At 51.0% G+C, this 50,903-nt stretch carries 40 protein-coding genes, 1 tRNA gene and 1 pseudogene; 16 read left to right on the top strand and 26 right to left on the bottom strand.

All coding sequences use genetic code 11. The features are described from left to right. Window positions 1-268: 268 nt before the first annotated feature. From Abin_RS09830 to Abin_RS09840, 3 genes are read right to left on the bottom strand one after another with little or no spacing between them, the layout of a single operon-like run. Window positions 269-1,327, bottom strand: coding sequence for a major royal jelly family protein (locus Abin_RS09830; RefSeq protein WP_255319367.1), 1,059 nt, complete (start codon window positions 1,325-1,327; stop codon window positions 269-271). A gap of 58 nt (window positions 1,328-1,385) precedes the next feature. Further along, window positions 1,386-1,820, bottom strand: a complete 435-nt coding sequence (locus Abin_RS09835) for a cupin domain-containing protein (protein ID WP_048846440.1) — start codon at window positions 1,818-1,820, stop codon at window positions 1,386-1,388. A gap of 49 nt (window positions 1,821-1,869) precedes the next feature. After that, complete coding sequence (locus Abin_RS09840) at window positions 1,870-2,889, bottom strand: zinc-binding alcohol dehydrogenase family protein (protein ID WP_048846443.1); 1,020 nt, start codon at window positions 2,887-2,889, stop codon at window positions 1,870-1,872. A 101-nt stretch (window positions 2,890-2,990) separates the two neighbouring features. On the opposite strand from Abin_RS09840, the gene Abin_RS09845 reads away from it, so the two are divergent. After that, entirely contained in the window at window positions 2,991-3,353 is a 363-nt protein-coding gene (locus Abin_RS09845) for a winged helix-turn-helix transcriptional regulator (RefSeq protein WP_174766864.1), read from the top strand. Between the two features lie 241 nt (window positions 3,354-3,594). Here the strand turns inward: Abin_RS09845 and Abin_RS09850 are convergent, their stop codons facing one another. Continuing rightward, window positions 3,595-5,814 carry a TonB-dependent receptor family protein gene (locus Abin_RS09850; protein ID WP_255319368.1) on the bottom strand — a complete coding sequence of 740 codons (2,220 nt, stop codon included), beginning with the start codon at window positions 5,812-5,814 and terminating at the stop codon, window positions 3,595-3,597. A gap of 575 nt (window positions 5,815-6,389) precedes the next feature. Between Abin_RS09850 and Abin_RS09855 the strand changes: the two genes are divergently transcribed. From Abin_RS09855 to Abin_RS09865, 3 genes are read left to right on the top strand one after another with little or no spacing between them, the layout of a single operon-like run. Further along, window positions 6,390-7,166 carry an ABC transporter permease gene (locus Abin_RS09855; protein ID WP_048846446.1) on the top strand — a complete coding sequence of 259 codons (777 nt, stop codon included), beginning with the start codon at window positions 6,390-6,392 and terminating at the stop codon, window positions 7,164-7,166. Continuing rightward, window positions 7,163-7,915: an ABC transporter ATP-binding protein gene (locus Abin_RS09860; RefSeq protein WP_084593581.1), complete on the top strand. Its 753-nt coding sequence runs from the start codon at window positions 7,163-7,165 to the stop codon at window positions 7,913-7,915. The genes Abin_RS09855 and Abin_RS09860 overlap by 4 nt, the downstream gene beginning before the upstream one ends. Window positions 7,916-7,945: 30 nt before the next feature. Continuing rightward, complete coding sequence (locus Abin_RS09865) at window positions 7,946-8,551, top strand: nitroreductase family protein (RefSeq protein WP_048846448.1); 606 nt, start codon at window positions 7,946-7,948, stop codon at window positions 8,549-8,551. Here Abin_RS09865 and Abin_RS09870 read toward each other — a convergent pair. After that, window positions 8,548-9,549, bottom strand: a complete 1,002-nt coding sequence (locus Abin_RS09870; RefSeq protein ID WP_084593582.1) for an aliphatic sulfonate ABC transporter substrate-binding protein — start codon at window positions 9,547-9,549, stop codon at window positions 8,548-8,550. The genes Abin_RS09865 and Abin_RS09870 overlap by 4 nt on opposite strands. Window positions 9,550-9,801: 252 nt before the next feature. Here Abin_RS09870 and Abin_RS09875 point away from each other — a divergent pair, with 252 nt between their 5' ends. Continuing rightward, on the top strand, window positions 9,802-10,884 hold the full coding sequence (locus tag Abin_RS09875) for an acyl-CoA dehydrogenase family protein (RefSeq protein ID WP_179194082.1): 1,083 nt from the start codon (window positions 9,802-9,804) through the stop codon (window positions 10,882-10,884). 11 nt (window positions 10,885-10,895) lie between these two features. On the opposite strand, the gene Abin_RS09880 is transcribed toward Abin_RS09875, so the two are convergent. The 12 genes from Abin_RS09880 to Abin_RS09935 all read right to left on the bottom strand — a co-directional run bounded on the left by Abin_RS09880 (window position 10,896) and on the right by Abin_RS09935 (window position 27,120). Next, window positions 10,896-12,539: a dipeptide ABC transporter ATP-binding protein gene (locus tag Abin_RS09880; protein ID WP_048846449.1), complete on the bottom strand. Its 1,644-nt coding sequence runs from the start codon at window positions 12,537-12,539 to the stop codon at window positions 10,896-10,898. Beyond that, window positions 12,536-13,402 (bottom strand): ABC transporter permease, encoded by an 867-nt coding sequence (locus tag Abin_RS09885; protein ID WP_052948208.1) that lies wholly within the window; start codon window positions 13,400-13,402, stop codon window positions 12,536-12,538. Before Abin_RS09885 ends, Abin_RS09880 begins: the two co-directional genes overlap by 4 nt. After that, window positions 13,399-14,355, bottom strand: a complete 957-nt coding sequence (locus Abin_RS09890) for an ABC transporter permease (protein ID WP_084593583.1) — start codon at window positions 14,353-14,355, stop codon at window positions 13,399-13,401. Before Abin_RS09890 ends, Abin_RS09885 begins: the two co-directional genes overlap by 4 nt. Continuing rightward, on the bottom strand, window positions 14,352-16,013 hold the full coding sequence (locus Abin_RS09895) for an ABC transporter substrate-binding protein (protein WP_048846453.1): 1,662 nt from the start codon (window positions 16,011-16,013) through the stop codon (window positions 14,352-14,354). Before Abin_RS09895 ends, Abin_RS09890 begins: the two co-directional genes overlap by 4 nt. 27 nt (window positions 16,014-16,040) lie before the next feature. Then, window positions 16,041-17,291 (bottom strand): acyl-CoA dehydrogenase family protein, encoded by a 1,251-nt coding sequence (locus Abin_RS09900; protein WP_048846454.1) that lies wholly within the window; start codon window positions 17,289-17,291, stop codon window positions 16,041-16,043. 200 nt (window positions 17,292-17,491) lie between these two features. Beyond that, window positions 17,492-18,748, bottom strand: a complete 1,257-nt coding sequence (locus tag Abin_RS09905; protein WP_048846457.1) for an SfnB family sulfur acquisition oxidoreductase — start codon at window positions 18,746-18,748, stop codon at window positions 17,492-17,494. 16 nt (window positions 18,749-18,764) lie between these two features. Beyond that, a complete protein-coding gene (locus Abin_RS09910; protein WP_084593584.1) occupies window positions 18,765-20,147 on the bottom strand; it encodes an LLM class flavin-dependent oxidoreductase in 1,383 nt (460 codons plus the stop codon). Window positions 20,148-20,162: 15 nt separating this feature from the next. After that, window positions 20,163-22,316, bottom strand: coding sequence for a TonB-dependent receptor family protein (locus tag Abin_RS09915; RefSeq protein ID WP_255319372.1), 2,154 nt, complete (start codon window positions 22,314-22,316; stop codon window positions 20,163-20,165). Window positions 22,317-22,541: 225 nt separating this feature from the next. Further along, window positions 22,542-23,075: a flavin reductase gene (locus Abin_RS09920; protein ID WP_048846460.1), complete on the bottom strand. Its 534-nt coding sequence runs from the start codon at window positions 23,073-23,075 to the stop codon at window positions 22,542-22,544. 25 nt (window positions 23,076-23,100) lie between these two features. Further along, a complete protein-coding gene (locus Abin_RS09925; RefSeq protein ID WP_048846463.1) occupies window positions 23,101-24,531 on the bottom strand; it encodes an FAD/NAD(P)-binding protein in 1,431 nt (476 codons plus the stop codon). A 2-nt stretch (window positions 24,532-24,533) separates the two neighbouring features. Next, the gene (ssuD, locus tag Abin_RS09930; RefSeq protein ID WP_048846465.1) at window positions 24,534-25,700 is read right to left on the bottom strand and encodes an FMNH2-dependent alkanesulfonate monooxygenase; all 1,167 of its coding nucleotides are present in this window, start codon (window positions 25,698-25,700) and stop codon (window positions 24,534-24,536) included. Between the two features lies 1 nt (window position 25,701). After that, window positions 25,702-27,120, bottom strand: coding sequence for an LLM class flavin-dependent oxidoreductase (locus tag Abin_RS09935; RefSeq protein ID WP_370684440.1), 1,419 nt, complete (start codon window positions 27,118-27,120; stop codon window positions 25,702-25,704). A gap of 530 nt (window positions 27,121-27,650) precedes the next feature. Between Abin_RS09935 and Abin_RS09940 the strand changes: the two genes are divergently transcribed. Next, window positions 27,651-28,181 carry a GTPase gene (locus Abin_RS09940; RefSeq protein ID WP_048846513.1) on the top strand — a complete coding sequence of 177 codons (531 nt, stop codon included), beginning with the start codon at window positions 27,651-27,653 and terminating at the stop codon, window positions 28,179-28,181. A 145-nt stretch (window positions 28,182-28,326) separates the two neighbouring features. On the opposite strand, the gene Abin_RS09945 is transcribed toward Abin_RS09940, so the two are convergent. Then, a complete protein-coding gene (locus tag Abin_RS09945) occupies window positions 28,327-29,499 on the bottom strand; it encodes a phosphatidylinositol-specific phospholipase C1-like protein (protein WP_048846470.1) in 1,173 nt (390 codons plus the stop codon). 575 nt (window positions 29,500-30,074) lie between these two features. Here Abin_RS09945 and Abin_RS09950 point away from each other — a divergent pair. Next, entirely contained in the window at window positions 30,075-32,282 is a 2,208-nt protein-coding gene (locus tag Abin_RS09950; RefSeq protein WP_048846515.1) for a TonB-dependent receptor, read from the top strand. A 351-nt stretch (window positions 32,283-32,633) separates the two neighbouring features. On the opposite strand, the gene Abin_RS09955 is transcribed toward Abin_RS09950, so the two are convergent. From Abin_RS09955 to Abin_RS09965, 3 genes are all read right to left on the bottom strand, one after another. Further along, window positions 32,634-32,780, bottom strand: a complete 147-nt coding sequence (locus Abin_RS09955) for a hypothetical protein (RefSeq protein ID WP_170237867.1) — start codon at window positions 32,778-32,780, stop codon at window positions 32,634-32,636. 148 nt (window positions 32,781-32,928) lie between these two features. After that, a complete protein-coding gene (locus tag Abin_RS09960; protein ID WP_048846472.1) occupies window positions 32,929-33,705 on the bottom strand; it encodes an ABC transporter ATP-binding protein in 777 nt (258 codons plus the stop codon). After that, a complete protein-coding gene (locus Abin_RS09965; protein WP_048846474.1) occupies window positions 33,702-34,487 on the bottom strand; it encodes an MlaE family ABC transporter permease in 786 nt (261 codons plus the stop codon). The genes Abin_RS09960 and Abin_RS09965 overlap by 4 nt, the downstream gene beginning before the upstream one ends. A gap of 272 nt (window positions 34,488-34,759) precedes the next feature. Here Abin_RS09965 and Abin_RS09970 point away from each other — a divergent pair, with 272 nt between their 5' ends. The 4 genes from Abin_RS09970 (at window position 34,760) to Abin_RS09985 (ending at window position 39,344) form a co-directional block, all read left to right on the top strand. Beyond that, window positions 34,760-36,073: a UDP-glucose dehydrogenase family protein gene (locus Abin_RS09970; protein ID WP_048846476.1), complete on the top strand. Its 1,314-nt coding sequence runs from the start codon at window positions 34,760-34,762 to the stop codon at window positions 36,071-36,073. Window positions 36,074-36,126: 53 nt separating this feature from the next. Then, window positions 36,127-37,515: a DNA repair protein RadA gene (gene radA, locus Abin_RS09975; RefSeq protein WP_048846478.1), complete on the top strand. Its 1,389-nt coding sequence runs from the start codon at window positions 36,127-36,129 to the stop codon at window positions 37,513-37,515. Between the two features lie 64 nt (window positions 37,516-37,579). Further along, window positions 37,580-37,653 (top strand) — tRNA-Gly (locus tag Abin_RS09980). 62 nt (window positions 37,654-37,715) lie between these two features. Further along, window positions 37,716-39,344, top strand: a complete 1,629-nt coding sequence (locus tag Abin_RS09985) for a DUF6538 domain-containing protein (protein WP_146867700.1) — start codon at window positions 37,716-37,718, stop codon at window positions 39,342-39,344. 208 nt (window positions 39,345-39,552) lie between these two features. Here Abin_RS09985 and Abin_RS15860 read toward each other — a convergent pair whose 3' ends face one another. Further along, window positions 39,553-39,987 carry an HNH endonuclease gene (locus Abin_RS15860; RefSeq protein ID WP_373321497.1) on the bottom strand — a complete coding sequence of 145 codons (435 nt, stop codon included), beginning with the start codon at window positions 39,985-39,987 and terminating at the stop codon, window positions 39,553-39,555. On the opposite strand from Abin_RS15860, the gene Abin_RS15865 reads away from it, so the two are divergent. After that, window positions 39,889-40,161, top strand: coding sequence for a hypothetical protein (locus Abin_RS15865; RefSeq protein ID WP_258027424.1), 273 nt, complete (start codon window positions 39,889-39,891; stop codon window positions 40,159-40,161). The genes Abin_RS15860 and Abin_RS15865 overlap by 99 nt on opposite strands. Before the next feature lie 32 nt (window positions 40,162-40,193). Here the strand turns inward: Abin_RS15865 and Abin_RS09995 are convergent, their stop codons facing one another. Further along, window positions 40,194-40,655, bottom strand: a complete 462-nt coding sequence (locus Abin_RS09995; protein ID WP_084593586.1) for a hypothetical protein — start codon at window positions 40,653-40,655, stop codon at window positions 40,194-40,196. A gap of 960 nt (window positions 40,656-41,615) precedes the next feature. Here Abin_RS09995 and Abin_RS10000 point away from each other — a divergent pair. Then, window positions 41,616-42,308: a recombinase family protein gene (locus Abin_RS10000; RefSeq protein ID WP_048846487.1), complete on the top strand. Its 693-nt coding sequence runs from the start codon at window positions 41,616-41,618 to the stop codon at window positions 42,306-42,308. Window positions 42,309-42,928: 620 nt separating this feature from the next. On the opposite strand, the gene poxB is transcribed toward Abin_RS10000, so the two are convergent. Then, window positions 42,929-44,665 carry a ubiquinone-dependent pyruvate dehydrogenase gene (poxB, locus tag Abin_RS10005; protein ID WP_048846489.1) on the bottom strand — a complete coding sequence of 579 codons (1,737 nt, stop codon included), beginning with the start codon at window positions 44,663-44,665 and terminating at the stop codon, window positions 42,929-42,931. Between the two features lie 854 nt (window positions 44,666-45,519). Here poxB and Abin_RS10010 point away from each other — a divergent pair. Together Abin_RS10010 and Abin_RS10015 are read left to right on the top strand one after the other, a co-directional pair. Then, window positions 45,520-47,046 carry an alginate export family protein gene (locus Abin_RS10010; protein ID WP_048846491.1) on the top strand — a complete coding sequence of 509 codons (1,527 nt, stop codon included), beginning with the start codon at window positions 45,520-45,522 and terminating at the stop codon, window positions 47,044-47,046. A gap of 86 nt (window positions 47,047-47,132) precedes the next feature. Beyond that, window positions 47,133-48,491 (top strand): amino acid permease, encoded by a 1,359-nt coding sequence (locus tag Abin_RS10015; protein WP_048846493.1) that lies wholly within the window; start codon window positions 47,133-47,135, stop codon window positions 48,489-48,491. A gap of 260 nt (window positions 48,492-48,751) precedes the next feature. On the opposite strand, the gene Abin_RS10020 is transcribed toward Abin_RS10015, so the two are convergent. Then, on the bottom strand, window positions 48,752-49,435 hold the full coding sequence (locus tag Abin_RS10020) for a YoaK family protein (RefSeq protein WP_048846495.1): 684 nt from the start codon (window positions 49,433-49,435) through the stop codon (window positions 48,752-48,754). 238 nt (window positions 49,436-49,673) lie between these two features. On the opposite strand from Abin_RS10020, the gene Abin_RS10025 reads away from it, so the two are divergent. After that, window positions 49,674-50,213, top strand: a complete 540-nt coding sequence (locus Abin_RS10025) for a GlcG/HbpS family heme-binding protein (protein WP_048846497.1) — start codon at window positions 49,674-49,676, stop codon at window positions 50,211-50,213. A gap of 143 nt (window positions 50,214-50,356) precedes the next feature. Here the strand turns inward: Abin_RS10025 and Abin_RS10030 are convergent. After that, window positions 50,357-50,903: pseudogene (locus Abin_RS10030) on the bottom strand (trifunctional transcriptional regulator/proline dehydrogenase/L-glutamate gamma-semialdehyde dehydrogenase); the annotation flags it as partial.

Here is a 50,903-nt window from a genome sequence, read left to right on the forward strand (position 1 = left end):
ACTGCTATCCGCGCTCACTCACAACATAATATGCAACTGTAGTGATAGTATTTTCAGGCTTATTGAACACTTCTTTTTTGAGTGATGGTGCGTGTGCATGAGGTGCCCTGAATGGAAACTGTGGAAGAAAAAATTAGAATTTGGAAGTGTTTGGCGATGAAGTGATCAGATAAATTTGGGATATAATGATTGGGAATATCAGATTTGATAAGATATTCATGAAGCGCCAAACGGGTAACATCACTCCTCTGCAATAAGATGAAATAGCTTAATCGTGCTTGAGATCAATTGATATCAGCAGGAAAGGTGGCCGAATAAGTGACTGCCCCTGATGAAACTGAGGTAGGCGATCCAGTTGCGCGATTGGGATCCATAACCTGCCATCGGACGCCAAAGCCGGAGCATCAGCCCAATGCAGGCGTGGGTCAGACACCACTTTGCTGACCTGCCCGGAACTATCCCGCCGATAGAGGCTGTTTTCTTTCAGGTTGGTAAAATACAGCGTACCATCTGCATCCATGGCGCTCCCACCCATTGGGGGTAAATCTGCCCAAGGCTTAACGGCTGCGGCGAGTGCCTCTGGCGAGACGCTTGGGTCATCAAGTAAGGCTGTCGGTACCCGAGACCACGGGCCTTCCAGCGGTCCGAAATAAAGCCATTTTCCATCAGGGCTGACTTCCAATGGATCCACATTGACCAAAAGGGGTTGGTGTGGATGGTTTTCGACAACATGGTCTTCCATGACGATAGGGCGTGCAGGCTGTGCGCGTGTTGAGGCATGGTTTTCCAGCACGCGCCGCGCCTGACCTGTTTCAAGATCAAGGACAATCAAAGCCGCTTTGCCTGCATCCGTCAGATACGCATGGCGACCGTTAAAGCGGATATCGTCAACATAGCTGCCCGTCTGCGCAACGGTTGGACCGAGAGAGTAAAGGCGCAGAACATGACCGGTTGCGGGATCAATGCGGACAAGTTTGGCCCCACCGGGCACCGGTGTGCCCCCAAAAGACGGTGTGCCGGTGTCTACAACCCAGAGGGTGCCGTCTGGGGCCGTATGAAGCGCATTGACACTGACAAAGTGCTGCGTTGCGTCCTGTCCGGGTTTCCATGCGTTCCACTCGATATTTGGAAACGGTGCGACGTCTTTGTTTTTGGTCAGGATACCCACAGCAGGCCCGGTAAACCCTGTCCAACGCGGTCCTGCCACGAAGACATGACCTTTGGCCAAGGCGACCGCATTCCAGTCTAGGGAGGATGAGGTGGCCTCAATCCTGAGTGTCTGTGCCTGAGAGGGTGTGGGTAGCGCGTAAACTGAGACAGCTCCCATAATAAGGGCTGCGGCAAATTTGCGAAAATGGCTTCGGATTTTGCTGTGATGAGGCATGTCAGAGGCTCGCGATAAAACTGGTGGGGGTTCCATCAGCAGAATTGACGAATATTACATCATCCGGTGCCCGGCGTGGTGTGTCTATGGCTAGAAAGATGACAGGATTGCGCAGAATACGTGGCAGGGCATGTACCGCACGGCGGGGGAAGACCAGAAGGTGACCCGGGGCAAAAGGCGCTTCGTCGGCAGGATCATCAATCCAGAAGGTGCCTTCTCCTGACAGCACATGCAGCACCTCGTCACACTGGGTGTGATAATGTGGCGGCACATCCCGATAAATACGGAACACTCGAATACTAGCCTCCGGTTTATCTGTCAGATAGGTATCCAGAAGCATTGTGTCGGCTGTTTCTGGAAACGCCTCTACAATTTTATTCAGATCAAACCGGCCACCGGTGCGGTTCAGGGTCATCAGATGGTCTTCTTCGATCATGGCTTTTCTTCTTTAAGCGTAAACTGTTTGGGAGAGCGCGACAGACCGTTCAGGCGGGGAAACCTTCGAGCACAATTTTTCCTTTGGTTTGGCCGCTTTCAATCAAGGTATGGGCTTTGCGCAGAGTGGCGGCTGTAATGCTGCCGAGATTTTGGCCAAGTGTGCTGCGAAGTTGCTGTTCGTCCACAAGACGGGAGATCTCGTTGAGAATGCTTCCCTGAACGCTTAGGTCTGCCGTTTCAAAAGCAGAGCGTGTGAACATCCATTCCCAATGCAGGGACAGGCTCTTCTTTTTGAGGAGAAGGGCGTTGAGTGCGGCTGGGTCATCAATCAGGCCCAAATGCCCTTGGGGTGCAATCAGTTCGACGATATCTGCCAGATGCTGATCTGTCTGAGTGGTGGAAAAAACAAAGCCGGGCGCACCGATGGACAGTTTTGCAATTTGTGGTGCCAGAGGCAGGCTGTGATCTACAACGTAATGTGCACCAAGTGAGGTCACCCAATCTTGTGTTTCTGGGCGGGAAGCGGTGGCGATAACGGTAAGACCGGTTAAAGCACGGGCAAGTTGAATAGCTATGGAGCCTACTCCGCCAGCCCCACCAATAATCAGAAGGGCAGGGGCTGTGCCGGGAACGGAGCGTCGAATATCCAGACGATCAAAAAGCATTTCCCACGCCGTCAGGGCGGTCAGGGGAAGGGCAGCGGCTTCGGCCCAGTTCAGAGAGCGTGGTTTGCGCCCGACAAGACGCTCATCAACCAGATGAAATGCGGCATTGGTGCCTGAACGGTTGAGGGCGCCTGCATAAAACACCTCATCACCTACGGAGAAGTCGGTCACATCAGCGCCAACCCCAACAACAGTCCCGGCGGCATCCCACCCGAGAATCCGCCATTGTCCCTTCTTCGGTAATGCACTGCGGCGCATTTTGGTATCAACCGGGTTCACCGATATGGCTTTGATTTCAACCAGAATATCTCGGTCAGACGGTGTGGGCTTTGGCAGATCAATGTCCTGAAGAGAGGCTGGATTTTCTATGGGAAGCGATGTTTGATAGCCAACGGCACGCATGATGTTTGTTCCTGCTATTGAGTAAGGAACAAGGTGAGCGTTATGCTGGTTTTGAACAAGAACGCACTTTTAACGCCCATAGTGTTGGAAATGATACTGTTATGACCCGGATACGCCATAAATCGCTTGAATGTAGCCCCGGTTGCGCCGTTGAGGCAACGCTGCAACTGATTGATGGAAAGTGGAAAGGGGTGATCCTGTATCATCTGTTTCAGGGAACACTTCGTTTCAATGAAATCCGTAAACGCCTTCCCAATATCACCCAGAGAATGCTGACAACGCAGTTGCGTGAGTTGGAGCGTGACGGCTTTGTTTTAAGAACAGTTTACCCTGAAGTCCCGCCAAAGGTAGAATACAGCCTGACCTCAAGGGGGCAAACTCTGGAGCCAGTTATCATGGCGTTGAAGAAATGGGGAGATGAGCATACTCAATTCCAGCATGGCCATGATGTCTGCGTGGAGTAGGGGTATTTAGTATCCCTTAATGGTTGATTTTTGATTCATACAAATGGCGACTTACGACTTATTCTAACAAGATTGCCAATACTATCGTTCGCCATGCGCCAGACTATTTAAGCGCCCTTTTGCTCGTGATAGTGAGCCTTCTGCTATTGGGTACGTTACCGGATTTCGGTCAAATGAAATGGTGGGAAACATTTTAACTCCCACCACTATCTATTCTATCTTAAAAAATATATTCTAATCCTTAGTCAAACCCGACAGAAATTCCAGCAAAAATTCCGAAGCCATCTCCCACTAGCAAAGCAGATGGTTGGGTATTGCCGCTTCCGTAAACAGGAACGACACCGGTTGCGTAATGCTTGTTCGCAAGGTTGTGAAAACTAAGATAAACCTGCCGGTGCTTTTTAGGCCATTGGTATCCCATATTGAAGTTGTAGATATGATAAGGCGCAGCACGATACCGATTATCGTAAGATGCCAGAACAGATGATGCGACTTCTGCATCAACAGCGGCATAGAACCCATTTTTCAGGTCTAGATGTAGCTCTCCCTGATAATAGTGCTGGGGAATTCCAGGAATATGGTTATGGCCCCATACCGGGTCATGATTGAAACGGAAGTCCTGATAGGTATAGGCTTGCCGTAGAGAAATAATGTTTCCATCCCATTGGTACAGAGTAGAGTGAAGTGCAAATTCGACCCCCTGATGCGTGGTAGGGGAGGCGTTACCATAGGTCGCGTTATTATAGAGCTGTGAGATAGGTGTCATGACAGAAAGTAGTTCATTACGCACAGCCGAATGGTAATATGATAAACTCCATTGTGTGCCAGCATATTCTCCGCTGGTGCCAACTTCAAACGTCGTTGCTGTCTGAGGCTTCAGCATGCTCCAGTCTTTGGTTAAACCAGTTGCGATACCACTGGTATAGAGATTGCCGGAGAGATATTGCCAATCCTGTGCAGGTTGAATACTGCGGCTGACATTTCCGTAAATTTGAATATGAGGGTTAATGACATATCGGAAACCCGCACGCGGAGAAAAGTACAGACTGTCCTGACTAAAACGGCTTTTTTCTGGATAGGTCTGGCTTCCTGAACGGGGAGAATAATTCAGAGCGCCCGCCACAGTTAACCAGAAATCATGAAAAACTTCCGTATTGTTGCTGACATGAAAAACGTTATCGCTTCCGCCCAGATGGGAGCGTGTAACGAGCGTACCCATTGCGACGCCGGGATAAGCGTCTGTTCGGCGCACACGGTTATCAATCGTAGCGTTCAAATCATGCGTTGTATAAACCCCGGCATCGGTGTCACTTTTTAGACCGAATAGGGTATCATGGCGCTGGTAGCTGAGTACGCCGGACGCGTAATCAATATCATAAAGAGAAGCGGTATTGCCCAGTTCGTGGTCCATAGGGGCATTCATGTAAACAAAACCAAGCATAAGTTTGGAGTTATCATCTATACGTATACTGACACGGTCAGCCGCGTATTTGGTGCCCGGTTCAATGGTTTTTGTACCCCAGTAACGATAGGGTTCCTGTGCCTGCTTAGGGTTTTGTGCTACCTGTGACCGGGTTAGATAATAGGGATTCCCCTCTGACGTCTGGCGGTAACGAAAGAAAAATCGGTTATCAACACGATCATTAAATTTATAGCCATAGTTGAAGTTGATACCAAAGTTCGTTGATTTTGTGTTTTCCTGATACCCAGAGCGATAAGAGTTGGTGACACTGATATAATAATCGTGTTTACCAATAACCTTGCCTGAACTTAACTGCTCCTTAACGTAGCCAAAGCTGCCCGCTTCTACGCGTGCTTGATAAGTTTGGGCATCGTAGCCAGTATTGGTGACATAATTGATGGCCCCCCCGAGCATGAGTGAGCCGTAATCAAACCCATTTCCGCCACGCAAAACTTCAGTATATTTTATACCAAGCGGTTCCTGTAATTCGTTGACTGTTCCAATTGGTGTGGTCAGCGGTAAGCCATCAAATAGAAATAAAATGCCAGAACGTGTTGCATTCAGGCCTGTCTGGATACCTGAGCCACGAATGGAAATGCGCAGGTCGTCTGATCCGCAAGGTGCCTGAGCGAAAACACCCGCTTGATATTTGAAAGAATCGGCATTTGTAGCGCTTCGGCCGCGTAGCATAACGGCTGCGTCAATAACGCTGGTTCCGCCCGGAATGCGGGATAACCTACGTTCAGCTTGCATAACAGCAGGTGTATGGTGGTGTGTGACCAGAATCTGCTCGGCCGTGTGGCTGGCGTGGGCGGATCTGTGGTCATGGTGCATCCCCTCCATCCCCTCCATCCCTTCCATATGGGCGACTTCTGAAGCATTCGCGTGTGTATGAACATGCGGCGTTTTTACGTGCGCGGCTGAGATACTATGTGCGCTGCCAGAGACAGGTTTATGCGGAATCTGGGATGTACTCGCTAACGCTGTTGAGACTGTCATTAGTGCAGAACTGGTCAACAGAAAACCAGTTCTGAAACGACGTAGCATAAAAAAGGAACACACACGCGAAGCACGAACCGTAAGCAGTGGGTGGGGTGCAGGGATGTGATCCATATTTTCAATCCGTAAGAGTAAGATATAAGATAATTATGCGAATAGAAATTGTGGAATATAACAACTTCAGCAATAGGTAAATCCATAAATAACAAAAATAAACGTATGTTGCAAATTTAACACTGCTATGCTGTGCGCGATCATTGGTTGCCGTAAAAACATAAAAACATAAAAAATAATATGTATATTTTTCAGTGGGTTAATGAAATATGTAGTGAAGATATAGGCATGCTTATTTTTGCGTTATCGTGGAGATTTTGGGCCCAGTTTTAGAAATTTAATGCTTAATAAAAATAACGAAAATTATCAGTAAAATAAATCACATAAAAAATTGTTGTATATAAAAATAACGAAATATGTGAAATTTAGAAGTCTGTTAATCAGTCAGATATATAATCAGGAGAAGCCGCCGGATGTTAGAGAGTCATTTTAAGCGTTCGGTCATCTAAGGAATTACGGGTATGACGGCTAGATTTTATCTGAGAGAAGGGCGGCGATTTCTTTCCCCCCTGCTTCTTGTGACTGTCTGGCAGATTGCAAGTGCATGCGGATTGATTTCCGCACGAATATTGCCATCGCCAGTTCAGCTTGCTCATACTCTTTGGGGATTGATCAAGAATGGCTCATTGCCCACTAATCTCCTTGTTTCTCTTGAGCGGGTCAGCCTTGGTTTTAGCCTCGCTCTCGTAGTCGGGATTACGCTGGCGCTGATTTCAGGGCTTTCCACATGGGGTGAAGACATTATCGATTCTCCCCTTCAGATTCTTCGTACCCTTCCTGCTTTGGCTTTGGCTCCTCTTTTCATTTTATGGTTTGGTATTGGGGAGGAGCCAAAGATCTTGTTGGTATTTTTAGGCGCTCTTTTTCCAATTTATCTTAATTTACATAAAGGAATCCGAAATATTGACCCGAAGCTTCTGGAGGTCGCACGGACACTTGGTCTTTCACGTGCGCAGACTATCAGAGATGTTATTCTACCCGGAGCTTTGCCAGACCTACTGCTCGGTGTGCGGTTCGCGTTCGGTATTGCATGGCTGATGCTGGTTGTGGCCGAGCAGGTGAATGCGGAAAGCGGTATTGGTCACATGATGATGGATGCTGAAGATTTGTTACGAACAGATATTATTTTGGTCGGATTGATTGTTTACGGTTTGCTTGGGCTAATTTCTGACAGATTAGTCAGGGCTGGAGAGTTGTGGCTACTGGCCTGGCAAACACAGGGCAGCAAGCACATATGAAGCACAGCATTGCGAAGACAGAAGTGGAAACGGAGCTGCCGCTTGGGAATAAAGCGGATGTGGTTATTACCGATTTAAGCCGTCAGTTTGGTGACGGCTCCCCGGTACTAGATCATTTATCTTTGGCTATTCCGGCGGGGGAGTTTGTTGCTTTGCTGGGGCGTAGTGGGTCTGGTAAATCCACCTTGCTGCGGACCCTGTCGGGGCTTGACCCAGTCGAGCACGGAGACGTGGTTCGACCCAAAGCTGTTTCAGTTGTTTTTCAGGAAAGTCGTTTATTGCCATGGCGACGTGTCTGGCAAAATGTGGTGTTGGGACAAAACGAGCCTGAAGCAAAAGAACGTGCATTGCGCGTTTTGGTAGAAGTTGGCTTGGAGCATCGAGTGGACGCATGGCCGCTTACTCTTTCTGGCGGAGAAGCGCAAAGAGTGGCCTTGGCGCGGGCGCTTGTGCGTGACCCGTCTTTTCTTATGTTGGATGAACCATTTGCTGCATTGGATGCATTGACCCGCATTCAGATGCAGGCGCTTGTTCTGACATTATGGCGAAAACATCAGTGCACAACCTTGCTGGTAACGCACGATGTGGACGAGGCTCTGGTTTTGGCAGATCGGGTATTGGTGCTTGAACACGGCCGGATCAAGGTTGATTTCCCTGTTTCTCTTCCACGTCCCCGTCGGCATGCTGATCCTGTGTTTGAGGCGTTGCGAGGCGAACTGCTGCATGCCTTAGGTGTGCATGACACCTAATAGTTTTTATTTCTGAAAGGAAAAACCGATATGACCAAAGCACCTGAACGTTCCGCTGATACCTCTGCCAGCCCTTTTATTGTGGATCGCTGGTCTCCTCGTGCTTTTACGCCAACTCCGATATCTCAAGAAAATTTGCTGACTTTTCTGGAAGCTGGCCGCTGGGCACCATCAGCTTATAACGGCCAACCGTGGCGTTTCCTTTATGCTAGACGGGATACGCCAGACTGGGAACGCTTTCTCTCCTGGCTTATTCCGTTTAACCAGGCATGGGCGCAACATTCTTCCGCACTGGTTTTTATTGCGTCTCAAACCGTCACATTTTCCAATAGCACCGGGGAGCCGGTTCCGGCACCTACTCATGCGTTTGACGCTGGTGCCGCATCAGTTCTGGTTCAGTTGGAGGCTTCTCAAGCAGGGTGGGCAACGCATCCTATCAGTGGATTTGACCACGCTTTGGCGCGTGCCGGACTGGAACTACCGGAAGATTATGCGTTGCATGCAGCACTTGTGATTGGTCAGCAGGGTGACAAGAGCCACCTGCCAGAAACCTTGCAAAGCAAGGAAACACCTTCTGGCCGCCGGTCTTTATCAGAGCTGGCGTTTGAAGGGCGCTTCCCGGTGCGCGAGGATTAACCTTTCCAGATCATGTCCTGTATCTGAAGCTTCTGCGGTATAAGGGCGCTTTGGGCTAGCAGGTCGGCAGCTTTCTGCTGTTCGGCCTGCGTTTCCGTGTCCATAAAGTCAACGTCCAGAGAAAGGCGTGAGAGTGCTGTCTTGATAACGCTTTCCTCAAGCCCGGTACTAGCAGTAAGCGCATGGACTAGATTTTGCTGATTTTGTGCGGCCCACGATTTTAGACCAGATAGGACTGTAATAATACGTCGCACAGTATCAGGGTTCTTTTCTGTAAAAGCACGGGTGGACAGCAGGAATTGCCGATTGGGGGACAGGTTTTCGGCATTGACCAGAAGTCTGGCTGACGGAAGAGCCTCACCTGCGGCAAGATAAGGGTCCCAGATGGCCCATGCATCAATCTGACCGGTTTCAAAAGCTGCCCGTGCCGCAGCGGGGGTGAGATTGACAGAATGAATATCGGAAGCGGTTAATCCGGCTTGAGTGAGCGCGTTCAGCAGAAGGTAATGGACATTTGAACCTCTGTTAAAGGCGACTTTTTTGCCTTTCAGATCCTTAAGCGTTTTTATCTGCCCTTCTTTCTGAACCAATAGACCTTCACCCAAGGGGGCAGGGCCACTGTGCCCGATATAGACCAGTCTGTCCGGCCAGTTTGATTGTGCAAAGATGGGTGGCGCATCGCCTGTTTCTGCAAGATCAATGGCATTGGCCGCTAAAGCCTGTAGCATCTGTGGCCCCGCTATGAACTCCGACCATTTAACAGTCCATCCGGCAGAAGACAGGGTTTTTTCCAGTAAACCTGACTGTTTGAGAATAATGAGAGTTCCATACCGCTGATAGCCAATGCGAAGGGTTTTATCAGCACTTTGAGCCAAACTGTATTGTGGCGCGAGAAGGGTAGGCCCTGCTGTAATAGCGAGTGCCGAAGTGAGGAGTGATCGACGGGAGAGTTTAGATGTGAAGAGGATATGGGAGGGAAGGTTGGAGGAATGTGACATACAGAAATATCCTTTCCATTTCTTATTTTATAAAAAATCTCTTTTTTAATCAGGATGCGATCGGGTGGTTGCCAACGATAGAACAGGTATTCCTTTTATTATCTATTAAATTCGAATAAAATATTAAATAACGAAAAATTATAGTTAAATCAACAAGTGAAGTCTGAGGAAAGACTGTATTCTATGACGGTGCAGCATATAGACGGGCAGAGTATAGATTTTCAGAAAAGAATATCTGACATACTTCCAGATATGAAAATAAGAGCGAGAGAAGCAGACCGAACCGCGATTTTTCCCTTTGAAACAATACAGACTCTCGCTCAATACGGAGCGCTTGATCTCGTGTTGCCGCGTTCACAAGGGGGCGCAGAATGCGATCTTGCAACGGCGCAGGCCTTGATTGGTACTATCGCGCAGGCTGACCCTGTTGTTGCTCTCGTTTTGGTAAACCATTATATGGTTCATGCTGAATTGCGTTCACTACCTTCTTATCCTGTTCCACTTCTGGATAGAGGGGCGACAGCGGGTAAATTAATCAATGCGTTGCTGGCTGAGCCAGATCAGGGCTCGGCATCGCGGGGTGGCTTGCCCGGAACAGTGGCACGTAAAACTGATCAGGGGTGGAGCCTTACTGGTCGCAAAGCTTATGCGACGGGTATACCGGCTCTTTCCTGGTTATTGGTGCAGGCCAGAACGAATGCTCCTGAAGCGGAGATCGCTTTTTTTCTAATACCACAACGGGCTTCCGGTATTGCCGTTCTTTCAACCTGGGATCATGTTGGTATGCGGGCTTCGGCCAGTCAGGAGGTAACACTGACAGACGTTTCCGTACCGGATGATCATCTGATTTTTAAGGAAAAAGCTGGCGAACCATCCACTTTTGGTAAAGTGCTGGCAGTGTGGAATCAGGGGCTTCTGGGCGCACTTTATGATGGTATTGTAAGGACAGCGGTTGGTTGGACTGAAAAATTTCTTCAGGAGCGTAAACCATCCAATCTGGGTGCCTCTCTCGCAACTCTTCCAGCCATGCAGAATGTGATTGGTGAAATACACATTGCGCTTGATCTGAACCAAACTCTTTTACGGTCTTTTGCGGAAGCAGTAGCACTCAAAGATCAGAACCGTATTCAGAAAGAAGCTGTGCTGATCAAGATACAAACAGTTGATGGTGCAGCAGGTTTGACACAGTCCTTGTTGGCTATTGCGGGTAATGCAGGTCTTTCTGCCCGGAATGACCTTGAGCGCTGCCATCGGGACGCTTTATGTGGGCGTATTCATGCCCCTCATGCTGAACTTTTGCGCTCTAAGGCAGGGCGGCAGGCTTTAGGTGTCTAATCCCATATTGTCTAGGAAACGCGGTCTCCCGTCGCGTCGCCTATAAGATGGGCAGCGGCAACCAACTGTTGTGTAAAGGGATGGCGCGGGTGGGTAAGGATATTGTGAGCAGAGCCTCTTTCAATAATTCGCCCTGCCTGCATGACAATGAGGTCGTCCGCGATATTCCGGACCACATTCAAATCGTGTGAAATGAACAAGTAGGAAAGATTAAGGCGTTTTTGAAGATCCTCCAACAGGTCAAGAATTTGCGCCTGAACCGAAACATCTAATGCAGAGACAGGTTCATCGCACAGAATGACCGCGGGCTCTATGGCCAAAGCGCGTGCTATGGCTACACGTTGTCTTTGCCCACCGGAAAGATGGAGAGGATTTTTGCCCAGTAGAGTGGCTGGCAATCGCACTAAATCCAGAAGCGCACGAATACGTGTCAGTCTTTCCGTTTTTGGAACATGGATGACAGAAAGGGCATCATCCAGAATAGCCTGAACTGTCCATCGTGGGTCAAAAGAACTAAGCGGATCTTGATAGATAGCGGCCAATCTGGGCCTTCGGCTACGGCGAGAGAATTCTGGAATATCCGTTTTCTCTGATCGGGACCAAGGTTTTCCTAAAAAATCTATGAATCCTGTTTCAGGTTTCTGAAACCCCATGATCATGCGGGCGGTAGAGGTTTTGCCGGAACCGGACTCTCCAATGACAGCCAACGTCCTGCCGGGAAAAAGAGAAAGGCTGATATCCTGCACAATCTGTTTTCTTGTGCCATCCTGTTGTTTGACAGAAAACGACAAATTGTGGGCCTCAAGCAGCGGTAACGTGGTTGGGCTGACTGGTGTTGCTGGGCGCGGTGGTCTTCTTCCCGGTTCAGCATCAAGTAGCTTACGGGTATATGAATGTTGGGGAGCGGAAAGGATGTCTTCTGTTCGACCTTCTTCCACCATGTGTCCGTGGTGCATAACAATCACACGGTCTGCCAGCCGGGAGACAAAACCAAGGTCATGACTAATGATCAGAATACCGTGTCCCGCTGAGCGTAGCTGTTTCAGTAGCTCCAGAATTTGCACCTGAACGGAAGGATCAAGGGCTGTTGTGGGCTCATCCGCAATCAAAAAAGGCGGGTTCATGGCCAGTGCGTTGGCAATCAGGGCCCGTTGACGCAGGCCGCCTGAAAGCTGGTCCGCCCGAAGGTGAACGCGATCTTTTGCCGAAGGAATACCTGCCTGCGTTAGTAACTGTAACACACGTTCTTCGCGTGCATTTTTGGTGCCCCATTTATGAGCTGTCAGGGCTTCGCTAATCTCTGCACCAATTGATCGCAAAGGGTCGAGTGCGACCAGTGCATCTTGCAGGATAAAGCCGATTTCTGCACCGCGTAATTTGCGCCATTGCTGTTCTGTGTTCGCCAGCAGCGATTGGCCATTAAGAGACAGATGTTCCGCTGAAATCTGAGCGTTGGAACCTAAAAGCCCCAACAATGCGCGTGCGGTAACGGTTTTACCCGAGCCAGATTCACCAACAAGCGCGACGACTTCTCCCAGTTTGAGGGAAAAGGAAAGGGAATGCACGGCTGTATGGGCAACATCACCCAAGCCGAATTTCACAGACAGGTTTTTTACATTCAGCCCGGATTGAGGGGCGGCAGAAAACGCGTTCATGGCGTGGTGGCCTCAAAGCGATTTTTCAGAAAACGTCCCAAACTGGTTGTTGCCAACATGGTCATAACGATAGCAACGCCGGGGAAAAACGTGATCCACCAGGCCTCGGCAATGTAATCGCGGCCCATAGCCAACATGGTACCCCACTCTGCGGCCGGAGGGGGTGCGCCCAGCCCCAGAAAGGAGAGAGAAGATGCCCATATGATGGTCTGCCCAACCCCCATTGCGCCTGCAATCAGTAATGGTCGAAATGCATTGGGAATTAAATGGCGTCTTAAAATTTGTGATGGGGAATGACCCAGTGAGCGTGCTGCTTCAATAAAACCCGCATGGCGGATTGTCAGAAACTGCCCGAAAAGCATCCGACCATAGCCCGGAGCAGCACCAATACCGACGGCAACGATAAGAGGAAACGTGCCGGAAGAGAAAAGGGCGGTTAGCAGAAGCGCAAGAACAACCGTTGGAAAAGAGAAAAGGATTTCAAAAATCCATTTAACACATTGTTCTGCAACGGGTCCGCCAAAAGCTCCGGGAATTGCCAGACTTAAGGCAACGGAGAGGGCGAGCAGAATGGAGCCTATGCCAATAACCAGCGAACTACGTGCACCGAAGATAAGGCGTGTCCACATATCGCGCCCGGATTGATCTGTGCCAAGCGGATGCTGCCAGCAGGGTGGCGTAAATGCGGCCCGCGGTGCAATGCCATATGGGTTGCCATGTGTCAGCAAATGCGGGGCAATGGCGGCAAGAATAAGGACAGCCAGATAGACGGATGCCAGAGTAAGCCCAATATGCCGACCAGCCGGTAGCCGTAGCCGCGGTGAGGTTTTTAAGGACAGCGGGAGAGAGTTGGTTGCGCTCATGCTCTTGCCTCCTGAATGCGTGGGTCAATGATCACGTAGAGAGTGTCAGCCAGAAAGGATGCAAGGACGTAAATAACGGAAATAAACAGGATTATGCCCGTTACCAGAGGCATGTCATGCATGCTGACAGCCAGAAACAGTTGACGGCCTAACCCTTGCCGCGAAAAAATGAATTCGACAGCAACAGCATTTCCGACAAGGGCGCCGATAGCCCATGTCGATAAACTGACGCCCGGCAGCAGCGCATGACGTAAAACATGCCGAAACCTGACGGCGTTGTCAGAGAGGCCTCTGGCGCGTGCGGTGAGTACAAAGGGTTGATCAAGCGTTGTTTTGAAAGTTTCCCGCATTACTTGAGCAAGAAAGCCGCCCAAGGGAATGGCCAGGGAAAGGGAAGGGAGTATCAGTGATGAAAAACCATGTGTGCCGGCTGGCGGAAGCAGTCCGAGTTGGTACGCAAATAGCCAGAGCAGAATAATGCCAATCCAGAACTGAGGAAGACCAGCAAAAAACGTTTCAAGAGAAGAAAAAACGGAATCAAAGACTGGTTTTCGGGCAGAAAGGGTAACGGAAAGAACAGCAAAACCCCATGCCAGTGCAAGAGAAGAGAGCATGAGTTTTAAAGTGGGCGGAGCCTGCTGCCAGAGCACATCTTTAACCGGCATGTGTTGCGAGAATGATGACCCGAGATGGCCGGACAGTACGTGCCAGAGATGGAGCGCGTATTGCACCATAAGCGGTTGGTCCAATCCATATTCCGCGCGAATTTCTTGTATCGTTTCAGGCGTTGGATTGGCGGAGCCCCCTAAAATGGCTGTAACAGGATCGCCCGGTGCCAGATGGAGTGTAACGAAGGTCAATGTTGTCGCGGCAAATAGAACTAGGCAGGCTCCTCCCACACGGATCATGAGTTTTTTCAGAAGAATAGATTGGGTATGGGGGAGGAGGATCATTGTTCTACCCATGCGTCATATAATGTTGTGACATTCAGCGCAGGTTCCAGCCGGATATCATGCACACGTTTTGAAATGCCCAGCCGTGTTGTCTGCGGAAACGTCGTGATCTGAAGAAACGCGGCAGAAACAATTTTCTGGGCCTGATAATAGAGATTACGGCGCTGTTCAGAATTGGTTGTTAAAAGTGCGTCATTGATGATTTTGTCAAAATAAGGATTACTGAAACCGGATTCATTCTGGTGGTGCCCCGAAATTCCGGCAGCACCAAGAAATTCAGAAGAAAAGACAATACGCAAAACATCAGCGGTATTGGTGTTCCAATAGCCAATCCGCACATCATAGTCCCATTGGCCTTCACGATTGTTGACGGAGGTATCGTCAGCATTTTCCAGCAACACATCAAAGCCAGTTTCTCGTGCGGTGGCCTGGACTTGCTCCCACAATGTGCGTTCAGAATTTGAAAGCGAGGAGCGTAGGGGAATATGAACGGTTAAACGCTGGCCATTTTTTATGCGGATGCCATCCGTATCTTTGGCGGTCCATCCTGCTTGATCCAGTAACGTATTTGCCGTTTCAGGGGTATAGTCTGCTGCGTGTTCAAAGTCGGGAGAATAAAAAGGCGTTGTGGAGGTGAGCGGACCACCCGCGCGGCGATAATGGTGGAAAAAAACACTTCCGAGCGCGCCTTCTATGTCTGCGGAGCGCAGGAAGGCTTCTCTTACTCGAATGTCATTAAAGGGGGCGCGGCGTGTGTTAAGGGTTCCATTGGTTGGGTTGCCCGGTCGGTCAGCCATTAAAAGCCAAAGATCCGTATTATGCTGGGCAGGGGTCTGTGCTTCGGGGGGCAGACTATCAATGGCATCAACCTCGGCGGCTTGCAGGGCTGCGAAGCGGGCAGACGGTTCAGGAATAAAGCGCCACTCGATACGATTTAAATAGGCTGGCCCATTGTGCAAAGCATGGGCAGGTGCCCAGTGATAACCCGGGTTTCGTTCAAACAAAATTCTGTTTTGTCTATCCCAGTGGACAATGCGAAAAGGCCCGGAGCCTATAGGAGCCTGACAGTTCAGATCTCGCGGTCGGGCGAGAGCTTTGGGCGATTCAATACCCAGAAACCCCTGGGCCAGAACCTCCAGAAACGCGGCATACGGACGGCTGAGGTGAACGACGGCGGTATGCGCATCAACAATGTCGGTTGATTGATACTGACGAATATAACCGCCTGCCGTGCTGGATTGCGTAGCCGGGTTAGCCATATGGTCAAGGTTGGCTTTTACCGCATCTGCCGTGAAAGGGGTGCCATCTGTAAAGGTAACGTCAGGCCGCAAATGGAATGTGTAGGTCAGTCCATCAGGTGAAATGTCCCAACTGGATGCCAACCATGGATGGATAACACCAGCCTTGTCCATTGAGACAAGAGAATCAAGATATTGCTGTGCTACAAAAACCTGCGGCATGTCTCCTTGGACGTGTGGGTCAAGGCAGACAGGTTCACGGTCTGTTGCATAGATCAGCGTGCCGCCCGAAACGGGGAGTGTGCCATTCTGTTTATGTTTGTTCTTATGACAGCCAGCCAGAGGCAGACACAGGACTACGAGCAGAGCGCTGAGGGAATAGGCTTTGCGTTTGTATGTGGCCGTGTGTCTGGCAGGCATGGGTGTGTAACCAGTAAGTAGAAGTGGTCAGGCAGGCGTAAAATGCTGCGTGTTTTTTGCTTCTGCGTCCGCCTTGCGGGTCCAACCGGAATCAAGGGGCACGCCGTTCAGTTCCCAGTCTCCCAGTTCTCGGGCACGTTGAATGGCTGGATTATGGGACGCCAGAACCCGCGCATTGCGCCAGAAGCGGTCCAGTCTCCGCTTGTCTGAACTTGCTGACGCACCGCCCACTTCAAACAGACTGGTGGTCGCATCCAGCACAAGTGGAATGATAACCTGTTGTGCTTTGAAGGCTTCCAGTTCTGCCTGTTGAGAGGCGGTATCTGGCAGACCTTGTTCCCGAAGCAGGGATGCCTCTTCAAGCGTAGTAGAAACCCGATCAACCAGTGCTTCTGCCGCAAATGCCAGACTGGAAAGGCGTCCGATCACTGTTTGCACAAGCGGATCTTCCCGCTGAAAAGACTGACCCGGTACCCCGAAGACACGTGTGCGGGGGCGGACAAATTCTATTGTCTCATGCAGTGCTGCCTGCGCAATGCCAGCCAGTGTGGCCAGATGGAAATTCTGGTAAAATGCAGTGAAAAATCGATCTATAGGCGACGCATCCTTGGGAAGGACGTGATAAATCTGCTCTTTTGAGAGTTCAACATTCTCAAAAATGGTTGTGCCACTTCCCGTAAGGCGCTGGCCAAAACCGTCCCAGTCATCCACGCGGGTAACACCTGCTGCGGTGGTGGGGACAGCTACACGGTAGCGTTTATCATCATGCACAGCGACAACAGCAATCCAGTCAGCATACAGACTACCGGTAGAATAATATTTGGTACCGTTCAGAAACCACTTGTCCTCTTTAGGGGTCAGAGTAGTGGTCGTTTCAGTTGCTTTGCCCAATTCTGCCATGGCAGCGCCAAAAATTGCACCAGCATGAATTGTTTCAAGCCATTTTCCGGCTGAAGATCCGGAGCCTGTTTCTGTCAGGCGTTGGCGTTCCCCTTCAACAAACGCAAAATGAGCCCTTATGATTTGGGGAAGATTTGAGTCAGCTGCGGCCAGTTTCACCAGAAGGCGGAATGTTTCCCGCAAAGACAAATTCTCGCCCCCTAATTTTTGAGGGATACGCACAGCGGTAAAACCACTCTGGCGCAGGGCTTCTACTGCATCATAGGCCAGAATACGATTTTGCTCGCGCTCTATTGCCCCGTTAGCAATCTGGTCAAACACCGCCTGAAAACGGTTAGGCGAGGCTGCAGAAGGATGGGAAAGCGTGGACTGACTCATAGTAAGACTCGCTATATAACAAAAAAAACACGAAGAATATTTATATAATGATATTCTATCGTGTTTATTTTTCAGTCAACAAAATTCCACTAATATATCTGGAAAATAATTTAAAAATGATGTTCTAAAAGGGAATTTATCGTGCTTTAGGTATGGTATGAGGCTGAGAATCTTTATTTTCAAAGGCTAAAACTACGGCTTCAGCTCCATGCGTGCAGGGGTGGAAATGTACCGTTCAGGTAGTAATCCCCTACAATCGCATATTTCCACCGAACAGGGTCGTGCAATGTGTGGGTCCGGGCATTGCGCCAGTAGCGGTCCAGATTATAGCGGGTATCTGTAGCGGCAGTTCCTGCCAGTTCAAATAATCTGTTTGTGGCATCTATTGCCAATTCTGTTGTGAAAATTTTTGCTTCTGCGGTTGCAATCTGGGCTGAAGCAACTGTGTCGGGTGTTGGATGTGCAACGGCTGCGTCAATGGTCTGCCCTGCGACATACAGCAAGGCACGGCACGCGCTCAACCGCGCGAATAAGCCGCCCAGAATATGGCGTGTGTAAGGGTCTTCATGGGCATGATCCTGATGGCTGTCTATCCATGCGCGTGTGCGTGTATTCACAAAAGAGACAGTTTCTTCAAGGGCTCCCTGCGCTATTCCGCCATCAATACTGGCCTGAATAAACTGCGAGATTGCACTATCGGGACGTGGATTATCAGGAAGGTAGGCTTTCCATGCAGGGAGTACCCGCGTGAGTGGCACTTTCACATTTTCAAGAAGAACCGTGCCACTGCCTGTCTGACGCTGACCGAAGGCTGACCAGTCGTTTAAAACTGTCAATCCTTCTGTATTCCGGTCCGCTATGGCCAGCCAGGCTACGCCCTGATCATCAACGGCCACAATCGGTACCAGATCTGCTGCCAACGCCCCGGTGCAGTAATATTTTTTGCTCGTTATGCTGACATGATCTCCCTCCCGGACAAGTTGTGTCTTTAGGTCGGTTACAGTCTTGTTCCCACGCTCTGAAAAAGCATTTCCACAGCGTTTTCCATCAAGAATGAGGCCAAACAATTCTGCTTTCTGACTTTCCGTGCCGCATGACGCAATCACAGCAACCGCAGCCCAGTGATTTTGGGCTATCTGTGCCAAAGCACCATCTGCCGCGGCAATGGCCTGCACAACCTTGCCCAATGTGGAGTAGGACACGCCTGCACCGCCATACGAGCGCGGCACTGTAATGCCCCAAAGGCCGGATGTGGAATACAAATCCAATTCTTCAAGCGGGAACACATTCGATTGCTCCCGTGCCGCAGCATTTTGCTTCAGGTGGCTGGCCAAATCCTGCGCAATACGAATTGCCTCAGCATCAGTTTCTATGCGGGCCGTTGGAGTGGTGCGGGGCCACTGGGGCGGGGGAACGGGTAATCCTGAACCGACAACAAACGGATTAGACAAAGACATGGCGGAGCACCTGATATTATTGGGCTGAGACTAAAGAGGCAGCGGCGTATGTTTTTTGACCAGCATGATTGGTCGGGAGGTGATCTCCTGCTCCAAAAAGCTTGTGCCGAAGCGTCCCGGGTTCATACGCACGCTTATAAAGACCGCGTCGCTGGAGTTCGGGCACAATAAGATCGACAATATCTTCAAATGTTTCGGGTGCGACGGCATAAGCCAGATTGAACCCATCGACACCCGTTTGATTGATCCATTGCTCCATTTGATCGACAATCTGCGTTGGGCTGCCGACAAATGTTACGCCCATACCCCCAATGGCTGCATGGCGTGCCAGTTCGCCTACAGTCCAGATTTTGTCCGGGTTCATGACTGTCAGGGAATCAATGGCGGAATGGATGGCATCATTGCGGATATGACGTATTGGGTCTGTCAGTTTGTAGGTGGAAAAATCGATACCAGTCCACCCAGATAGCAGGGTAAGTGCGCCTTCCTCGCTGATGTAACTTTGATAGTCATGGGCTTTTGCAAAAGCCTCTTCCTCCGTTGGAGCCGTAACAATAGTGAGGAGAGAGAAAACCAGCGGTGCATTCTTCGGTCTGCCTGCCTGCTGTGCCGCAGTTCGAAGCGAGCGAACGGTTTTGGCCACGGTGTCCTGCGAAGGGCCAGCCACAAATACACATTCAGCATGTGTTGCAGCAAATTGTTGACCGCGTGCCGAAGCACCAGCCTGGAAAAGAACGGGGGTGCGTTGAGGAGAAGGTTCAGCAAGGTGGATGGCATCTAACGAGAAAAAGGGGCCATCATGCTGAATAGCGTGAACTTTTGAGGGATCGGTAAAAATCCCTCGCTCTTTGTCACGTAAAACGGCGTCGTTTTCCCAGCTTTTTTCCCAAAGTTTATAGACCACGTCCATATAATCATCAGCTATGGCGTAACGCTGGTCATGTTTGGTTTGTGCCTGTTGGCCGGTGCTTTTGGCGGCACTGTTCAGATAGCCTGTCACAATGTTCCACCCAATCCGTCCTTCCGTCAGGTGATCAAGCGTGGACATACGGCGGGCAAATGGGAAAGGATGTTCGTAAGACAGAGTTGCCGTAAGGCCAAAGCCAAGATGATCCGTAACGCTCGCCATGGCCGATATCAGCATGGCGGGATCATTGACCGGCACTTGGGCTCCGTTGCGCAAAGCCGCATCCGGGCTGTGGCCATAGACATCATAAACGCCTAGAACATCCGCAAGAAAGAGAGCGTCAAACAATCCGCGTTCCAATGTGCGGGCAAGATCCGTCCAATATCGGAGGGAACGGTAGTCTGCGGATCGGTCACGGGGGTGTCGCCATAGCCCGCTGGCTTGATGGGAGACACAGTTCATATCAAAAGCATTCAGGCGTATCTCGGTCATTTTCGTCTTTCCTGCTTAGTTGAAACCGAGAGAGATGCCGCCAAACACACCGAAGCCATCGCCGGGTTGCATGACAGAAAGTTGGGAGCCACCAGCAATGTATCCGGGCACAACGATTGAGGCATAATGTGTGTTGGCCAGATTATTGAAGTTCAAGAAAACTGTTCTGTGTTTCTTGGGCCATGAATAACCGAGATGAGCATTAAAAAGATGATATGAAGGCGCAAAATACGTCATGTCATATGAAGCACCGACCTTGGATGATACCTGAGCATCAAATCCCGCATAAAATCCGTTTGCTAAATCCAGATTTATACCGCCCTGATAGAAATGTTCTGGAATACCGGGTAGGCGATTGTGTCCGAAAACAGCATCATGTTTGTAATGGAAGTCCTGCCATGTGTAAGCATTACGCAGAGACAGGCGATTGTTTTTCCATTTGTACAATGTGCTATCGAGAGAAAACTCAACCCCCTGGTGTTCGGTTGGGGAAGCATTGCCATAAATAGATGTGCCTTGGGCTGCTGATTCCGGGGTCATAACGGACAGCAACTCATTGTGCACAGAGGAATGATAATAAGTTAGTGCCCACTGGTTTCCGGCATAATGACCCGTTGTGCCGATTTCAAAAGTTGTTGCCGTTTGATTACGCAGTTTTCCAGCAGTTGCGTTCATGCCAGCCTGCGGGGACGTGCTGGGATAATATGAGCCAGCATAGTTGTAATTCCAGTCATTGGGCGGCTGGAGGCTACGACTGACGTTTCCGTAAATTTCGACATGATTGTCTGGCTGGTAACGAAAACCGGCGCGGGGAATGAAATTGATGGAGGATGTTTTGAAAGGGGTGCTAGGACCCGGTGACGGAACATCAGAAGATTTCTGAATGAACGCGAGCGCCCCGGCGGTAGTAAACCAGAAATTATGAAATAGTTCTGTATTGTTGCGAACATGAAAATAGTTTTCAGTCCCGCCATACGTCACATGCCTTAAAGACGTGCCGATAGGGTAGCTGGCAAAACTTCCAGACTGTACACGCACACGGTTGGTCTGCCAGGCGTCAAGGTCGGTATAGGTCAGAATGCCAAAGCGGGTATCGCTTTTATGGCCTCCCAAAACGTCATGCCTGTCGTAATTCAGGACACCGGCAACCGTTTTATACCCCCAGACTTGTGAAAACCGACCATATTGAATGTCAATCGGAGCATCCTGATAATTAAATCCCAATTCAATTTTTGAGTTATCATCAATTTTGATGGTGGTCATATCCGCATAATATTTGGTGCCGGGCTGAATACGGTCTGATCCCCATGCCTGATAGGGTTGTTGGGCTTGTTTTGGGTTCTTTAGAATTTGATCACGCGTTAGAAATCCCGCCCAGCCGTTCCGGGTCTGGCGATAACGGAAAAAAAGACGTGTTGAAACGCGATCATTAAATTTATAGCCAAAATTGGCGTTCACACCAAAACTGGTTGCTTCAGTGTTATGTTGATAACCGCCACGGTAGGAGTTGGTAAGGCTGATATAATAGTCAAATTTTCCAAGAACCTGGCCTGAGCTTAATTGTTCTTTGACATAGCCAAAGCTACCAGCTTCTGCACGGGCCTGATACTTCTGGGAATTATAACCTGTTTGGGTAACGTAATTGATTGCGCCACCCAGCTGCATTCCACCGTAATCAAAAGCATTCGCGCCCCGCAAAACTTCTGTATATTGCAGGCCAAGACTTTCAAAAAGCTCGTACGGTGTGCCAGCCGGTGTGGTGACGGGAAGACCGTCAAACATCATAAGCATGCCAGAACGGAAATAGTTGACACCCGTCTGAATGCCGGAACCACGAACAGAAATACGCAGACCGTCTCCGCCACCTGAGGCTTGCGCAAAAACACCCGGCTGAAAAGCAAGTGTATCTGCATTGGTGAGATTTCGGCCTTTTAGAATCTGCTGGGCATCAATAACGGTTGCTGCACCAGGGATGCTGCGAAGGTGGTTTTGGGCAATTTGCGCATCAGAACGCCGTTGCGTTGAGACGGATATTTCTTCCCGGCTAGCTGCATGTGTCGGGGTTGCGGGTTTGTTAGCAGCAGAAGCCGGAACCGGATGCCTTGGCTTGGATGTACCAGTTGAAAGAGGGGAAGATTGGGTTGCTGCTTGGGTTGCAGTGGGAAGCATGCTCAAAAAGGCATATGCTATAACAGCATGTTTTTGTAAAAAAAGGCTCCGTTCAGAAAGTTTAGGAGGAGAGAAAGAAGATCTGAGCATAGAAGGAGGGCCTATCAAAAAGGAGGGATGTCGCGTGGGAAGAAAAATAAAAAGACAGCATCAACAGCATTCCTGTGTAGACATGATGACCGCACTGCTTAGAGAAACATGCTTTTTCATGAGTATTTTCCAGTTTTATTCGGGGATATGGGTGTGTGCGTAAGTGCGCCGAAACCAGATCAGGCCGGGGTGATTTGCATCGGACGTATTAACGTGAAGAATATGAGCAAAAATGACGGAGTGAGAGCCTGCCTCAACAACGTTCGCAATGCGACAATCAAAACTGACAAGCGCATGCTGAAGAACAGGGGCTCCTGTGATAGATGAAGTCCAGTCTGCTTGGCCGAAGCGCTCTTGCTGCGATTTGGAGCGACTGCTGAAAATATTGGAAAGTGGATGCTGGGCGTGCGTCAGAACATTCACGGCTAGCACACCATTTTCCAAGATGGGATCATGTGCGCCCGTATTTTTATTGACGCACACTAATAATGTCGGCGGTGCGTCAGAAACACTGCACACGGCTGATGCGGTAAATCCATGCTGCCCAGCGCGGCCATCTGTCGTCACGATTGTTACTGCACCAGGCAACAGAGCCATGCCATCGCGAAAAGACTGAGAAGACGGGATGGTAGACGGCTGGAGTGTGGCAGGGTCAATAAGCTTGTTCATCGAATGTCCGTAAGAAAAATAGAAATCAGGAGACGAGAGAGGCGCTGTCTGGAGCGGTTATGGCAGCCTGAGCCCGAATGGTACAGGCGAGCTTTTCAGCGTATAAGGTGACTTCTGGCAGCCCCATCAGTTCGCCAAAGCGCCCGCGAGCCAGAGGTCCCGCAACAAACAGGGACAGATCTTTCCGGGAGCCAACCTGCGCGTTTCCTTCTGCTGAAACATGCAACCCCAGTTCAGACGGGTCCATCTCGATATGGCCCTCTATGGCAAGAGATTTTAAGAAGGGTTGTGATTTCAGGATACTGGTGTGCGCGGGGCCTGTTGTGGATATGATGGCATCCACAGCCTGACTTTCTGTCTGCCCACTGCGATTGCGCAGTATAACCCGAAAGGTTTTACCTGCTTTCTCAACCGACAGAATACGGGCAGCGTTAATCTGAAGGAGACCTTTTTGAACGGCCGTATTCACAATGTTTTCGGTGGGTGGCGAAATGCGGAAGCGATGAGTATCCCAGAAAGGACGGAGATGGCGAATGAGTCGCCGCCGCTCGGTTTGATCAAGCGCTCCCCAGATTTGAGGTGCCTGTTCCCGAACACGGTCCAGAAAGGCCTGCCAAGGTGTATGTGGGTTATCAGCAATGATTTTACGTACTTTTTGCAAAAGATTTCTGGCGCTAATGGCGGGAGGAGACAAAAAATCTCCTGCGGCTGTGACCGGTGTCAAACTATGACTTTTTGATCTCTGACCGCGTCGGGAAATGGCGAGAATAGGTGCGCTATGCTTCTGTGCCATTAGACTTGCGACTGTATCCGCCATGCTCAAGCCCGTGCCAATAATCAAAACTCTGTCTTCTGCTTTGATGCTTTTGAGGGATTCAGATTTCCAAGGATCACTGACCAGAACAGGATGCGTGTCAGCAGACAGAGACGCACCAAAAGCGGCAAGCTGTGTGGGCAGTTGTGGGGCAGGGTGGCTGGTAGCAATGACAAGGGTATCGGCTTCAAAAATGTCCCCCGCAGAAGTTGTCAGGGCCCATTTTCCAGTAGGTAATTTTCGTACATCTGTGACCAGACTAGGGACGTGCCTCAGGAGGTGCGCTTCCAGTAGGGGGGCAAGCCTGCTGGCTATATACTGACCAAAAACCTTACGAGCAGGATAAATCTGGCCGTCAGGTTGGCGGGCTCCTTCGTCCTCCTGGCTTGCTCCGGTTGCATTCAGCCACTCCAGAAAATCCAGAGGGTGTTTTGTATCAATGCTCATGCGGCTGGCGGGCACATTGATACGGTGATTGGGATCTTCAGCGCTGTAGGCGACACCGCTGCCCAAAAGGGAGCGTGGCTCAAAAACCAGAACTTTTAGCGGTACAGAGGGCGTCTTGAGCAGATGCCATGCAAGCGCAGCGCCACTAAAGCCGCCGCCGATGATTGCTACAATATTGGGGCGCTGGGTCGTCATGATCAGGCTGCGTGCGAACCCGGACGGTGATCACCAGCAATGGTTTCACCAAAAGGCCCCATGTTGTTCAGATTGGATGTCGCCCGGATCGGGTGCGCGGTGGGCAGAAGTGGGAGCACCAGTTCGCCAAACTGGTAGGCTTCCTCCAGATGCGGGTAACCAGAGAAAATAAAGGTGTCTATGCCAAGGCGGCGATATTCATCAATGCGTTCGGCAACTGTGTCAGGGTCTCCTACAAGAGCGGTGCCTGCGCCACCACGCACCAGACCAACGCCGGCCCACAGATTGGGGCTGATTTCCAGCTTGTCTCGTTTTCCGCCATGCAGGGCGCTCATCCGGGCTTGGCCCACGGAATCCATGCGAGCAAAAACTTTTTGTGCTTTTGAGATTGTTTCATCACTGAGGTGGCTAATAAGCCTGTCTGCTTCCTGCCACGCTTCACGCTCGGTTTCTCTAACAATAACATGCAGACGGATGCCGAAAGAGACTTCACGCCCCTGCTTTTCCGCAAGGTGACGTATCTTGCTTATTTTTTCTGCGACTGATGCGGGTGGTTCACCCCAAGTCAGGTATTTATCAATATGCTTGGCCGCGACATGTGCGCCAGCCTCAGACGAGCCACCAAAATAGAGAGGTGGGCCATTGTTCTGAAAAGAGGGAAACAGAACGTGGCCATCGTCTATTTTGAAGTGTTTCCCTACGTAATTAACATGCTCGCCCCGTAAAAGAGCGCGATAGATGTCAAGGAATTCGTCCGTAATTTCATATCGTGTGGCATGGTCCGCAAAAAAACCGTCACCGGCATTTTCTGCCGGATCGCCGCCGGTGACAATGTTGATCAACAATCGCCCTTCCGAAAAACGGTCGAGTGTCGCCGTCATTCGTGCAGCGAGAGTAGGGGAAAGCAATCCTGGCCTTACGGCAATAAGATAGCGCAGTTGTTTTGTAATGGGGGCGAGGGCTGACGCTACGACCCAGCTATCTTCACAACTACGGCCTGTCGGGATGAGTACTCCATAATAACCAAGAGTATCGGCCGCCTTTGCTACTTGTTGCAGATAGGGCAGATCTACCGGACGACCGCCTTTTTGGGTGCCAAGATAACGGCTGTCACCATGGGTTGGCAGAAACCAGAGCACATTGATTTTATCTGGAATAGAAAAAGACATGTCAGGAGGCCTTGGAAAAGGGCAAGGAAGAAAAGAGCGGAGATGCCGGGGCTGTCAGATTTTGTGGATCACGGTAGCGCGCGGCAAAATGGGATGCTGGCAGGCGGGCTTTTCCGGGATCGAAAAGGCGCTCGCGCAGGGTTTCGCCCAGCGTGTAAGCCGTACGGTAGCGGCCTCGCTGCTGAAGTTCCGGCACGACGAGGGAAATAAAATCCTTCGCTGTATCAAAGGAATGATACTGCCGTAGATTGATGCCATCGATACCATCTACATCAAGCCAGTTCTCGATACGATCAGCAACAGTCGTGGGGGAACCGGCGACAAAGAAGCGGCCTTCATCAAACGAAGCAATTTGTTTCAGGGCGCTGCCAATGGTCTGATCCGGGCGGAAGCGACGACCCATATTTCCAAAACTCTGGCCTTCGCGGAGCAGCACATCTCCTATCCGCTCATTCACATCGTAGCGGCGTAGGTCAATTTCAGCCTGAGCGTGCACAAGCGCCCCTTCCACGCTGTAGTAACGGCGGTAGTCTTTCAGCTTTTTGGCGGCAAGGGCGTCTGTTTCATCAACAATGATGCCAGCCATAACGATAAAGCGAATATCGTCAGCGTTGCGCCCATGCGCGACAGCGCGTTCGCGTGTTTTGGCAATGTTAGTGCGCACTTCGTCAGTAGTGCGGCCGCCTATAAAAACAACTTCGGCATGACGGGCTGCAAATTCCAGCCCAGCGGGTGATCCTGTTGCTTGGAACAGCAAAGGGGTTCTCTGCCGGGATGGTTCTACAAGATGAGGCCCAGCCACGCGAAAATGGGAGCCCGTATGGTTAATGGCCCGAACAGCCGCAGGATTTGTATAAATGCCTGCCGCAGCATCTTTCAGAACGGCATTGTCGTCCCAACTTCCTTCCCACAACTTGTACAGGACATCCATATATTCGTCCGCAATGGCATAGCGTTCGTCATGCGGGATTTCGTCGTTAAGACCGAAATTTTGGGCGGCACTTCTTAGATAGGATGTGACAATATTCCAGCCCACCCGCCCGCCTGTAAGCAGATCAAGCGTTCCCATACGGCGCGCGAAGGCAAAAGGGGGCTCATAAGTTGTAGAGAAAGTGACACCAAAGCCGATGTTTTTGGTGACGGCAGCCATGGCTGGAACGAGGAGTAGCGGATCAAGATTAGGGATTTGGACGGCTTCCCGCAGGGCTGCATCGTTACTTTCTTCAAACCGATCATAAGTGCCAATGACATCTGCCAGAAAAACAGCGTCAAACAGACCAGCCTCGGCCAGTTTGGCTGTTTCAAGCCAATGCTCCATTTCACTATAGCGATGGCGATTATTGCCAGGTGCTCGCCACATGCCATGCACAATATGGCTGACACAGGCCATTTCAAATAGATTTACGTGTAACTGCTTCATGGTTTGGCTCAGACTGGAGCGTGATGCGGGTGAAAAAGAGAGGGGGGAATGGCAAAAAAACGAGACACCGCAGACTCCTTAAACAACCACAAACGATAGTTTAAAAAATATAACAACACCAATGCGTCGTGAGTCAATTAGATTAATCCATAAAAAAGTTACAAAAGAAAAATATCCTTCAATCACGTTGAAAATGAATGCCGATAATCAGCATCCGCCGGGCGGCCAATGTGTTACTTGGGAAGAGCTATTAAAGGTGGCCGTTGTGCGTTCGACGCGCAGAGCAGGCATATCCGGTTGGATTCTGGGCTTTTAGCGCAAGTGATGTCTTCAAACAGATTAAGGCATCAGGATGTTTTTCTGCGGGCGAGGGGTAATTGAGAAAGGTGAGGCAGTTTTTAGAGGTTACTGGCGCCCTCATGGAAATAAAAAGCTAGAGCCCAATGGAACGCTCGCAAAAATTAGTATTTTAGGTGAATGTTTTTTCACTGATCTATGGATGTGATTCAGGTAGATGGGGGCAAATGTGCATGGAAACTCTTGATAGCCTTGGGCCGCGTATCTGCATTATGGGGCCGTCTAATAGCGGTAAATCTACGCTGGCTAATGCTATATGTCGTGCGCGTGGTTTAAAGGCGGTACATCTCGATCAGCTGAGTCACTTGCCGAATACTGACTGGATTTTAAGACCAGCAGAGGAATTTGTCGCACTTCATGATGAGGAAATTACAGGCTCTGAATGGGTGATAGAAGGGAACTATTCTCGCCTTTTGCCACAAAGATTAGAGCGAGCAACAGGGTTTATTCTTATTGATGTCCCAACGACGATTAGTCTGTATCGGTATATAAAGCGCTGCTGGGGGAATAGTGTTCGCCACGGTGCACTGGAAGGGGGGCGGGATAGTGTTAAACTGTCAATGATACGGCATATTATCGGGGCAACACGTTTAAACCGACAAAACTATCAGCGCATGTTTGATGGCTTAGATATACCCAAAATACAAATACACTCACAGAGAGAATTGGCTGCATTTTATCGTATTAACGGTCTGAATATTTAAGAGACTAAGTGGTAATTTCAGGCGTGTTTTTGGTAAAAATATTTCTATAGTATAGTGCGTGATGAAGGTTATTGGAAAAATAACTAAGAATATTTTTCAAGTGAAGCTCCATGCTTTCATGAAGCTCCACCCGAAAAAGCAAATATTATTCAGAAATATCTGCGGCAGAACAGGTGGCAGGTGCTGTTACCGGATTGCACCGTGCGATGGCTCCATTCGGGAATGCTACAGTGAAATTGTGCCATGGGGCGGGTTCGAATGATGGATAATCAGTGCTGATAATCTGTGCGCCAGACTGAAAAGCGACATCCCTGCGGGTTGTGTCATTTTGCCGAGCCTCGACAGTATTGGCATCAGACCGCGTTCTGACCAGATACCCTTTTTTAACAAGGTCTTGAATTTGTTGCAGGGCGGTTGTGTTGTTGACTTCGGCACTTCCGTTGCCAGCAATGCCGACAAAACCTTCATTTGCTTCAGTATATGCGGCGTCAGCATCACCGGGGTGGCCATTTGTAAAGACAACGCGTCCGCGCAGGGCAGGGTGCCCAACCAGATAGCGGGCTGTGTCATGGGGCCGATCAAAAGTGAAGACGACTTTGCCTCTACCGTAAGCCAATGTAGGCCAACCGCGTGTCAGAATGGCTTCGTTCAGGGTTTTGTAGGGGCCGCGCACATCATCTGGCGTGACAATGCGATCTCGGCCGAAAACAGCAAGAAGTTCAGCATCAAGTTTGTCATAGGTTGCTGTCGTAAACTGTTCGGGTTTTGTAAAAGTCCCGTTTTTGACGGGAACATCCTGTTTTGTTTCAAGGTCAATATAGAGCGGTAAGTGATTGGGGTGTGCGTCTGACCATTTTTTTATAACCATCAGACAATTTTTAAGTGGCTCACAGCTAGAACGCTGGTCAATATCCACAATATGCATGACCTTAAAGTCTGTGCCTTGGGCTGCCGTTACATCGCTCTGGTCCGGGTCCGGTGTTAAACCGGCTTGTTTCTGCCACTCAATGCCCTTTGGGGAGGCATAATGTTTTCCGGTGCTATCTGCATAAATATCAATTTCAAGCTGCCGTACACCGCCGTCTAGCTGTGCGGGAATAGTGCCATGCTTATAATCTAAAGCTTCTGCCATTTGCGGGGATTTGTTTTTTAGCCAAGCCAGAGTGCTGGGCGCTATGCTTCGTCTGTAACTGTTATGGGTGCCAATAATTTGCACCTGATTCATCTTGATCGGTTCATCGGCAGCGAAAGCGGTTTGAGTGGCTGATGCGATGCAGAGAGTTGTCAACGCTGGCAGGACGTAAAGTATATTTTTCATGATGCTGTCGGTCCAGAGAGTGGAAGCTAATAAGCTGGGAATTGGAAACAGACATAAAAGAAAAAATGATAAATGGAATGAAAGACAGGGTTTTTCATATTTTTGTCATAGAAGTCTTCCTACTTTAGATAATCATAGTTGGATGTCTGAAAATTCATTTATACATAAAAAATTCATATATTAATGATTTACGCAAATGCGGAAATAAAATAAAAATATCTATTTATTTAATAAATATAGAAAAAGATAATATGTATTAATATTAAACTTGTATTACAGCCGATAAATCACACTTTTGTTTATACACTTTTTTGTGTAGTCCCATGCCCATCTTGCAAAGCCTGTATCTGACCAAGCGTTTGTTGTGATCACAACGGCCTTGGTGGGGGCAGGAAACGCCACGCATGGGTTGGAAAATCAGGTTAATGAAGAACACGTTTTTTAAACTTTTTTTGTGCTGTGGCATTGCTCTGCCTTATGAGGCTTGGGCACAGACAAATGATGCAACGTTGGCGGAACAACCGCATCAAACCAAAAAAGTCACTAAAAAAGCCAAAGTAATTCGTAGCAGCAAAATGGATGCGAAAGCGGCCGCAAACAAGCGGGCTGAGCATTCCGGCCTTGAATCTGTGGTTGTGACGGCGCAGCGGCGCGCAGAAAACAGCCAGAGCGTACCGATCTCCATTCAGCACATTGATGGTAAAACATTGGCCAATGCAGGCTATACTGCGTTGACTGACCTGCAATATCTTGCGCCGGGTGTGCAGTATGACCCGACACAGGGGGCTGCTTTTCAGATCCGTGGTGTAGGCAGTGAGTCTTTTGATTTCTCAAACGCCAAATCTGTCAGCGTTGTGGTTGATGACGTTGTGATGGATGCCCAGCGTGCCAACGGCATGATTGGTATGGTCGATATCAATAACGTTGATATCATGATGGGCCCTCAGGGCACGTTATTCGGGATGAACTCAACGTCTGGTGTGATTTCTGTCACAACTGGAAAGCCCGTTCTGAACAAGTTGACGGCACGGGGCAGCGCCAGTTATGGCGAGCATAATGAGCGTATTCTTAATGCAACGCTCAATGTGCCACTGGGACAGAAAGCTGCTTTCCGTATCTCTGGTTTTAATAACGCGCAGGACGGTTTTGGCCGTAACGTCGTCTTGAACAAGCTGGTTGGCTCCACCAACGAGTATGGTACGCGCGGCAAGTTTTATGTCGAGCCGACAGATAATCTGGATATTACCCTACAGGGCGACTACGCGCATCATTGGGATAGCAGCGTGCGTACCCCGGTGGGTGGGCAAACGCCCGAGGTCACATCTGCCCTGAATGCATTAGGTGTCTATCCGAACTCGAAAAATGCAGATACAGCTGACCCCATGTATGGCACAATTGTCTCTCAGGAATATGGTGCCGCGTTAAAAATTCATGCCAAGCTGGGTGAAAACGACCTGAATTTTATTAGCGCATGGCGTGGCTCAACGTATGGTAACAACACGCCGGTTGATCTGGTGCCGCTGGATGTTTACGCTTATTACCCCTACAACTATGGGCATCTAAGCACGCAGAAATTCAGTGACGAAATCCGCTTTTCTTCCCCAAAAGGGAAGTTTGTGGAATGGCTTGCCGGTGGTTTCTTTAACCGTCTGGACGCACGGCAGACGCAATATCAGTGGGGTACTGCTGGTGCGCCATTGTATGTTGATGGCCAACCGGCGCAGAATCTTTACAATAACTCTGGCGCAGTTGGGCAGAGCGGCAATACCTCGCTTTTCCAGTCGCGCAATGAATCACTGGCTGCATTTGGGCAGCTAAAATTCAATATTTCTCATCACTTTGATATTGCGATCAGTGGTCGTTATACGCATGACAAGAATTCTCAGGGTTTGAGTTTTATCAATTCTGATGCACAGGCCATCACGGGTTATAATCCGACATTCACGCCAACACATAGTGCGCCAGTTTATCCGTGGGGGCAGGTGACAGGGCAGAATTTCTCTGGCCGGATCTCACCTGAGTATCATTTTAACCCCAATGTTATGGCGTATTTCACGTTCTCGACTGGGTACAAGCCTGCCGGTATTGCCTTTGTGGGCAACGTCTATGACCCGTACCACAAGGAGACCGTGAAATCATACGAAGCCGGCATGAAGTCCGAATGGATGCATCATAAGCTGCGTCTGAACATGGATGTGTTTCGTGAAGACTTCACAGATTTTCAGGCAACGGTGTTAACGCCAGTGCCCGCCGGGAATGGTACAACCATTCTGACCAGCGCGATTGGTAATGCCGGTGGTCTGGTTAGTCAGGGTGTTGAAGGTAACGTCGCATACCGCCCAATCCCGGATTTGACCCTTTCTGGTTCTGTCTCTTTCACAGACGCGCACTTTACCGATTATCGCCCCAAACCAACGGTGAACTACACCGATACGCGCCTGACCAATGCGCCTGTATGGTCAGCAAATGCGTTTATTGATTATCACCATGACCTGACGCCTAACCTTGGTTTGCAGGCGCACCTTGATTACGCTTACCGCGGCACGGTCTGGACGGTTACGGGGCAGCCCAATTATTCAAAAGTACCTGCATATAGTCTGGTTAATTTGCGAGTCAGCCTTCTGCCGCTGAATAAACGGCTTCAGGTTGGGTTGTACGTGCGAAATATGTTCAACCAGTATTTCTCAACGGGTTATCAGCTTTACGGAACGGCAGGGTATCTGCATTACACCTCACCCGATGCACGACGCACCATCGGTGGGTTCATAAACTTTAATTATTAAGACTAAAAACCGGGTGCTTACTAAGGCGAGATCTAATATGAGGTCTCGCTTTTCTGTTTTGTGGGACGGCGTTACAACACGGACGTAAACACCAGCCTTTCGGGGTGGTTATTCAGCTGCACGCGATAACTTGGTATTTCAAAAAGGCAGCGATGCGGCGGCAGAAGAAGCTGGTATTAGGGTAAGATTTCATCAAAACAATATCAGCCGAAAGACTACGCAGGGAAAATCACCCTGTAGATTTTGGCAGACGCTCACATGCTTCGGAGAGCATATGAGCTTTCTGTAACTAGCCGCATATTTTGGTTTTTAGAGGGGAAAGCTCTCTTACTGACCGCAGCGGCCTCTTACTTACTTGCTGTGGTTAGACAGCACATGGTCACGGTAACCATATTTTTCCCATTGGGCGGGTGTGTCCAGATGTTTGGGTTCGTGCTTGAACATACCACAGGCTGAGAGCGCAAAAGCACATACCAGCATGATTACCGCGTGTTTCATTGTCTCGTCCCTGAACAAAGGCTGTTTCTGTTTCTATCTCATTCACTGCATGAGTGAGCAAGTTTATGGTGTGAAAAACCTGAAGAAAAATTGGTGCACCCGTTAACGGTTTAGATGGGCTGGCCCAGCTATCTGGTGCAGACAAAATCTATTTGCGAAGCTCCATCGTAATGGGGCCTTCCCGGCGGCCGTGAGTAAACTGGTCAACCATCGCGTTGCCGCTGTTCATCAGGGAGGAGGCTGGACCCTGCCAGATAAGCTGGCCTTTGTAGAGCATGGCTGCTTCATCCCCAATGCGCTGGGCGGATGCCATATCATGCGTAATGGCGATGGCGGTTGAGCCCAGTTTTTTCACGCAATCAACAATCAGTCCGTCAATGACGGCACCCATAATAGGGTCAAGGCCTGTCGTGGGTTCGTCAAAAAACAGAATGTCAGGAGTAGCCGCAATGGCACGGGCCAGCCCCACACGCTTTTGCATGCCGCCAGACAGTTCAGAGGGGTATAGATCACCAACCGATGGATCTAACCCGACCTGTGCCAGAATGGTGCCTGCGTGGTCACGTGCTTCTGGTCGTTTCAGGCGCTTGCGCGCCAGAAGACCAAACGTCACATTTTCCCATACAGGTAAGCTGTCAAACAGGGCCGCGTTCTGGAACAGCATGCCGATTTCGCCGCGCAGGGCTTCACGACGCTTGTCTGTGGCGGTGAGGATGTTTTCACCGTCAATTTCAATACTGCCGGAATCGGGGATAATCAGCCCCAGAATGCAGCGCAGCAGCACGGACTTGCCACTGCCTGACCCACCGATAATGACGAACGACGTTCCCTGTGGAACATCCAGATTAATACCGTCCAGCACCTTTTTGGAGCCGAATGATTTGTGCAGATCGCGAATGCGAATCTTGGGAAGGGCGCTGGTCATTGTGAGAAAAACAGATCAGTCAGAAGGTAGTCGAATGCCAGCAGCAGAATAGAGGCCACAACCACAGCGGCTGTTGTGGCAGAGCCCACACCTTCGGCACCGCCTTTGCTGTTGTAGCCGTAATAGCAGCCCATCAGAGAGATCAGAAAGCCGAACAATGCGGCTTTGACCAGCCCGACCGTGACATCAATGGCTTTCAGCGAATTGAGGGTGGATGTGATGTACGCTGACGGTGAAAAGCCCAGCTTCATGACGCATACGGTAAAACCGCCGGCTACGCCCAGCACATCCGCCACCAGTACCAGCAGGGGCAGGGCCACCAATCCAGCCAACAGGCGCGGAGCCACCAGATACTTCATGGGGTTGGTGGAAAGCGTGGTTAGGGCGTCAATCTGGTCTGTGACACGCATGGTGCCAATCTGCGCAGCCATGGCGGCGCCCACACGGCCAGCAACCATCAACCCGGCCAGAACAGGCCCAAGTTCACGGGTTACGGCCAGCACCACAATGCCAGCAATGGCGCTTTGCACATGATACTGGGCAAAGCCGGTATAAGATTGCAGTGCAATCACGCCGCCTGAAAACAGGGCTGTCAGTGCAACAACAGGTAGCGAGAAAAACCCGGTTTCCAGGAAGGTACCAAAGAATACACGCCCGTAAAAAGGAGGGCGCACAATATGAGAAAGACCCTCAAGCGCGAACAGCGCCAAAGACCCAGCCGCCTGTATTAAAGCAAGCGTGGCGCGGCCCAGTCGGGCCACAAGATTGAGCAACATATCCATCCGCTCTGGTTGTCCGCTCCTGCTAGGGGTCAAAAACACGTTCTAGCTGCCGTAGCCCGAGTTTGGTACATCCGTCAAAGCCTGAATGGCTTTTGTGGCCTTTGGCCAGTGTGATAAGCGGCCAAAAACAGGCTGATTGCACATGCCCCATTGCAGCTTGCCGCTGCTAAGGGCATTGGTGTGGCACAAGGAATTGGACTTCCCTGCAAAAATGCACAGCGGCAGGGAAGGGACGTGTCACAAGGGCAGGAGGACAGGAAGTGCGCATAGCCATGATCGGCGGCGGGTATGTCGGGCTTGTATCTGGAGCATGCTTTGCCGAATTCGGCATCAATGTTTCCGTTGTTGAAACCAACCCCGAGCGTTTGTCTGCCCTGAAGGACGGCCGGATCCCTATTTATGAACCGGGGCTTGATGCGCTTGTTGCCTCTAACAGTCAGGCCGGACGCCTGACATTTGGGGATGATATTGCGGCGGCTGTTTCCGGGGCCGAAGCTGTGTTCATTGCGGTTGGCACCCCACCTCGGAATGGTGATGGCGCGGCTGACCTTCAATATGTTCACGCTGCTGCTAGGCAGATTGCAGAAGCCCTGACGGGTTACGCTGTGATTGTCACCAAATCGACCGTGCCTGTTGGCACCAGCCGCCGCATTGCAGAGATTATTCGCCAGACGCGGCCTGATGCTGATTTTGATGTGGCTTCCAACCCCGAATTTCTGCGTGAAGGCAGCGCGATTGGCGATTTCATGCGTCCTGACCGCGTTATTATCGGGCTTGATCAGCGTCTGCCAGAACGGGCCAGCCGTGCAGAAAGCGTGTTGCGCCGGGTGTATCGTCCGCTGTCTGTTATTGAAGCGCCGCTGCTGTTTACCGGGCTGGAAACGGCCGAACTGACCAAATATGCGTCTAATTCGTTCCTTGCGATGAAGATTTCGTTCATCAACGAAATGGCTGATCTGTGCGAAAAACTGGGTGCCAACGTGCATGATCTGGCGCGCGGTATGGGGATGGATAAGCGGATTGGCCGTGATTTTCTGCAACCCGGCCCCGGCTATGGCGGCTCATGCTTCCCTAAAGACACGCTGGCTTTGTCCCGTATTGCACAGGAAGCCCATAGTGCCTGCCGTCTGGTAGAAACTACGGTGCAGGTGAACGAAGCCCGTAAGGCTGGCATGGCTGGCCGTATTGCGGCAGCGTGTGGTGGGTCTGTTGCCGGTAAAACCGTTGGCGTTCTGGGCCTGACGTTCAAGCCCGAAACCGATGACATGCGCGAATCTGCATCCATCCCGATTCTGCACCGTCTGGCAGAGGCCGGGGCGACCATCCGCGCTTATGATCCTGTTGGCATGGCTGCCGCCAAGCCGCTGTTGCCGCCGGATGTTGTCTATTGCGCAGATGCGCTGGATGTTGCGGAAGGTGTGGATGTTCTGGTTGTGCTGACCGAATGGAACATTTTCCGTGCGCTTTCCCCCGCAGAACTGGCCAAGCGTATGCGGAATGGTGTGATTGTGGATCTACGGAATATTTTTGACCCGGATGCCATGCGGGCCGCCGGCCTGACATACGAGTCTGTTGGCCGACCTTGAGCCTGCGGTGTTTTAGCCTTACATCACTCTGATGAGAACAAGGATAGAACATCGTGGCTAAAAAACCGTCCCGTCATTTTGTCTGTCGGGCTTGCGGGGCGGTGTATCCCAAATGGGCGGGCCAGTGCGAAGCGTGTGGTGAGTGGAACACGCTGGTTGAGGAAGCTGTCGAACCTCTGGCGGCGTCATCCCCTCGGGCCTCCGGCAAAGGGCGGCGCGTCAAGCTGGAGGGGCTGGAAGGCATGGCGGCCCCGCCACCCCGCACCCAGACGGGGATTATAGAGCTGGACCGCGTTTTAGGCGGCGGTCTGGTCCCGGCTTCGGTTGTGCTGGTGGGGGGCGATCCGGGGATCGGGAAGTCGACCCTGCTGTTGCAAGCCGCCTGCCGCCTGGCCGGGAAGGGCGAACGTGTTCTCTATATTTCAGGCGAAGAAGCGGTTGATCAGATTCGCCTGCGGGCCTTGCGTCTGGGGGTTGGTACGGCAGCGCTTGATCTGGCGGCGTCCATCAATGTCATGGATATTGTGGCCACGCTTGAGGCCGAGCCAGACGTAAAAGCCGTCGTTATCGATTCCATCCAGACCATGTGGCTTGAAACGGTGGAGAGCGCACCCGGAACGGTATCGCAGGTGCGGGCTTGTGCGTTTGAACTGATTCGTCTGGCAAAACGGCGAGGCTTCAGCCTTATTCTGGTGGGGCATGTTACCAAGGAAGGTGCCTTGGCAGGCCCTCGTGTGCTTGAGCACATGGTTGATGCTGTCATGTATTTTGAAGGTGACCGCGGGCACCAGTTCCGTATTTTGCGGGCGGCCAAAAATCGTTTTGGCGCAACGGATGAAATTGGCGTTTTTGCCATGACTGACCGGGGGCTGGAGGAAGTCAGTAATCCATCAGCCCTTTTTCTGGCCGAACGACGTGGGAATATTGCAGGGTCTGCTGTTTTTGCAGGGCTGGAGGGCACACGCCCGGTCTTGCTGGAAGTTCAGGCGCTTCTTTCCCCTAAAAGCGGGGATGGTGCGCCGCGCCGCGCCGTGGTGGGGTGGGATAGCGGCAGATTATCCATGTTGCTGGCTGTGTTGGAGACACGATGCGGCCTGAAACTTTCGGGCATGGATGTGTATCTGAATGTGGCCGGTGGTCTGAAGGTTGCCGAACCTGCGGCTGATCTGGCCGTAGCAGCCGCTCTTATTTCCGCCGCCAGTGGTGTTCCTACCAGTTCAGGCGAAGTGTATTTTGGTGAAGTCGGGCTTTCGGGGGAAATCAGACAGGTCGCGCAAGCGGATGCCCGCTTGAAAGAGGCCGCCAAGCTTGGGTTTGATCACGCTGTGCTGCCCCGCCGCGTGGCGCGGGGTAGCGCCCGAAGCAAACCGCCAGAAGGGTTAGCCCTGCGGGAAATTGGGCACCTTTCGGACATGATCAGTGCCGATATGGAAGCTGACTGAATAAAGACGCTTCAAACCGGATTGCCAGCACGCGTACACCTCGTTATAGTGCGCGCCACAGAACGCGGATGTAGTTCAATGGTAGAACGGCAGCTTCCCAAGCTGCATACGGGGGTTCGATTCCCCTCATCCGCTCCAACTGCAATTTTCCCAATGAAAACAATGGTTTGCGGCATGTCATCCTTACAAGCTCTGTGACCGTGCGTTACAGGTCCAGCGTTACATCTTTCGATGCCAGCGAGGGTGCGAAAGACATGCGGAACATGCTGAAACGGGGCGGCACTTATTACGTCCGCTTCAATGTGCCAGAAGACCGAGTGGAAGACGTGGGGCATGTGCTTCGCGCCAAGAATGGCAAGAAGACTGAAATTGTCCGCACTCTGCAAACCCGCGATTACCGGGAAGCCCTGAAACGGCGTGATGCTGCGCTTGAGGTTATCCGTAATCAGGTGAATGACAAGCTAATAGAGATTGGCTTTGCGCCGTTGCATGGTGATTTAATGCCCGATTGGTGGGCCACACCAGAGAAAGCCGTTGAGACTGGGCAGCATTACCGTCAGCAGATTGAGCAGGCTTCGGATGATTACGACCCAGCAGAGGGTATTGTTCCCGGCACGGTCGCTGAGGGTGGGCCAAATAGCGAAAGGGAGCATGTTCGGTCGGTTGTGACTGACCTTGTTCTGGAAGCAGCAGACAAACTCCCTCCGGCTGAAGGCCAACGCTATTTCCAGACAGTCATGGGGGTTGTGGACGGCACCCACACGCCTCTTGGGCCACTGGCTGACCGTTGGCTTTCCAGTCAGAAACGGCTGAGATTATCCAATGGGCTAATAAACAGGCACCAGCGTGTTCTGGGCGTTCTGGGTGAATATCTGGTGAGTTCATCAGGAAGCAAGAATAGCCTGCCTGATACAGTTTTCAGATCGTATTCAATGCAGAATGTGGATAAGAAACTGGCTCGGCGCTTCCGTGAATGGCTGGAAGAAAAGGGTAAGGGTGCAAACACCATTAACTCTTATCTGTCTTCCATGCGGTCTTTCTGGACGTGGCTGGTGGACGCAGGGGAAGCAGAGAGCAATCCTTGGGTGGGAATGTCCGGTGGGCTGAAGAAGCTGGCGAAGAAAGAGATTGAGAATGGTGCCGAGAAGCGGCCATTCACGGATGCTGAAATCATAGCCCTGCTGACAGGTGAGCCAAACAGCCGAGACCCACGGATGGCCCGGACAATCCATGACGTGTTCCGGCTGGGGTTGATGACTGGGGCAAGGCAGAATGAACTTTGCAGCCTCACCGTTGGCCGTGTGGTTGTGCCTGATAACCCGGGAGAGATTCTTTGGGGCATTTCGATAACCAGAGACGTGGCAAAGACGGACAATTCAGTCAGGACAATTCCCCTTCATCCTCTGGTCAGACCAATTATTGAGAGAAGATTGAAAGCCGCCAAGGGCACAGGTGAACCAGACGCTCTCTTATTCCCGGAATTGAAGCCCGGAGGGGAAGACAGCAAGTTGGGCTGGGGTTTTTCCAAGCACTTCCTGCGTTATCGTAAAGCCGTGTTGGGTGAAGAGGGCAGCGGCACTGACTTTCACAGCACAAGACGATGCTTTGCCACGTTCATGGAAACAGCTTTGGCTAATGGCGCAGCAGCTTGCACGTCCACAGTGCATGATCGTCTTATCGGACATACATCCACCAGACTTGCAGCCAACACATATGCGGCAAAACAGTTTGAATGGTCGCTCTATTCGGACGCCATTCTTGGCATGGTGGACAAAGGGGTGCCTGAGCGAGTGAAAGAAGCCCTGAGAGTGCTTGAGCGGCCTAACTGAAAGCCCACACAGAGCCTTCCTGCTCCCTCCGGGTGGGCTTCTGGATTGGGCCGGAAAGGTCTGGAAGAGTCTATGTGGGCTTCTTTGTGGCGTCTTGTGGGCGCTTCTGGTCGATCTAGTTTTTAGAGAACGGATAATCTATCGACTAACGGCCTGAGAATGAGCGGAACAAGCCCGCATCTTGGCCCTCAGCCGCGCCTAACGGCCCTCAGACGCACAGGTCAAGTTGATCAATGTGCCGTGCTTCGTTCATCATGCCCAGAACTGAGACAATGGCTTTATAATCACCTGTTAGCCGATAGCGCCTCATTTCCTCTGCTGCATCAGGACCAAGGGTGATCTTCTCGGCTGCATAGAGGCTGGCATCTTGAGCATGGAAAGCTAGCAGGCGTCCCACTTCGTCTTCGCTGATCTTCAGTTCGTCAGCCATAGCCGCTGCGGTTTTTCCTGCATCTGACAGTTCCACAGCCCGGTTCAGCTTGTTCGTGGTAGCGGCTGGTCTTCTATGCCTGCCCTTAGCGATGCTGTCTTGCATGTTCTCTCTTTGGGTTCCAAGCTCCATGTGATCAACATTGCAGCAAGCAGCATTGTCACAGAGGTGGAGAATGACGAAAGGCTTGCCAGTTTCCTGATCAATCGGGATAGGGCCATGCTTGGCTTCCCACGCGACCCTGTGGGCACACTCCATTGTTCCGTTGTGCCAGATAGCACCGTGACCAGTATTAAGCTTTGTGCCTTGAAAGGTCTGGCAGGGACTTTGCAGGCCGTAGGGCGCTGGGGTTTCTTTCAGTTTGCTTTCCAGTCTGTCGATGACTGATGTTGTTTGTCTTGGCATGTTGTTTTCTCGATTCAATGGATAGATGCGGACGGGGCCATTGCCGCCTTTGCCCGCTTTACTGTTGCTGTTCCCATGCCTGAGAGTTCAGACAGGGCAGGAGTTGGGAGATAAGCGTAGTCATTCAGAAGCCATGACAGGCGTTCCTGCTTCCACTTAAAATCTGACACACTACTTATGATCTTCGGCCATCCGAGAGATGCCGCCACTTCTGGCAAACGCTCTTTCCAGAAGACAGGGAAGGGAAAACTCCTTGCCCCTCCGCTCAACCGGATGCTGTGTTTTCCAGATGGATCGATATTCTGCCCGTAGCCACCTTTTACCGTTTTCTCAGTTGCTAGTGAGCGTGATTGGGTTCGACCGTATGGAGCCAGTTCCAGCCAGCCGTGATGAATCAGCAGGCGTCTGGTTGTTTCTTCAGATGGTAACGGGCCGGAAACACCGTCAGACAACCACAGACTTTGATCGGATGCCATCTCAGACACTGTCACGCCCTAATTCTACTTAAACAGGAAAATGATCCTCTTAAGTTATAGAAGAGCAGGCCATCTGTGAGACTGACCTACGGTGATTGCTTCACAGGTATCTGCTCGGTGGTCTTGAAACTGGTCTTGTTTATTCAGACCAAATAATATCAATCATCAGTTTATTGTGGTCAGCAGTCTTTCTGGGCCTTTACGCCATGCAGGCACCTGCCAGTGCTGGTCTGGCATTATCGTGCATGAGCATTATCGCTACCTGACAACATTATCACATGGCTTGGTTATGTGGGTCAGAGTTGCTGAATTAAATCAAGGCACACTTACAGCAGACTTAACGCCGTGAAAGCACCTTGCAGGATACCTTAGGCCCTCTTCTATAGGTCCGTGAATACCACTATCATTTTGATAGTTTGCTGATTATATCAGGGAGATTACGGAATTGTCTTGTCCGCCCGCATCAGGGCCACAATACTTCTATATGCAACCCTCCAGATGCCGAGACCGGATACCTCCCCAGCCCTCAAAGATGGCACTGAGGCAACACAAAGACATGGCTGTTCGTGAAAATGTCCAACACCGCCAGCGGGGCCAGCTTTAACCCTCATTCTGAAATTGGAAATCCTGAGCCAATTTGAAATCTAGGGACCGGCAATGGGACCCAGCCGCGAAAAGAGACTCACAGAAGCCCGCTGGTTAGCTTCTGCTTTCCTGCTGGTGCAGTTGTGCCGGAAAGGATGAAGGTATGCTGTGCGGGCTTCCTTGAGTCTCTGCGGGTAGCTGCTGTTCTGGGCGAAGCTATGCGCTTCTGGCGTTCAATGCTGCTGAACAAAGCTGACGGAATCTATGCGCTTTCAGAATCCCTCTGATTCCTGATTGTGTATGGTCATTCCCTCCGGCTCCCTTGTATCGTCACCAGACAACCAGCGTTGCAGATGATGAAACAGGACCGGCCCCGTGAACAAGAAGACCCGCTTTGTCACATATCTTCGAGTCAGCACACAGCGCCAAGGACAATCAGGGCTGGGTCTGGAAGCACAACGGAGGGCCGTGCAGGACTATGCGACCACAGCAGACGCAGAAGTGCTGGCAGAGTTTGTGGAAGTGGAAAGTGGCAAGAAGAATGACCGGCCCAAACTGGCACAAGCCATGAAGCGTTGCAGGCTGACTGGCTCGGTGCTGCTGATAGCAAAGCTGGACCGTCTGTCCCGTGATGCCCATTTTCTAATTGGTCTGGAAAAGGCTGGTGTTGAGTTTGTGGCCGCTGATATGCCGCAAGCAAACAGACTGACAGTTGGCATCATGGCCCTTGTGGCCCAGCAGGAGCGTGAAGCTATCTCTGCCCGCACAAAGGCGGCACTGGCTGCTGCAAAGGCTCGTGGCGTTGTGCTGGGCGGTTATCGTGGCGGCCCTGTGGTCGATCATGCAGCAGGCACACAGGCGGCATCAGAGGCCCGCAGGAAATCCGCCAGAGCCTTTGCTGAAGACGTTGGGCCATTGGTGCAGGAATTGTCTGCTGCTGGATTGTCACTCCGTCAGGTGGCAGCACGGCTGGAAGAGCAAGGCATCAAGACGGCACGCGGTGGTGGAGACTGGACAGCGGCAGGTGTTTCTCGGGTTCTTTCTCTCATAAGCCATCAAGATAAATAACGGACTCCCTATTGGTTTGTGGTCTCTAAACAAACAACAATGAAAAGGGATTGTTCCTCAAATAAGCAGATGATAGCTTTTACCCTTATTGGATGTGACCGACCTTACAGTCGCACATGTGCAGAGCTAAAAACGTTACAGATTTGGCCCATAAATGGCTGTTTTCTGCGGGTTCTGTTGAGTGGCTTGAGATCCCCTCATCCCCTCATCCGCTCCAACTGCAATTTTCCCAATGAAATAATGGCTTATGACGCGTTGCGAAAAGCAACCGAATGTCGTGCTGCTGGTGGTTTAGAGGTCGTGCTTTCATGACGCTTAAAGCGCGGAGGGTGCTATAAAGAACGCTGCGGTGTGGAGTTTAACTACAGGAGCCGCGGCATGATCTGCGCGCTTCACTATTCCCAGATGCCGTCAGGAAGACAGAACGAAGGTTTTGGGCACCAAGCCAGACCTTAGACAGAGCGCAGTTATTTTTCTTAAAACGACAGACAAGAAAAGAGCTGCGAGTGCCGTGTGGCTACATCCGAGGCTTTCCGTGCCGATGTTAAACGCAACGGTGTCAGGCAGATGCAAGCACTGACTGGGTGCCATGTTGCGGCAGCCAGTCAGTGTGAGTGTTTTTAGCGAAGGAACGGAATATTGGTTTTGGCGACGTCTATAATTTCGTCCCCTCGGCCGTTCATGATGGCTTTCAACGCGTAAAGACTAAAGCCGGTAATCTGTGCTTTTTCTATTTTAGGCGGGATAGCCAGTTCCTGCGTGTTTGTAACAGCATCAAGCACTGCGGGGCCGGGATGGTTGAGGATATTCTCAACGGCGGCGGGAAGATCCGCCGGGTTTTCAGCCCGTACAGCGTGGATACCGATTGCCCGACACATGGCTGCGAAATCAGGGTTTTGAAGGCTAACCCCGGTTTCAAGATACCCCGCGGCTTTCATTTCCATGGCCACGAAACCGAGGGTGCCATTGTTGTAAATAATAAGTTTTACGGGCAATTTTTCCTGAACAAGTGTCAGAAGATCGCCCATTAACATGGTGAACCCGCCATCCCCAGACAGGCTTATAACCTGTCGGTTAGGCTGCGCCACTTGTGCGCCGATAGCCTGCGGTAACGCATTGGCCATGGAGCCATGCACAAATGATCCCATCAGGCGTCTACGTCCGTTCATTGTCAGGTAACGGGCGGCCCAGACTGTTGGTGTGCCGACATCTGCCGTGAAAATGGCATCATCCGTGGCGGCTTTGTCGATAAGGCGTGTCAGGTATTGAGGGTGAATGGGCTTTTTGTTGCCGCCAGTTGCCAGATCATCCAGCCCCTGACGGGCTTTAGTGTAAAGATCCAGACATTTATCCAGATGCGATCTATCAGTTTTAGCAGGAAGATGAGGCAGCAGGGCGACAAGCGTGTTTTTAATATCTCCCACTAGCCCAAGTGCCAACGGGCAACGCCGCCCCAATTGCTGTGGCCGGATGTCGATCTGCGCAATTTTAGCGTCTTCCGGGTAAAACTGACGGTAGGGGAAGTCTGTTCCAAGCATCAGAACAACATCGGCTGCCAGTAATGAATGATACCCGGAAGAAAAACCGATTAAGCCGGTCATGCCAACGTCATAAGGGTTATCGTATTCGACGTGTTCTTTGCCACCCAACGCATGCACGATCGGGGCCTTGAGTGCTTCTGCAACCTGGATCAGTTGGGCGTGGGCTCCGGCACATCCGCGTCCTGCCAGAATGGTAATGCGCTTGCCACTTTTCAGAAGCTCAGCCAACTCGACCAGTTCTTCTGCCGGCGGCACACTAATCGGGTCTTTGGGCAAAAGTGCCAGTTTTTCCGAAATGACAGTGTTAACAGCCGCTTTCAGTGCAACGTCACCCGGAATGGCAATGACTGCGACCCCTTTCTGCCCAACAGCGGCACGGATGGCGGCTTCAACAACACGCGGCGCTTGTTCGGGCGAGGATATGGTTTCGCAGTAGTGGCTACATTCCCGAAACAGCGCTTCAGGTCTGGTTTCCTGAAAATAGCCTGATCCTATTTCCGGGCTGGGAATCTGGGCGGCAATGGCCAGCACCGGCACACGGGATCGGTGAGCATCATATAATCCGTTAATCAGATGCATGTTTCCCGGGCCGCATGACCCTGCACAAACCGCAAGTTTCCCGGTAACATGCGCTTCACCCGCGGCCGCAAAGGCGGCTACTTCTTCATGCCGCACATGCACCCACCGGATGGTCTTACGCTTCAGCAGGCTGTCAGTAATGCCATTCAGGCTATCACCCACGACGCCATAAATGGCATTAACTCCGGCTTTTTCCAGAGTTTGTACAAGGATATCTGCAACATTTGGCTTGGCCATAGTAATCTGTCCTCATGTCAGGGAAGGAGCCTATGGAAGCAAAAGCGCACTGCTGCATGGAAGTTCCCCTTTGCGTGCTGCGAGGGGGAGGCCATACAGTGGCAGAAAGGGGAAATGCAGGACAGCGTGAGCCAGTGCTGCATTATTTCATTTTGATATTGGAATACTTATATAGCGATAGAAGACTATTTTTGCGGTGTTTAGGTTAAAGAACGACCTTTAAGCTCTCTCTCAAAATTTTTGACTCAGCCAACTTCCGTTATAACAATAGTAGTACATTGTTATAAGTTGATTTAATTGGAGGGGAAAGTTTGTTGTTCTCTAAATTTTATTGAATTCACGTTTTTGTGTTCATAAAAATAAACAATTGGTTTTTTGCTTTTTACAGATCAGCCATGCTATTTTTTAGTAATTAAGGTAGTATAACTAGGAAACGCAAAAATTAGCGGTTTTCTGCCATTTATTCGCTTCCATAAGCACAGTTATGGAAGTGAAACGAAAAGTATCTCTTTTTGTGATTTCAGAAACAATATAGTCAAATAAAGAATTGGAATGATAATTTATGAAAAGAAACAGGGTTGAAAATATTATATTATAATGTAAATTTTATAACATATTCGAGATTATCTGGGTCTCGGAACGCTATGGGCCGTATGGCTCAGGGTCAAAAAGTCTGACGGTCTGCCACTGTCATGGAAAGCTTGGTGAGGGTTGGCCAACGCCATCTCTTGGCTAGCCTTTGGGGGCTGCGTGGTAGCCATCATTGCGGACACTTTGGCCCCCTTGTTTGAAGGAGAGGGCTTTTGATGTCCATGTACTGTGTTTTGCGGCGTGCCGAGTGCTGTTGATCTGCCATGCGTCGCTTTGTCTGCTCCATTTTTCTGACGTGCTGTTCCGTCTATCTGTCGTCAGCCGCACAGGCTGAAAAAACACTGGTATCTGTCAGGAATGTCACCATTGAAGGTGGATTGGATATTGGTGGGTCAGCGTTCTATCTGCCCAACGTCAATTTTGGTGCAGGGTCATACGCACCCCGTTCTGATGGGCGATATAGCCGAGCGCAAAGCCCATCTTACGGAGAACTTTACGGCAAACCCATTCTGTCCGGGCGGTGGGATTTGGGGCAGGGATACGCCGTTATTGGCAAGGCCTCTGCTTTGGGGGCTGCTACATTAGGGCATGGGGACGCGCAGGAAGTCTCGCAGACATCTGGCACACCTCGGTCTGTTTATCTTGAAGAAGCTAATATCGGCATCACGCTGCCTGTGCATCTGGCAGGAAACCGTCAGCAGGTGACGGTGCTGGGTGGCCGTCAGGCGTTTGCTGTTGATGATGGCTTTCTGATTGGCAAGGGCACCTACAGTGCGGGTAGTCGTGGTGCATGGTGGTATGCTCCTCGTTTTGCTTTTTCCGGGCCTGGGGTGATCAAACTGGAGGGAAATCCAGTCCGTGCGGATATTTTCATGCTTGAAAACAACGTCGATAATGATCTGGACCGAGGGTATGACCGGCCCAAAACCAAATTTGTCGGTTTTGATATAAGCTGGTTTCGCAATATCCCGGGAGGTCATGGTGAAAACACCTATGCTGACCGGTCTGCCTATATAACGCTGACATATTTTCATGTGCGTGACGCAGATACTTCAGCGCATTACGACTACTCATACCGGGGTGATCGTGATGGCATGAATGTCGCTTCAGTTAGTTGGGGTGGGACGCTTTTTCCGGTAAAGCCTCTGGGAATTTCAAAAAACTTCACGTTTTACGGCAGCTTTGTTTCCGAACAGAACAGTCATGCTGGGAACGGATATAAATCTGTAGAAGCCTACGGCATGTATTTTGAACCCGGTTATCGGTTTACAATGCTGCCATGGCAACCACAGATTTTTTATCGCTACACCCGCTACGGGGGAAACAAGAACCCGAATGGCACCGTAAAGCGCAGCTACGACAATTTTTTCCTCTATGACGGAAAGCGTTATTGTTATGGGGGATACTGGCCCGGTGAAATTGTGGGCATGTATCTGGCCCCGCTGTCTGACCTTGAAATTCATCAGCTTGACCTGACAGCTACGCCCCCAGTCCATTTGCTGAACAAAGAGGACAGCCTGAAACTCGGGTTGCATTATTATGACCTCTCTTTGGTGCATCCGTCAGGCTTCGGGCTGAAATCAGTCGGACGTCATATTTCGAACGAACTGGACGCCACGGCTGAATACGCCCTGAATGCGACAACCTCTGCGTCTCTGGCAGGTGGTGTGGCATTTTCCGGCCCGTCGGGGCGTGCTTTGGCACATTCCGGGGTTCCTGGTGGTTACCCGATACCCGATATTGGCCGCCATGCCGGAATTATCGAGGTGTATTTTTTCAAACATTTCTAAGGGGCGGACACCCTGCGGGAACTTTCAAACTGCTTGCGGATGGTTAATAATCCGGTCGAGCAACAACACGGAAGGACACCATGTAAATGGCTGAACAAGACAGTGCCGTAGCAACCACCCCCACAGCGGGCCTTCGTAATCGTCATATCGCGATGATCGCTCTGGGTGGAGTCATTGGTGCTGGCCTGTTTGTTGGCAGTGGTGCGGCAATAGCGGCGACTGGCCCCGCAGTGCTATTGGCGTTTCTGGCCGTGGGGGCACTGGTTATCCTTGTCATGCGGATGCTGGGCGAAATGGTGGTGGCAGATCCAGGCCGAGGTTCCTTTGTCGAATATATCCGTGCGTCTTGCGGAGACCGTGCTGGTTTTACCGCCGGGTGGCTTTACTGGTTTTTCTGGGTGGTCGTGCTGGGTAGTGAAGCCATTGCCGGGGCCATTCTGCTGCGTGACTGGATCGGCCTGCCGGTCTGGGTGTTGGCGATTAGTCTGATTGTGGTGCTCAAGCTGATTAATTTTGCCGCCCCCCGTGTGTTTGGTGAATGTGAGTTCTGGCTTTCGCTCATTAAGGTGGTCAGCATTCTTGCCTTCATTATGGTCGCGGTGCTGTACGTCGTGCATCTGTTCGGGCCGGGTATTGCGCCAGTGCAGAACTTTATCGGGCATGGCGGCTTTTTCCCGCACGGTTTTGTTGCGGTTTTGTCGATTATTCCCACCATTCTGTTCACCATGATGGGATCAGAGATTGCGACGGTTGCCGCTGCGGAATCTCCTGAACCCGGCAAGAATGTTGCGCGCGTGACACGCAGCATCGGCACCCGGGTAACATTGTTTTATCTGGCATCAGTCGCCATGATTCTGATGGTTGTGCCATGGACAAGCATTGTGCCCGGTCGTTCGCCGTTTGTGACGGCTATGGATGCCATGGGTATTCCGGGGGCAGGGCTGCTGATGCGCATTGTGGTGCTGAGCGCCATTCTGTCCTGCCTGAATTCCAGCATGTATATTACGTCGCGCATCCTGACAGAACTGGCAGCCAGTGGGGATGCGCCTGCCGCATTGGTACGGGAATCAACAACAGATGCGCCTCGGCTTGCCATTGTCATCAGCAGCGTTGTTGGCACGCTGGTGGCGTTTTCTTCCATTCTGGCACCAGACACCATTTTCGCTTTTCTGCTGAGTTGCAGTGGCGGTGTTATTCTTGTGGTCTATTCGATGATTGTTGCGGCGTATCTGAAAGCCCGTAAGGCAGCAGACGGTATGGCCGAAGAAAAAGGCTATAATCTGCCGTTCTTCCCAATCTGCAATTATGTGGCGCTGGGTGCGGTGGTGCTGGTGTTTGTCGCAATGGTGCTAAACCCCGGCGAGCGAATGACCGCCATTGCCAGCATTGGCACATCTATTGCCGTGTATGCAGTCGCGTCCGTGCGCTCTGCACGCCGGTCTTAAAAGGGCTTAGTCTCTTATTAGGTGAGGCTGCTATAGTGTTTTGAGCGTAAAAAAATGGGGCTGCTAGGCCCCATTTTATTTAGAAAATCCAGCATTCACTAATTTGTTTCCGGGCATCGTATGTGCTCAGCCAGCGAAGTAAGGCTATGATGTTGGTGGCCGAGTAAATCGCCGTTCCTGCAAATAAGGTGGGTCGCCGACATCCTATGATGAACACTTCTCTCTGGCATCAAAGGCCGCATCGTGCGGATAGGTTAGCCTTAATGAATGGTCAGGCGGTCCAGACGCATCAGTAAGCCGTGTTCACGCAGGTAAAGCAGTGTCCCGGCTGACAGAATAGTCGTGCCAGCGACGGCAATGGCAACGGACACACTATGGCTGGATACCAGCGTGCCAATAACAGCCCCCACAAAAAGACTGCCAATGGCCGCCAGCCGTCGGGATGTGCCAGGATTTGAGCCCCCCGCAATGCTGCTGTTATGTGCCAACCCATGCAACAGCATGGTTGCGGCAGGCAGGCTCATATCCGCCACTTTGGCGTGCCGGGTGGCTGAGGTCTGCATGCCCATGGCAAAAGCAAGAAGCCCAAGTGTGATGTAGGTGCGGCCCGGAGGGTTGGCTGCCCACACCAGTGCCGTCAGCCCAACCAGCAGACCAACACGCAGCAGAATATCGCCCACAGCGTAGCGGGTGGTGCGGTCCCGGCGTGTCAGGCGGCCACCTGTTACCGCCCCCAGTAAGTACAGCCCGATGGCTTCAAAGCCGGAAAGCACCACGGTTTCAGATGTGGCAATATGCACGGCCATCAGCAGAATGGTGGCAGTCATGTAACCCGCGAAGATTTTCAGATGCAGCAGAGAGATTGCATCCAGCATCCCCATGGCCATGGTCACCAAAATAATGGCGGCAACCAGTCTGGGGTCATGACCTACGCGGGTGTTCATGGTTTCTCCTGAAGTGGGTGGGGTTAAATCTGAGGGGCGTCTCATATCATCTTTTAACATTTTTGTGTGGTGTCAGGCTCAAGGCTCCTATGGGGCTGACGCACAGCTAGGGTTAGAGTGTTTTCACGCATAAAACGGTTTCTATAAAAACAGGTTTTATGGCTCTTTCTTTTTTGATTTGCTGTGACAGTCATTGCTACCCAGTTTTTACTGAATTTGCTGTAGGGGAGAAAAAATCATGACGTACCGGCAAATAAAAAGGGTTCAGCGCCTGCTGTGCATCGCAGTGCTGGGTGCTGGTGTGAGTATTTGCTCTGCTAAAGCGCAAAGTCACATTGTCTCCTTGCAGAAGCTTGATTGGTCTACAGCCGAACATCTTGCGGCAGAGGCTGTGCGTGTGTGTCAGGCCCAAGGATATTCCGTTACCGCGACAGTGGTTGATACCACGGGGCATCAACAGGTTGTCATCAAAGGCGATACTGTGCCGTTGCAGTCCTTGTCTGTGTCGTATCGGAAAGCTTACACGGCCTATTCTTATGGTCTGGCGTTCAACAAAAACACGACCAGTGAACTGATCGCGGCCAAAGTAACAGGACCAGCCAACGGAGCGCTGAACACCATACCAGAAGTTCTGTTTGTACCCGGCGGGGTTACCTTGCGTACGGCGTCTGGCACAACCGTTCTGGGTGGTCTGGGCGTCTCAGGCGCGCCGGGGGGAGACAAGGATGAAGCCTGTGCCTTGGCAGCGGTAAAGAAATTTCAGGCAGATTTTCAATAAGAGAGAGTGCGGCAGGAAACACCCGTCGCTCGAGTGTTTCCTGTTGGCCGCAATGTAAGCTGTACTATCGTCGCCGCTAAACCTATCTGTCATCAAAGAGGAAGAAAGGACCTGTCCCGCGCCCTGACTAGGGGCGGTAAATGCTATCCAAGCGTCATCAGGCTGGCATTGCCACCAGCTGCTGTGGTGTTGATGCTACAAGACTGTTCTTCAAGAACACACTCAACAGATGGAAGCGTGGTGCCCGTAATCCATGCGGAAACAATAGGCTGATTGCTGGTAGCCAATGCCTGACGGGCAGCAGCAAAGGCGGCATCATCACGTTCGCTGAGCATGATTGCACACGGTTCTGCCGTTGCGCTAGCAACAAGCTTTACTTTGGATCGCACCGCATCGGGCAAGCCGATATACCACCCTGAAATAGAGGCATCCGCCAGAATAAGAGCAGTATTGCCACCGACAAGAGACAAAGAAATCTGATCATACAACCCAGATTTTGTAGCCGGGATGCACAGCACATTGCCGCGGGGTGTGAGTTTATAGTGATTTTTCTCCCCCACAGGGCCGGGCAGCGTAATTTCCCCCCCAACCATAGACTGACTGCCTAGTGCAGAGGCCGTTTTGGCTGCTGTGCTTTCCCCTTTGCTTAGCAGCCAGTCCGTCCATGCGGCCATGGCGGGGGGCAGTGTG

It is taken from the genome of Acetobacter indonesiensis (assembly GCF_000963945.1).
Classification (GTDB): Bacteria; Pseudomonadota; Alphaproteobacteria; order Acetobacterales; family Acetobacteraceae; genus Acetobacter; species Acetobacter indonesiensis.

Coding starts and splice junctions, on each gene's coding strand:
- Abin_RS09910 (WP_084593584.1), bottom strand. CDS start 20,147: ATGACCGAGATACGCCTGAATGCTTTTGATATGAACTGTGTCTCCCAT.
- Abin_RS09935 (WP_370684440.1), bottom strand. CDS start 27,120: ATGAAGCAGTTACACGTAAATCTATTTGAAATGGCCTGTGTCAGCCAT.
- Abin_RS09885 (WP_052948208.1), bottom strand. CDS start 13,402: ATGAGCGCAACCAACTCTCTCCCGCTGTCCTTAAAAACCTCACCGCGG.
- Abin_RS09830 (WP_255319367.1), bottom strand. CDS start 1,327: ATGGGAGCTGTCTCAGTTTACGCGCTACCCACACCCTCTCAGGCACAG.
- Abin_RS09960 (WP_048846472.1), bottom strand. CDS start 33,705: ATGACCAGCGCCCTTCCCAAGATTCGCATTCGCGATCTGCACAAATCA.
- Abin_RS09945 (WP_048846470.1), bottom strand. CDS start 29,499: ATGAAAAATATACTTTACGTCCTGCCAGCGTTGACAACTCTCTGCATC.
- Abin_RS09905 (WP_048846457.1), bottom strand. CDS start 18,748: ATGTCTTTGTCTAATCCGTTTGTTGTCGGTTCAGGATTACCCGTTCCC.
- Abin_RS09940 (WP_048846513.1), top strand. CDS start 27,651: ATGGAAACTCTTGATAGCCTTGGGCCGCGTATCTGCATTATGGGGCCG.
- Abin_RS09850 (WP_255319368.1), bottom strand. CDS start 5,814: ATGACAGTCTCAACAGCGTTAGCGAGTACATCCCAGATTCCGCATAAA.
- Abin_RS09925 (WP_048846463.1), bottom strand. CDS start 24,531: ATGACGACCCAGCGCCCCAATATTGTAGCAATCATCGGCGGCGGCTTT.
- Abin_RS09965 (WP_048846474.1), bottom strand. CDS start 34,487: ATGGATATGTTGCTCAATCTTGTGGCCCGACTGGGCCGCGCCACGCTT.
- Abin_RS10015 (WP_048846493.1), top strand. CDS start 47,133: ATGGCTGAACAAGACAGTGCCGTAGCAACCACCCCCACAGCGGGCCTT.
- Abin_RS09900 (WP_048846454.1), bottom strand. CDS start 17,291: ATGAGTCAGTCCACGCTTTCCCATCCTTCTGCAGCCTCGCCTAACCGT.
- Abin_RS09865 (WP_048846448.1), top strand. CDS start 7,946: ATGACCAAAGCACCTGAACGTTCCGCTGATACCTCTGCCAGCCCTTTT.
- Abin_RS09995 (WP_084593586.1), bottom strand. CDS start 40,655: ATGGCATCCGATCAAAGTCTGTGGTTGTCTGACGGTGTTTCCGGCCCG.
- Abin_RS09970 (WP_048846476.1), top strand. CDS start 34,760: ATGATCGGCGGCGGGTATGTCGGGCTTGTATCTGGAGCATGCTTTGCC.
- Abin_RS09845 (WP_174766864.1), top strand. CDS start 2,991: ATGACCCGGATACGCCATAAATCGCTTGAATGTAGCCCCGGTTGCGCC.
- Abin_RS09835 (WP_048846440.1), bottom strand. CDS start 1,820: ATGATCGAAGAAGACCATCTGATGACCCTGAACCGCACCGGTGGCCGG.
- Abin_RS10010 (WP_048846491.1), top strand. CDS start 45,520: ATGCGTCGCTTTGTCTGCTCCATTTTTCTGACGTGCTGTTCCGTCTAT.
- Abin_RS09950 (WP_048846515.1), top strand. CDS start 30,075: ATGGATGCGAAAGCGGCCGCAAACAAGCGGGCTGAGCATTCCGGCCTT.
- Abin_RS09875 (WP_179194082.1), top strand. CDS start 9,802: ATGAAAATAAGAGCGAGAGAAGCAGACCGAACCGCGATTTTTCCCTTT.
- ssuD (WP_048846465.1), bottom strand. CDS start 25,700: ATGTCTTTTTCTATTCCAGATAAAATCAATGTGCTCTGGTTTCTGCCA.
- Abin_RS09855 (WP_048846446.1), top strand. CDS start 6,390: ATGACGGCTAGATTTTATCTGAGAGAAGGGCGGCGATTTCTTTCCCCC.
- Abin_RS09895 (WP_048846453.1), bottom strand. CDS start 16,013: ATGCCTGCCAGACACACGGCCACATACAAACGCAAAGCCTATTCCCTC.
- Abin_RS09870 (WP_084593582.1), bottom strand. CDS start 9,549: ATGTCACATTCCTCCAACCTTCCCTCCCATATCCTCTTCACATCTAAA.
- Abin_RS10025 (WP_048846497.1), top strand. CDS start 49,674: ATGACGTACCGGCAAATAAAAAGGGTTCAGCGCCTGCTGTGCATCGCA.
- Abin_RS09920 (WP_048846460.1), bottom strand. CDS start 23,075: ATGAACAAGCTTATTGACCCTGCCACACTCCAGCCGTCTACCATCCCG.
- Abin_RS09840 (WP_048846443.1), bottom strand. CDS start 2,889: ATGCGTGCCGTTGGCTATCAAACATCGCTTCCCATAGAAAATCCAGCC.
- Abin_RS09890 (WP_084593583.1), bottom strand. CDS start 14,355: ATGATCCTCCTCCCCCATACCCAATCTATTCTTCTGAAAAAACTCATG.
- Abin_RS09915 (WP_255319372.1), bottom strand. CDS start 22,316: ATGCTTCCCACTGCAACCCAAGCAGCAACCCAATCTTCCCCTCTTTCA.
- Abin_RS09880 (WP_048846449.1), bottom strand. CDS start 12,539: ATGAACGCGTTTTCTGCCGCCCCTCAATCCGGGCTGAATGTAAAAAAC.
- Abin_RS09860 (WP_084593581.1), top strand. CDS start 7,163: ATGAAGCACAGCATTGCGAAGACAGAAGTGGAAACGGAGCTGCCGCTT.
- Abin_RS10020 (WP_048846495.1), bottom strand. CDS start 49,435: ATGAACACCCGCGTAGGTCATGACCCCAGACTGGTTGCCGCCATTATT.
- poxB (WP_048846489.1), bottom strand. CDS start 44,665: ATGGCCAAGCCAAATGTTGCAGATATCCTTGTACAAACTCTGGAAAAA.
- Abin_RS09955 (WP_170237867.1), bottom strand. CDS start 32,780: ATGAAACACGCGGTAATCATGCTGGTATGTGCTTTTGCGCTCTCAGCC.